Origin of the sequence: Streptomyces sp. NPDC014734 (assembly GCF_043083325.1) — a bacterium.
Taxonomy (GTDB): domain Bacteria; phylum Actinomycetota; class Actinomycetes; order Streptomycetales; family Streptomycetaceae; genus Streptomyces.
In genome coordinates this window covers 55911-112488 of the sequence record NZ_JBIBYN010000021.1, presented here as the reverse complement: position 1 = coordinate 112488, position 56578 = coordinate 55911, and the positions used below count along the sequence as shown (strand labels likewise).

The 56578-nt window shown below is 71.6% G+C and carries 52 protein-coding genes (2 of these 52 only partly in view); 9 read left to right on the top strand and 43 right to left on the bottom strand.

Annotated elements, in window-relative coordinates:
- The 3 genes in view from ACF1CT_RS28580 to ACF1CT_RS28570 are tightly spaced (at most 36 nt apart) and all read left to right on the top strand, a layout consistent with a single transcriptional unit that may run on beyond the window.
- Nucleotides 1–970 carry the 3' portion of a dihydrodipicolinate synthase family protein gene (locus ACF1CT_RS28580; RefSeq protein ID WP_391786852.1) on the top strand. It extends 104 nt beyond the left edge of the window, so only the last 970 of its 1074 coding nucleotides appear in the window; the start codon falls outside the window, past its left edge; its stop codon occupies nucleotides 968–970.
- The gene (locus ACF1CT_RS28575) at nucleotides 954–2000 is read left to right on the top strand and encodes a hydroxyacid dehydrogenase (RefSeq protein WP_391786851.1); all 1047 of its coding nucleotides are present in this window, start codon (nucleotides 954–956) and stop codon (nucleotides 1998–2000) included. Before ACF1CT_RS28580 ends, ACF1CT_RS28575 begins: the two co-directional genes overlap by 17 nt.
- Nucleotides 2001–2036: 36 nt before the next feature.
- Entirely contained in the window at nucleotides 2037–2885 is an 849-nt protein-coding gene (locus ACF1CT_RS28570; protein WP_391786850.1) for a fumarylacetoacetate hydrolase family protein, read from the top strand.
- A 73-nt stretch (nucleotides 2886–2958) separates the two neighbouring features.
- Here ACF1CT_RS28570 and ACF1CT_RS28565 read toward each other — a convergent pair whose 3' ends face one another.
- From ACF1CT_RS28565 to ACF1CT_RS28545, 5 genes are all read right to left on the bottom strand, one after another.
- On the bottom strand, nucleotides 2959–4650 hold the full coding sequence (locus ACF1CT_RS28565) for a flavin monoamine oxidase family protein (protein WP_391786849.1): 1692 nt from the start codon (nucleotides 4648–4650) through the stop codon (nucleotides 2959–2961).
- Nucleotides 4651–4707: 57 nt separating this feature from the next.
- A complete protein-coding gene (locus ACF1CT_RS28560) occupies nucleotides 4708–5505 on the bottom strand; it encodes a carbon-nitrogen hydrolase family protein (protein ID WP_391786848.1) in 798 nt (265 codons plus the stop codon).
- Between the two features lie 207 nt (nucleotides 5506–5712).
- Complete coding sequence (locus ACF1CT_RS28555; RefSeq protein WP_391786847.1) at nucleotides 5713–6168, bottom strand: Lrp/AsnC family transcriptional regulator; 456 nt, start codon at nucleotides 6166–6168, stop codon at nucleotides 5713–5715.
- A 110-nt stretch (nucleotides 6169–6278) separates the two neighbouring features.
- Nucleotides 6279–7736, bottom strand: a complete 1458-nt coding sequence (locus ACF1CT_RS28550; RefSeq protein WP_391786846.1) for an aldehyde dehydrogenase family protein — start codon at nucleotides 7734–7736, stop codon at nucleotides 6279–6281.
- Nucleotides 7737–7936: 200 nt separating this feature from the next.
- Complete coding sequence (locus ACF1CT_RS28545) at nucleotides 7937–9403, bottom strand: GuaB1 family IMP dehydrogenase-related protein (protein WP_391786845.1); 1467 nt, start codon at nucleotides 9401–9403, stop codon at nucleotides 7937–7939.
- A gap of 302 nt (nucleotides 9404–9705) precedes the next feature.
- On the opposite strand from ACF1CT_RS28545, the gene ACF1CT_RS28540 reads away from it, so the two are divergent.
- A complete protein-coding gene (locus ACF1CT_RS28540; protein ID WP_391786844.1) occupies nucleotides 9706–10722 on the top strand; it encodes a terpene cyclase in 1017 nt (338 codons plus the stop codon).
- 159 nt (nucleotides 10723–10881) lie between these two features.
- Here the strand turns inward: ACF1CT_RS28540 and ACF1CT_RS28535 are convergent, their stop codons facing one another.
- The 4 genes from ACF1CT_RS28535 to fmt form a co-directional block, all read right to left on the bottom strand.
- Nucleotides 10882–11898, bottom strand: a complete 1017-nt coding sequence (locus tag ACF1CT_RS28535) for a sugar-binding transcriptional regulator (protein ID WP_391786886.1) — start codon at nucleotides 11896–11898, stop codon at nucleotides 10882–10884.
- A 171-nt stretch (nucleotides 11899–12069) separates the two neighbouring features.
- Complete coding sequence (rpe, locus tag ACF1CT_RS28530) at nucleotides 12070–12753, bottom strand: ribulose-phosphate 3-epimerase (protein ID WP_391786843.1); 684 nt, start codon at nucleotides 12751–12753, stop codon at nucleotides 12070–12072.
- Nucleotides 12754–12943: 190 nt separating this feature from the next.
- Nucleotides 12944–14377: an RsmB/NOP family class I SAM-dependent RNA methyltransferase gene (locus ACF1CT_RS28525; protein WP_391786842.1), complete on the bottom strand. Its 1434-nt coding sequence runs from the start codon at nucleotides 14375–14377 to the stop codon at nucleotides 12944–12946.
- Nucleotides 14378–14498: 121 nt separating this feature from the next.
- Complete coding sequence (gene fmt, locus ACF1CT_RS28520) at nucleotides 14499–15431, bottom strand: methionyl-tRNA formyltransferase (RefSeq protein WP_391786841.1); 933 nt, start codon at nucleotides 15429–15431, stop codon at nucleotides 14499–14501.
- 278 nt (nucleotides 15432–15709) lie between these two features.
- On the opposite strand from fmt, the gene ACF1CT_RS28515 reads away from it, so the two are divergent.
- A complete protein-coding gene (locus tag ACF1CT_RS28515; protein WP_391786840.1) occupies nucleotides 15710–16258 on the top strand; it encodes a hypothetical protein in 549 nt (182 codons plus the stop codon).
- Nucleotides 16259–16404: 146 nt separating this feature from the next.
- On the opposite strand, the gene ACF1CT_RS28510 is transcribed toward ACF1CT_RS28515, so the two are convergent.
- The 14 genes from ACF1CT_RS28510 to pyrR form a co-directional block, all read right to left on the bottom strand.
- Nucleotides 16405–18549 carry a primosomal protein N' gene (locus ACF1CT_RS28510; RefSeq protein ID WP_391786839.1) on the bottom strand — a complete coding sequence of 715 codons (2145 nt, stop codon included), beginning with the start codon at nucleotides 18547–18549 and terminating at the stop codon, nucleotides 16405–16407.
- A gap of 137 nt (nucleotides 18550–18686) precedes the next feature.
- Nucleotides 18687–19910 carry a methionine adenosyltransferase gene (gene metK / locus ACF1CT_RS28505; RefSeq protein ID WP_391786838.1) on the bottom strand — a complete coding sequence of 408 codons (1224 nt, stop codon included), beginning with the start codon at nucleotides 19908–19910 and terminating at the stop codon, nucleotides 18687–18689.
- Between the two features lie 243 nt (nucleotides 19911–20153).
- A complete protein-coding gene (coaBC, locus tag ACF1CT_RS28500; protein ID WP_391786837.1) occupies nucleotides 20154–21356 on the bottom strand; it encodes a bifunctional phosphopantothenoylcysteine decarboxylase/phosphopantothenate--cysteine ligase CoaBC in 1203 nt (400 codons plus the stop codon).
- A gap of 132 nt (nucleotides 21357–21488) precedes the next feature.
- Nucleotides 21489–21761: a DNA-directed RNA polymerase subunit omega gene (rpoZ, locus tag ACF1CT_RS28495; RefSeq protein ID WP_003970369.1), complete on the bottom strand. Its 273-nt coding sequence runs from the start codon at nucleotides 21759–21761 to the stop codon at nucleotides 21489–21491.
- Nucleotides 21762–21888: 127 nt separating this feature from the next.
- Nucleotides 21889–22506: a guanylate kinase gene (gene gmk, locus ACF1CT_RS28490; protein ID WP_391786836.1), complete on the bottom strand. Its 618-nt coding sequence runs from the start codon at nucleotides 22504–22506 to the stop codon at nucleotides 21889–21891.
- A 37-nt stretch (nucleotides 22507–22543) separates the two neighbouring features.
- Nucleotides 22544–22867, bottom strand: a complete 324-nt coding sequence (locus ACF1CT_RS28485) for an integration host factor (protein WP_014157387.1) — start codon at nucleotides 22865–22867, stop codon at nucleotides 22544–22546.
- 245 nt (nucleotides 22868–23112) lie between these two features.
- The gene (gene pyrF / locus ACF1CT_RS28480; protein ID WP_391786835.1) at nucleotides 23113–23952 is read right to left on the bottom strand and encodes an orotidine-5'-phosphate decarboxylase; all 840 of its coding nucleotides are present in this window, start codon (nucleotides 23950–23952) and stop codon (nucleotides 23113–23115) included.
- Nucleotides 23949–25058 (bottom strand): quinone-dependent dihydroorotate dehydrogenase, encoded by a 1110-nt coding sequence (locus ACF1CT_RS28475; protein WP_391786834.1) that lies wholly within the window; start codon nucleotides 25056–25058, stop codon nucleotides 23949–23951. Before ACF1CT_RS28475 ends, pyrF begins: the two co-directional genes overlap by 4 nt.
- 54 nt (nucleotides 25059–25112) lie before the next feature.
- Nucleotides 25113–28421, bottom strand: a complete 3309-nt coding sequence (gene carB, locus ACF1CT_RS28470; protein ID WP_391786833.1) for a carbamoyl-phosphate synthase large subunit — start codon at nucleotides 28419–28421, stop codon at nucleotides 25113–25115.
- Nucleotides 28414–29556 carry a glutamine-hydrolyzing carbamoyl-phosphate synthase small subunit gene (carA, locus tag ACF1CT_RS28465; protein ID WP_391786832.1) on the bottom strand — a complete coding sequence of 381 codons (1143 nt, stop codon included), beginning with the start codon at nucleotides 29554–29556 and terminating at the stop codon, nucleotides 28414–28416. Before carA ends, carB begins: the two co-directional genes overlap by 8 nt.
- Nucleotides 29553–30137, bottom strand: coding sequence for a hypothetical protein (locus tag ACF1CT_RS28460; RefSeq protein ID WP_391786831.1), 585 nt, complete (start codon nucleotides 30135–30137; stop codon nucleotides 29553–29555). The genes carA and ACF1CT_RS28460 overlap by 4 nt, the downstream gene beginning before the upstream one ends.
- Nucleotides 30134–31420, bottom strand: a complete 1287-nt coding sequence (locus tag ACF1CT_RS28455) for a dihydroorotase (protein ID WP_391786830.1) — start codon at nucleotides 31418–31420, stop codon at nucleotides 30134–30136. Before ACF1CT_RS28455 ends, ACF1CT_RS28460 begins: the two co-directional genes overlap by 4 nt.
- A gap of 2 nt (nucleotides 31421–31422) precedes the next feature.
- Nucleotides 31423–32424 (bottom strand): aspartate carbamoyltransferase catalytic subunit, encoded by a 1002-nt coding sequence (locus ACF1CT_RS28450; protein ID WP_391786829.1) that lies wholly within the window; start codon nucleotides 32422–32424, stop codon nucleotides 31423–31425.
- A 92-nt stretch (nucleotides 32425–32516) separates the two neighbouring features.
- The gene (gene pyrR / locus ACF1CT_RS28445; protein ID WP_391786828.1) at nucleotides 32517–33101 is read right to left on the bottom strand and encodes a bifunctional pyr operon transcriptional regulator/uracil phosphoribosyltransferase PyrR; all 585 of its coding nucleotides are present in this window, start codon (nucleotides 33099–33101) and stop codon (nucleotides 32517–32519) included.
- Nucleotides 33102–33321: 220 nt separating this feature from the next.
- On the opposite strand from pyrR, the gene bldD reads away from it, so the two are divergent.
- Complete coding sequence (gene bldD / locus ACF1CT_RS28440) at nucleotides 33322–33822, top strand: transcriptional regulator BldD (protein ID WP_014157378.1); 501 nt, start codon at nucleotides 33322–33324, stop codon at nucleotides 33820–33822.
- A 209-nt stretch (nucleotides 33823–34031) separates the two neighbouring features.
- Here the strand turns inward: bldD and nusB are convergent, their stop codons facing one another.
- The 15 genes from nusB to rpsD form a co-directional block, all read right to left on the bottom strand.
- Nucleotides 34032–34463, bottom strand: coding sequence for a transcription antitermination factor NusB (nusB, locus tag ACF1CT_RS28435; RefSeq protein WP_391786827.1), 432 nt, complete (start codon nucleotides 34461–34463; stop codon nucleotides 34032–34034).
- Between the two features lie 2 nt (nucleotides 34464–34465).
- Complete coding sequence (efp, locus tag ACF1CT_RS28430) at nucleotides 34466–35032, bottom strand: elongation factor P (RefSeq protein ID WP_391786826.1); 567 nt, start codon at nucleotides 35030–35032, stop codon at nucleotides 34466–34468.
- A 50-nt stretch (nucleotides 35033–35082) separates the two neighbouring features.
- Nucleotides 35083–36189 carry an aminopeptidase P family protein gene (locus tag ACF1CT_RS28425; protein WP_391786825.1) on the bottom strand — a complete coding sequence of 369 codons (1107 nt, stop codon included), beginning with the start codon at nucleotides 36187–36189 and terminating at the stop codon, nucleotides 35083–35085.
- Between the two features lie 104 nt (nucleotides 36190–36293).
- Nucleotides 36294–37103 (bottom strand): Pro-rich N-terminal domain-containing protein, encoded by an 810-nt coding sequence (locus ACF1CT_RS28420; RefSeq protein ID WP_391786824.1) that lies wholly within the window; start codon nucleotides 37101–37103, stop codon nucleotides 36294–36296.
- 149 nt (nucleotides 37104–37252) lie between these two features.
- Entirely contained in the window at nucleotides 37253–37693 is a 441-nt protein-coding gene (gene aroQ / locus ACF1CT_RS28415; RefSeq protein WP_391786823.1) for a type II 3-dehydroquinate dehydratase, read from the bottom strand.
- Nucleotides 37690–38784: a 3-dehydroquinate synthase gene (gene aroB, locus ACF1CT_RS28410; protein ID WP_391786822.1), complete on the bottom strand. Its 1095-nt coding sequence runs from the start codon at nucleotides 38782–38784 to the stop codon at nucleotides 37690–37692. Before aroB ends, aroQ begins: the two co-directional genes overlap by 4 nt.
- Nucleotides 38781–39335, bottom strand: a complete 555-nt coding sequence (locus tag ACF1CT_RS28405) for a shikimate kinase (RefSeq protein ID WP_391786821.1) — start codon at nucleotides 39333–39335, stop codon at nucleotides 38781–38783. The genes aroB and ACF1CT_RS28405 overlap by 4 nt, the downstream gene beginning before the upstream one ends.
- Nucleotides 39332–40516 carry a chorismate synthase gene (gene aroC, locus ACF1CT_RS28400; RefSeq protein ID WP_391786820.1) on the bottom strand — a complete coding sequence of 395 codons (1185 nt, stop codon included), beginning with the start codon at nucleotides 40514–40516 and terminating at the stop codon, nucleotides 39332–39334. Before aroC ends, ACF1CT_RS28405 begins: the two co-directional genes overlap by 4 nt.
- Before the next feature lie 148 nt (nucleotides 40517–40664).
- A complete protein-coding gene (locus tag ACF1CT_RS28395; protein ID WP_391786819.1) occupies nucleotides 40665–41501 on the bottom strand; it encodes a shikimate dehydrogenase in 837 nt (278 codons plus the stop codon).
- On the bottom strand, nucleotides 41488–43392 hold the full coding sequence (gene mltG, locus ACF1CT_RS28390) for an endolytic transglycosylase MltG (protein WP_391786818.1): 1905 nt from the start codon (nucleotides 43390–43392) through the stop codon (nucleotides 41488–41490). The genes ACF1CT_RS28395 and mltG overlap by 14 nt, the downstream gene beginning before the upstream one ends.
- A gap of 95 nt (nucleotides 43393–43487) precedes the next feature.
- Complete coding sequence (gene ruvX, locus ACF1CT_RS28385; protein WP_391786817.1) at nucleotides 43488–43973, bottom strand: Holliday junction resolvase RuvX; 486 nt, start codon at nucleotides 43971–43973, stop codon at nucleotides 43488–43490.
- A complete protein-coding gene (alaS, locus tag ACF1CT_RS28380) occupies nucleotides 43970–46639 on the bottom strand; it encodes an alanine--tRNA ligase (protein WP_391786816.1) in 2670 nt (889 codons plus the stop codon). The genes ruvX and alaS overlap by 4 nt, the downstream gene beginning before the upstream one ends.
- A complete protein-coding gene (locus ACF1CT_RS28375; protein ID WP_391786815.1) occupies nucleotides 46639–47001 on the bottom strand; it encodes a DUF6167 family protein in 363 nt (120 codons plus the stop codon). Before ACF1CT_RS28375 ends, alaS begins: the two co-directional genes overlap by 1 nt.
- Nucleotides 47002–47008: 7 nt before the next feature.
- Complete coding sequence (locus ACF1CT_RS28370; protein ID WP_391786814.1) at nucleotides 47009–47458, bottom strand: DUF948 domain-containing protein; 450 nt, start codon at nucleotides 47456–47458, stop codon at nucleotides 47009–47011.
- 415 nt (nucleotides 47459–47873) lie between these two features.
- Complete coding sequence (gene rpsD, locus ACF1CT_RS28365; protein ID WP_376243551.1) at nucleotides 47874–48488, bottom strand: 30S ribosomal protein S4; 615 nt, start codon at nucleotides 48486–48488, stop codon at nucleotides 47874–47876.
- A 188-nt stretch (nucleotides 48489–48676) separates the two neighbouring features.
- Between rpsD and ACF1CT_RS28360 the strand changes: the two genes are divergently transcribed.
- On the top strand, nucleotides 48677–49378 hold the full coding sequence (locus tag ACF1CT_RS28360) for a DUF2470 domain-containing protein (protein WP_391786813.1): 702 nt from the start codon (nucleotides 48677–48679) through the stop codon (nucleotides 49376–49378).
- A gap of 24 nt (nucleotides 49379–49402) precedes the next feature.
- Here the strand turns inward: ACF1CT_RS28360 and ACF1CT_RS28355 are convergent, their stop codons facing one another.
- The 4 genes from ACF1CT_RS28355 to ACF1CT_RS28340 all read right to left on the bottom strand — a co-directional run bounded on the left by ACF1CT_RS28355 (nucleotide 49403) and on the right by ACF1CT_RS28340 (nucleotide 53872).
- Nucleotides 49403–50785, bottom strand: a complete 1383-nt coding sequence (locus ACF1CT_RS28355; RefSeq protein WP_391786812.1) for a replication-associated recombination protein A — start codon at nucleotides 50783–50785, stop codon at nucleotides 49403–49405.
- A gap of 80 nt (nucleotides 50786–50865) precedes the next feature.
- On the bottom strand, nucleotides 50866–51501 hold the full coding sequence (locus tag ACF1CT_RS28350) for a vitamin K epoxide reductase family protein (protein WP_391786811.1): 636 nt from the start codon (nucleotides 51499–51501) through the stop codon (nucleotides 50866–50868).
- 406 nt (nucleotides 51502–51907) lie between these two features.
- Complete coding sequence (hisS, locus tag ACF1CT_RS28345; protein WP_391786810.1) at nucleotides 51908–53170, bottom strand: histidine--tRNA ligase; 1263 nt, start codon at nucleotides 53168–53170, stop codon at nucleotides 51908–51910.
- Between the two features lie 15 nt (nucleotides 53171–53185).
- Nucleotides 53186–53872 (bottom strand): MBL fold metallo-hydrolase, encoded by a 687-nt coding sequence (locus ACF1CT_RS28340; protein WP_391786809.1) that lies wholly within the window; start codon nucleotides 53870–53872, stop codon nucleotides 53186–53188.
- Between the two features lie 145 nt (nucleotides 53873–54017).
- On the opposite strand from ACF1CT_RS28340, the gene ACF1CT_RS28335 reads away from it, so the two are divergent.
- Complete coding sequence (locus ACF1CT_RS28335) at nucleotides 54018–54800, top strand: peptidylprolyl isomerase (RefSeq protein ID WP_391786808.1); 783 nt, start codon at nucleotides 54018–54020, stop codon at nucleotides 54798–54800.
- 202 nt (nucleotides 54801–55002) lie between these two features.
- Nucleotides 55003–56232 carry a DUF349 domain-containing protein gene (locus ACF1CT_RS28330; RefSeq protein ID WP_391786807.1) on the top strand — a complete coding sequence of 410 codons (1230 nt, stop codon included), beginning with the start codon at nucleotides 55003–55005 and terminating at the stop codon, nucleotides 56230–56232.
- A gap of 93 nt (nucleotides 56233–56325) precedes the next feature.
- Here the strand turns inward: ACF1CT_RS28330 and ACF1CT_RS28325 are convergent, their stop codons facing one another.
- On the bottom strand, nucleotides 56326–56578 hold the end of the coding sequence (locus tag ACF1CT_RS28325; RefSeq protein ID WP_391786806.1) for a RelA/SpoT family protein. 2315 nt of this gene lie beyond the right edge of the window; only the last 253 of its 2568 coding nucleotides appear in the window; the start codon falls outside the window, past its right edge; the stop codon is at nucleotides 56326–56328.

Sequence of the window (56578 nt, the reverse complement as noted above, 5' to 3'; positions counted from 1 at the left end):
CGCCGACGGCTCCTTCGACGAGCGCCGGCAGCGGGCGCTGACCCGCTACTACCTCGCCTCGGGCGCGGGCGGTGTCGCGGTCGCCGTGCACACCACCCAGTTCGAGATACGCGAACCGGAGGTAGGCCTGTTCCGGCCGGTCCTGGAACTGGCCGCCGAGACCATCGACGCCGAGGCCGACCGCCCGTTCATCAAGGTCGCCGGGGCCTGCGGCTACACGGCGCAGGCCGTGTCCGAGGCCGAGACCGCGGCCGAACTCGGCTACGACGCGGTGCTGCTCAGCCCGGCCGTGCCCGGCGCCGACGAGAAGGGCCTGCTGGACCGGGCCCGGGCGGTCGGCGAGGTACTGCCGGTGATCGGCTTCTACCTCCAGGAGGCGGTCGGCGGACGGTACCTCTCGCCGGGCTTCTGGTCGGCCTTCACCGACCTGCCGAACACGGCCGCGGTGAAGATCGCCCCGTTCGACCGCTACCGCACCGCCGACGTGGTGCGCGCGGTCGCCGCCGCGGACCGGGCCGGTGAGGTGGCGCTGTACACCGGCAACGACGACGACATCATCGGCGACCTGCTCACCCCCTACGAGACGGCCACGGGCGAGCGACGCTGGTTCGCGGGCGGGCTGCTCGGCCAGTGGGCGGTGTGGACCGGTTCCGCCGTGACGCTCCTCGACGACGTCCGCAGGGCGCGCGGCGGGGACCACGAGGCGATGGTCCGCTGCCTGGCCCGCCGCTCCGAGCTGACCGACGCCAACAGCGCCGTCTTCGACGTGCGCGGCGCGTTCCGCGGCTGTATCGCCGGGGTGCACGAGGTCCTGCACCGGCAGGGCCTGCTGGCGAACATCCGGTGCCTGGACCCGGCCGAGACGCTGTCCCCCGGTCAGGCCGAGGAGATCAGCCGGGTGGCCGCCGCCTACCCTTGGCTGACCGACGACGCCTTCGTGGCGGAGCACCTCGATGCCTGGCTGTCCTGACCCCCGCGACGCTCCCGCCGACGGCCGCGGCGACCGCCCGCGGGTGGTCGTCGCGGTGCCCCCCGGCCTGCGGGCCGAGTTCTTCTCCGACGAGGTGTGGCGGGCGCTGGAACGGGCCGCGGAACCGACGGTCCTGGACGACCACCGGGACCGGGCCGCGGTGGCCGCGGCGCTGCCGGGCGCCCGGGCGCTGATCACCGCGTGGGGGGCGCCGAAGGTGGACGCCGGGCTGCTGGAGGCGGCGGACCGGCTGGAGCTGGTGGCGCACACCGGTTCGGCGGTCGCCCCCTACGTCACCGAGGACGTGTTCCGGCGGGGCATCGCGGTCACCCAGGCCGGGGACGAGATGGCCCGCCCGGTCGCCGAGGTGGCACTCGCGTTCACCCTCGCCCTGCTGCACCGCGTGCACCGCTTCGACCACGCGCTGCGCGGCGGGGCCACGTGGGAGGCGGCGAGCGAGGCCCCGGCGCGCCACGAGATCCACGGCAGCGACATCGGCGTGATCGGCGCCTCCCGCACCGGCCGCGCCTACATCGCCCTGGTCCGGGCGATGGGGGCGCGGGTGAGCGTCACCGACCCGTTCCTCTCCGACGCGGACGCCGAGGCCCTCGGCGTGGAGCCGGTCCCGCTGGGGACGCTGCTGTCGCGCAGCCGGATCGTGGCGGTGCACGCCCCGGTCACCGAGGAGACGCACCGGATGATCGGCGCCCCGCAACTGGCGCTGATGCCGGACGGCGCGGGCCTGGTGAACACCGCCAGGTCCTGGCTGGTCGACGAGGACGCCCTGCTCGCCGAGGTGTCGTCGGGCAGGCTGGACGCGGCGATCGACGTCTTCGACGCCGAGCCGCTGCCCGTCGGCCACCCGCTGCGCTCCCTGCCGAACGTCCTGCTCACCCCGCACCAGGCGGCGGGCAGCGTCGAGTGCCGACGACGGCTCGGCGCGAGCGCCGTGGACGAGGTGCTGCGGCTGCTCTCCGGCCGCCCGCCGGCGCACGCCGTCACCGTCGACGCCCTCACCCGCCTGCACTGATCCCCCACACCCCTACCCCTTGAGAGAGTTCCTCCCATGCGACTGATGCGCATCGGCGAACCGGGCCACGAGCGCCCGGTCCTCGTCTGCCCCGAAGGCCGTCACTACGACCTGTCCGGCATCACCGCCGACATCGACGGCGCGTTCCTCGCCGCGCTCGCGGACAACCCGCACCTGGTCCCCGCCGAGCCCACGCTCCCCGAGATCGACATCACCGGTGAGCGGATCGGCGCCCCGGTGTCCCGGCCCTCCGCGCTGCTCTGCATCGGACAGAACTACGCCGCGCACGCGGCGGAGTCCGGCAGCGAGCCGCCCGAGCAGCCGATCCTCTTCTACAAGTCGCCGAACACCGTCGTCGGCCCGTACGACGACGTGCTGATCCCGCGCGGCTCGAAGAAGACCGACTGGGAGGTGGAGCTGGCCGTCGTCATCGGCCGCCGTACCTCCTACCTGGACTCCCCCGCCGACGCCGCCCGGCACATCGCGGGCTACGCCGTCAGCAACGACGTCTCCGAGCGGGCGTTCCAGCTGGAGGAGTCGGGCGGCCAGTGGTCCAAGGGCAAGAGCTGCGCCACGTTCAACCCGCTGGGCCCGGTGCTGGTGACGGCCGACGAGGTGGGCGACCCGCAGCGACTGCGGCTGCGCAGCTACGTCAACGGGGAGCCGCGGCAGGACTCCGGCACCGCGGACATGATCTTCAGCGTGGCGCACCTGGTGCACCACCTGTCGCAGTACCTGGTCCTGGAGCCGGGCGACATCATCAACACCGGCACCCCGCAGGGCGTGGCGCTGTCCGGCCGCTTCCCCTACCTGGGTCCGGACGACGTGATGGAGGTCGAGATCTCCGGCCTGGGCCGCCAGCGCACCGTCTGCCGCCCCGCCTGACACGCGACGATGTCCCGGCCCGCGCGCGGCGGGCCGGGACGTCCGCGTGCGGCGCCCCGGTTCCGGACGGCTCTCAGTCCTCCGGGAGTTCGACCGGGGCGATGGCGTCGAAGACGTCGCCGGGGCCGGGGTTCGTCGCGTCGGTGGCGCCGCCGAACTGGGCCATCACGCCCCATACGGCGTTGAGCGCGGTCTGCACGGCCCCCTCGGCCCACCCGGCCGTCCAGGAGATGTCGTCACCGGCGAGGAAGATGCCGCGCCGGTCGGCGGGCAGCCGGTCCTGCATGAAGTGGGTGAACAGTCGCCGCTGGTAGCGGTAGTGGCCCGGCAGGTTGGCCTTGAACGCCCCCATGAAGTACGGCTCGTTCTCCCACGAGACCGTCACCGGGTTGCCGACGACGTGCTTCCTGATGTCGACGTCCGGGTAGATCTCGCCGAGCGACTTCAGCATCACGTCCATGCGCTCGTTCGGGGAGAGCGGCAGCCACTTCAGGCTGTCGTCGCACCAGGTGTAGGAGAGGCAGATGACGGCGGGCCGGTCGGGGCCGTCGTCCAGGAGGTAGGTTCCCCGGGTCATCCGGTCGGTGAGCGTCATCGACATGCGGTCCCGCCCGGTCGTCTCGTCCCTGTCCAGCCAGAACGGCCGGTCGACGGGGACGAACAGCTTGGACGACTCCATGTAGTGGGTGCGCTCCATCGCCGTCCAGTGGTCGATCGGGAAGAGCGAGTCGTCGCAGTCGATCTTCGACAGGAGCAGCCAGGACTGGCCGGTGAAGATCGCGGCCGGGTAGGTGCGGATGTCCCCGGTGGCGTCGGTGACGGTGATCCGGTTTCCGGCGGTGCGGGTCAGCCGGGTCACCGCGGGCCGCGGCTCGCCGTCGTGCAGCGAGGCCAGCGAGGTGCCGAGCGGCCAGTGGACGATCTTCCGCGGTTCGCGTTCCCAGAGCCGCAGGGGCAGTTGCTGGCTGCCGCCGACGATGGAGCGGTGGTGGTCGTCCGCCTCGGTGTAGACGACGCGCAGGATCTCCAGGATGGAGTTGGGGAAGTCGGTGTCCCAGCCGCCGGTGCCGAACCCCACCTGGCCGAAGATCTCCCGGTGCCGGAACGACGTGAAGGCGTCGGAGTCGCAGAGGAAGCCGTAGAAGGTCTGGTTGTCGAGCCTGCGGACCAGCCTCGCCCACAGCTCCCGGATGCGCGGGACGTCGCGTTCGCGCATCGCGCGGTTCATGTCGGAGAAGTCGGCGTCCTCCTCCAGGCAGCGGTTCCAGGCGTCCATCACGTCGCGGTAGACCTGCGGGAGGTCGTCGATGGTGCGCGCGTAGTGCGAGGTGCCCTTGAGATCGACGACGGTCGACGGGGTGGCCGGGGAGAGCGGGTTCGGGAACGGCCTGGTCTCCAGGCCGACCAGGTCGATGTAGTGCTGGAGCGCGGTGGAGGAGGGCGGGAAGCGCATCGCCCCCATCTCCGCCGTCAGCCCGGGGTCGCAGCCCTCGAAACCGACGGTGCGCAGCCGGCCGCCGATCCGGTCCGCCTCGTAGAGCACCGGGCGCAGGCCCATCTTCATCAGCTCGTAGGCGGCGACGACGCCCGAGAGCCCGCCGCCGATGACGGCGACCTCGGTGCCGTGCCCGGTGGCCGGTATCTGCCCGATGCCCGCGGGGTGCGCCAGGAAGTCGTCGTACGCGTAGGGGAAGTCCGGTCCGAACATGGTGATCGGCTCGGCGGCGTCGGTGTGCTGAACGGCGTTGGGCACCGTGGACGTCATGGGGTACGGACTCCTTGCGCGAAGGCGAATGCGGTGGAACGGGGGGCGGGGACGGGCTCAGGCGAGGGAGCCGTACAGGCCGGGGCGGCGGTCGCGCAGATAGGGGTTGGCCTCGCGGGACGTGTTCAGGAGCGCGGGGTCGACCTCTCCGACGATCAGTTCCTCGCCCCGTCCGGCGCGGGCGCGCACGGCCCCGTCGGGGCCGGCCAGGCAGCTCAGTCCGACGAACTCGAACGGGCCCTCCGGGCCGGTCCGGTTGGTGTACGCCACGTACATCTGGTTCTCGAAGGCCCGCACCGGTACGAGCGATTCGGCGACGAACGGGAAGGGGTGCATCAGAGCGGTGGGCACCAGGAGCAGGTCGGTACCGGCGAGGGCGTGGGCGCGGACGTTCTCCGGGAACTCGACGTCGTAGCAGATCAGGATCCCGATCCGGACGCCGTCGAGTTCGGCCCGGACGACGGGCTGCTCGCCCGGGGTGAACCACTTCTGCTCGAAGTCGCCGAAGAGGTGGGTCTTGCGGTAGTTGGCGAGTTCCGCGCCGTCCGGCCCGACGAGCCGCGCGGCGTTGAATATCCGTTCGCCCGCGCGCTCCGGGTAGCCGTACAGGATCGCGAGCCCGTGCCGTGCCGCGATCGCGGCGACGGCCTCGGCGGACGGTCCGTCGGCCGGTTCGGCCAGCCGGGCCACGTCGGCGCCGATCGCGTACCCGGTCAGGAACAGCTCGGGGCAGACCAGCAGCCGGGCCCCTGCCTCGTCCGCACGCCGGGCCGCCCCGTCGAGCGCCTCGATGTTCTCGTCCACCCGGCCGGGGCGTCCGGAGCTCTGGAGCAGGGCGGTGCGCAACGGCGGCATGGCTGACCTCGGGGCGATGGGGCGGGGCGGGGACGTATCGACGGTACGGTCCGCCTCTCGGCACGGACAAGGCGCGAGCGTTGCGCATCCACCGTCGATCCGTTGCGCGTCGCACACTCGCCCCGGCGATTCATTGCGCAGGACGTCTTCGCAGGTCAGAGACGTGACGCAGGTCTCAGGGCCGGTGGGGCGAGCTGCGGTGGGCACTCACCCCGGCGAGCCCGACGAGTAGCGCCGCAGCAGCGGCGACAGCACCAGCACGGACTTCGTCCGCTCGATGTACGGTTCGCCCGCGATCCGCTCCAGCACCTGCTCGAAATGGCGCATGTCCGCGGCGAAGACCTGGACGAGCGCGTCGGCCTCGCCGGTCACCGTGGAGGCCGAGGCGACCTCCGGATACCGGGCGAGCCCCCGCTTGATCGCCTCCGGTGACGTGTTCCGGCTGCAGTAGATCTCGATGTAGCCCTCGGTCTCCCACCCCAGCGCCGCCGGGTCGACCCGTACCGTGAACCCGGTGATCGCGCCCTCGGCACGCAGCCGGTCCACCCGGCGTTTCACGGCGGGCGCGGACAGGCCGACGAGCGCGCCGATGTCCGCGTAGGAGCGCCGGGCGTCTTCGGCGAGGGCGTGGACGATGCGTTCGTCGAGGTCGTTCAGGCGCACGTCGGGCGGTTCACTTCTCTGCGATGGCCGGTTCGGGGGCGGTGGGAGCCGCCCCCGAAGTAGACCATGGCACCGCCCCTCCGGGCGCGTTCACGGCATCCGGCGACCGGTCAGAACGGGAAGCGCGAGCGTCCGTACTGCACCGAGATCCACTTCTGGGTGGTGAACGCCTCGACCATGGACTCGCCGTTCAGCCTGCCGAGACCGGAACTCTTCTCGCCGCCGAACGGGACGATGGGCTCGTCGTGGACCGTGCCGTCGTTGATGTGGATCATGCCGGTGTGGATGCGCTGCCCGACCCGTACCCCGCGCTCGATGTTGCCGGTGTGCACGGCGCCGCTCAGCCCGTACGGGGTGTCGTTGGCGATCCGCACCGCCTCGTCCTCGCCGTCGAAGGGCACGACGAGCGCGACCGGGCCGAACAGTTCCTGGGACAGGACGGGGGAATCGGCGGGCAGCCCGGTCAGTACGGAGGGGCTGACCAGGTTCCCCTCGGCGCGGCCGTGCAGCAGGGCCGTGGCGCCGTCCTCCACCGTCTGGTCGACGAGCGAGGTGATGGCCTCGGCCTGGGTGGCGTTGATCAGCGGGCCGATCACGGTCCGCGGGTCCGCCGGGTCGCCGACCGGCAGCGAGGCGACCTTGGCGACGAACTTCTCGGTGAACTCCTTCTCCACCGCCCGGTCGACAAGGATCCGGTTGGCGGCCATGCAGACCTGGCCCTGGTGCACGTACCGGCTGAAGACCGCCGCGTCCACGGCGTAGTCCAGATCGGCGTCGTCCAGGACGATCAGCGCGCTGTTCCCGCCGAGTTCCAGCACGGCCCGCTTGAGGTTCGCCGCGCATACCGTGGCGACGTGCCGTCCCACCTTGTCCGAGCCGGTGAAGGAGATGACCTGCGGGACGGGGTGCTCCAGCAGCGCGTCGCCGATCTCCGCGATGTCGGTGATCACGACGTTCAGCAGCCCGGCCGGGAGACCGGCGTCCTCGAACACCTTCGCCACCAGGGTGCCGCCGCAGATCGGGGTGTTCTGGTGCGGCTTGAGCACCACCGCGTTGCCGAGCGCCAGGGCGGGCGCGACCGACTTCAGCGACAGCAGGAACGGGAAGTTGAACGGGCTGATCACACCGACGACGCCGACCGGCACCCGGTAGACACGGTTCTCCTTGCCCTCGGTCGGCGAGGGCAGGATCTGCCCGGCGGGCCGCAGCGCGAGCTGGATCGACTCCCTCAGGAACTCCTTGGCCAGGTGCAGTTCGAAGGCCGCCTTGATCCGGGTGCCGCCGAGCTCCGCGACGATCGCGTCGCCGATCTCGGTCTCGCGCTCCTCGACGATGTGCAGCGCCCGCTCCAGCACCAGCCGCCGGGTGTACGGGTTGGTGTCGCCCCAGGCGCGCTGGGCGGCCTCGGCCGAGCGGTAGGCGTGGTCCACCTCGTCGGCCGTGGCGACCGTGATCGAGGCCAGCTTCTCGCCGTTGTACGGATTGAAGTCGATGATGTCCCAGGACCCCTTGCCCGGCCTCCACTCCCCGTCGATGTACTGGTGGGCCAGGTCAGTGAAGAAGGACATGAGATCCCTTACCGCTAAGAGGCGGGCAGCTGATTGGGGTTCATATTACTTACATTGCACCGTTGTTGAAGCGATGCCCCTCGCCACCCGGGGGCCGGAACCGGACAACCGTGCCCCCGCGGTTCCCGGGCCCGCAACGACAGTTGCCCCTCACGGAACGAACGACCGTGAGGGGCAACGGAGTTGCGATGGGTGAGCGATCAACTCCAGCTTACGTGGAGCGGCTTGCCCTCCGCGTATCCGGCGGCGCTCTGCACTCCGACGACCGCCTTCTCGGCGAACTCCTCCAGTGACGCCGCGCCCGCGTAGGTGCAGGAGGAGCGGACGCCCGCGACGATCGAGTCGATCAGGTCCTCCACACCGGGCCGGGCCGGGTCCAGGAACATCCGCGAGGTGGAGATGCCCTCCTCGAAGAGCGCCTTGCGCGCCCGGTCGTACGCCGACTCGTCCGAGGTGCGGTTCTTCACGGCGCGGGCGGAGGCCATGCCGAAGGACTCCTTGTAGAAGCGCCCGTCGGCGGACTGCTGGAGGTCGCCCGGCGACTCGTACGTGCCGGCGAACCACGAGCCGATCATCACGTTGGACGCCCCCGCGGCGAGCGCCATCGCGACGTCGCGCGGGTGCCGCACACCGCCGTCGGCCCACACGTGCTTGCCGTACTTCCTCGCCTCGGCGGCGCATTCCAGGACCGCGGAGAACTGCGGCCGTCCCACGCCGGTCATCATCCGGGTCGTGCACATCGCGCCGGGCCCGACGCCGACCTTGATGATGTCCGCGCCGGCCTCGACGAGGTCGCGCACCCCCTCGGCGGCGACGATGTTGCCCGCGACGACCGGCACCCGGGGGTCGAGCGCCCGGACCGCCCGGACCGCGTCGATCATGGACTCCTGGTGGCCGTGGGCGGTGTCCACGACGAGGGTGTCGACGCCCGCGTCGAGCAGTTGCCTCGCCTTGCCCGCGACGTCGCCGTTGATGCCGACGGCCGCGGCGATCCGCAGTCGGCCCGCGGCGTCGGTGGCGGGGGTGTACAGCGTGGCGCGCAGTGCGGCCTTCCTGGTGAGGATGCCGACGAGTCGGCCGTCCGCGTCGACGGCGGGGGCCAGCTTGCGGTGGACCCCGTCGAGCTTGTTGAACGCGTCGCGCGGGTCGATGTCCGCGTCGATCAGCACCAGGTCACGGGACATGACCTCGGAGAGCTGGGTGAAGCGGTCGACGCCGGTCAGGTCGTGGTCGGTGACGACACCGACGGGCCGGTGCCGCTCGTCGACGACGACGCCCGCGCCGTGCGCGCGCTTGGGCAGCAGCGACAGCGCGTCGGCGACCGTCTGGCCCGGGGCCAGCACGATCGGCGTGTCGAGCACCAGGTGGCGGCTCTTCACCCAGGAGACGACCTCGGCGACGACCGTGATCGGGATGTCCTGCGGGATGACGACGAGCCCGCCGCGCCGGGCGACCGTTTCGGCCATCCGGCGGCCGGCGATGGCCGTCATGTTCGCCACCACCAGCGGGATGGTGGTGCCGGTGCCGTCGGGCGAGGAGAGGTCGACACCCTGGCGGGAACCGACCGCCGAGCGGCCCGGGATCATGAAGACATCGTCGTACGTGAGGTCGTACGGAACCGAGGGGGACTCTGTGTAACGACCGGTACCGGGCTCAAGAAAACGCATGATGCTCATTTTTTCACACGAAACGGCGCGGGTCGCTTCCACGAAGGCACAGCGATGAGCCCCCGCACTCGTACGTTCCTCCGAATGAGGCGCACGGGAGCCCGGCGAGCGGAACCCGCCTTGCCACGGACGATACCCAGTGCCGCCCATATCATTCACGATCATCATCCCTGGACCTGGCGACAAGCGCTCGGGTAGCTTCAAAGCCGCAGGTCCCGCGGGTCACCACGACGCCCCGGAGGAGGAGACGGAAGGCCCACAACTTCCGTCAGAGGTACGACCGGAGAGGATCAGGACGCACCGTGGAGAGCCAACTGCCCGACATCTACTGCCCGTTCCCCCAGCGCACGAATCCGCACGTCGAGCACACCCGCGTCCACCTCGGCGAGTGGATCCGCAACACCGGCCTGGTGCACCGCGATTCGGCCAGGGAACGCTTCGAGCAGGCGGACTTCGGGGCGTTCGTCGGCATGGTGTACCCGCATGCCGACGCGGAAGGACTCGACCTCGTCGCCGACTGGTTCGTATGGCTGTTCCTCGTCGACGACCAGCTCGACGACGGACACCTCGGCCGCAGCCCGGGGCGGGTGCGGGACGTGGTCGCGGTGATGCGGTCCGTGATCGACGGCGACGGCCTCCCGTCGGACGAGGAGTTCCCCGCGGCCGTGGTCGCCTTGGCCGACCTGTGGGAACGGACGACACCGAGGACGGCCGCGCACTGGCGTGTCCGGTTCGGCTGGCACCTGACCACCTACCTCACGACGACCACCACCTGGGAGGCCGGGAACCGTGCCGGGGGCGTGGTCCCGTCCGAGGAGGCGTACATCGCCAATCGGCGCCACACCGGCGCGATCCACGTCTGCATGGACCTGATAGAGATCGTCGCCGGGATCGAGGCCCCCGAGTCGATCCACAACGACGCCCGGTTCATCACCGCGCTGGAAGCCTCGTGCAATGTCGTGTGCTGGGCCAACGACGTGTACTCGTACGAGAAGGAGCAGGTCCTCGGCGAGATCCACAATCTCGTCCACCTGGTCCGGCACCATCGCGGATACGGCAAGCAGGAGGCGCTGGAACACGTCTGCGCGGAGACCGACCGCGAGACCCGGCGGTTCCTCGCCGCGGAGACCGAGCTGCTGAGCGCCTACCCGCAGCTGTCCGGGATTCTTCTGCCCTACCTGGACGGGATGCGCAGCTGGATGCGCGGCAACCTCGACTGGTCGCGCCAGACCCCGCGCTACAACCCGGACGACGTGGGCCAGTACGAGGAGCCGCAGGAGTACCTGGAGGCGACGGTCCTGGGCATCGCCCAGGACTGAGAGGCCGCCGCACCACGGGGCCGCACCACGGAACCACGACGCCCGGGCCGCTCACCGGCGGCCCGGGCGTTCCGTGTGCTGCCCCGTGCTCGGCCGCGCATGCTCGCGGCGCGCCGTCGCGGCGGCGGCGACGGCCACCGCCGCCGGACGGCATCGGGCTCACTCCCCGTCGGGGTCGGCCCTTTCCAGGGCGGGCCGGCGCGGCGCCGCCGACTCGGTCAGCAGGTAGTCCGCCGCCGCCGTGTCCGTCACCAGACTCGTGACCAGGCCGGACCGCAGCACCGCGCCGATCGCCGCCGCCTTCCGCCGGCCGCCCGCGATCGCCACCACCTCCGGGATCCGGCGCAGCCGGTCGGCCTCGACCGTGATGCACCGCTCCCCCAGGTCCCGCCCGACCCGGCGGCCCTCCGCGTCGAAGAGGTGCGCGGACATCTCGGCGGCGACACCGAGCGAGGCGTAGTGCGCGCGCTCCTCCTCCCGGAGCATGTCGTGGACGGTGGAGATGCCCGGTTCCCAGGAGCCGATGGACACCGCCGCGACGGTCACCCTGTCGAAGTACTCGAAGGCCCGGGCGATACCCGTCTGGTGGCGCAGCGCCGCGGCCGTGGCCGGGTCGGGCAGCAGCATCGGCGCGTAGATCGGATGGGCCTCGCCGCCGGCCACCTGGGCGGCACGCCGGACCGCCTCGACCGAGCCGCGTTCGGCCGTACCCGCGTCGTACACGCCGGTGAGCTGCACGACCGTGCAGGGCGGGAGCCGGTCGAGGGCCGCCGCCATGTGGATCGTGGACCGGCCCCAGGCGAGACCGAGCACATCGCCCTCGGTCACCAGTTCGCCGAGCAGGTCGGCCGCGACCTCACCGAGGTTCTCCGGGTCCGGCGCGTCGTCAGGCTCCTCCGCGGGCGATTCGACGACCACCGCGTGACGCAGTCCGTAGCGGGCCCGCAGCGCGTCGGAACGCTCGGCGTCCAGCTCGGCGGGGACGCGGATCTCGATGCGTACGAGGTCGCGTTCCAGTGCCGTCTCCAGGACCCGGGCGACCTTGAAGCGGCTGACGCCGAACTCCTCGGCGATCTGGATCTTCGACTTTCCTTCGAGGTAGAAGCGGCGGGCCATGGCCGCCGCCTGCACCAGCTCCGCGGGCCCCATCCGCAGGGCGGACCGTCCCGCCGACATAGCAGACACCGCGATCTCCTCACTGCTGTTCACACTCTCGATACGCCGTTCATCCTGTCAGATCCGGCGATCCCTGACCGGTCCCGTCGGACCCCGTTCATCTGCCCTTGGCCGGACGGACTTCCTCCCACGGCCGGGGCGGCCTCCGCCCGGAGACCGCCCGAGCGGCTCTCAGTGGCGGCACGCCCAGGCCGCCGAGGCCGTGGCCGTGTCCGCCCCGGCCCGCAGTGCGCGCACCGCTTCGGCCGGGTCCTCGGCCCCGTACACGGCCGAGCCCGCCACGAACACGTCCGCGCCCGCCTCGGCGCACCGCTCGATGGTGGTCGCGGAGACACCGCCGTCGACCTGGAGCCACACTTCGAGTCCGTGCTTGGAGATCAGCTCACGGGTGCGGCGGATCTTCGGCAGCATGATGTCCAGGAACGCCTGGCCGCCGAAACCCGGCTCCACCGTCATGATCAGCAGCATGTCGAGCTCGGGGAGCAGGTCCTCGTACGGCTCGATGGGCGTCGCGGGCTTGAGCGCCATGGAGGCCCTCGCCCCCTTGGCCCGGATCTCCCGCGCCAGCCGCACCGGGGCCGCCGCGGCCTCCACATGGAACGTGACGGAACCGGCACCCGCCTCGACGTACTGCGGCGCCCAGCGGTCCACGTCCTCGATCATCAGATGACAGTCCAGCGGAATGTCCGTGGCCCGGCCGAGCGCTTCCACGATCGGCACGCCGAGGGTCAGATTGGGGACGAAATGGTTGTCCATCACGTCGACGTGGAGCCAGTCGGCGCCTTCGACCGCCTTCGCCTCCTCGGCGAGGCGGGCGAAGTCGGCGGACAGGATGCTGGGGTTGATCTGGGCCATGTCCCAAGCCTGCCATGTTCCGCGTCACTTCCCCGCCTCGGCGGGGGCCAAAGCCTCACGGGATCATTACAGTTCGCGGAATCCCGGCCTTGCCATCGCCCGATCCGGACGTTTCGGCCCCCAACCGCCCCGCCGCCCGCTGCGTGGTCGACGGGTCCGCCACCGGTTCGGCGCGGCCCGGCCGTCCGCCTCAGCCGGTACGCCTCAGCAGTGCCAGGTACATCGCGTCAGTGCCGTGCAGATGCGGCCAGAGCTGGACGTCGGGGCCGTCGCCGAGGGCGGGCACTCCCGGCATCAGCGGACGGGCGTCGACCCACTCCGCCTCGACCGGCTGCCCGCCGCGCCCCTTGAGCACGTCCTCGACGACGACCCGGGTCTCCGCGAGGTGCGGGGAGCAGGTCGCGTAGCCGACGATGCCGCCGATCCGTACCGCCGCCAACGCCTCGCGCAGCAGGCCGCGTTGCAGGGGGGCGAAGCGCTCCAGGTCCTCCGGGCGACGCCGCCAGCGGGCCTCGGGGCGACGCCGCAGCGCGCCGAGGCCGGAGCACGGCACGTCCATCAGGACCCGGTCGAAGGTGCCGGGCCGCCACGGCGGGCGGGTGCCGTCGGCGGCGATCACCTGGTACGGCCCCGGGTTGCCGGCCAGCGCGCGCTCGACGAGACGGGCCCGGTGCGGCTGCTTCTCGGCTGCCAGCAGGGCGGCCCCGCGTCCGGCGGCGAGCGCGCCGAGCAGGGCGGCCTTGCCGCCGGGTCCGGCGCAGCCGTCGAGCCATCGGGTGTCGCGGCCCTCCAGCGGCGCGGCGGCGAGGGCCGCGGCCACCAGCTGGCTGCCCTCGTCCTGGACCCCGGCGCGCCCCTCGCGCACCGCCTCCAGGACGCCGGGCTCGCCGCCCTCCGCCATCCGCACGGCGTACGGCGACCAGCGGCCGGGCAGGCCGTTCTCCTCGCCGAGCGCGGTGAGGAGTTCGTCGGGGGTGGCGCGGCCGGGGCGGGCGACCAGTGTGACCTCGGGCCGTTCGTTGTCCGCTTCGAGGAGGTCCTCGATCCCGGCGCGGCCGCCGCCCAGCGCGTCCCAGAGGGCGGAGACGACCCAGCGGGGGTGCGAGTGCACGACCGCGAGGTGGTCCTCGGCGTCCTCGTCGTACGGCGGGGCCACCCGTGCCACCCAGCCGTCGAGATCGTCCGCGGCGACCTTCCGCAGGACGGCGTTCACGAACTTGGCGCGCCCCTCGCCGAGCACCACCCGGGCGAGTTCCACGCTGGCGGAGACCGCGGCGTGGGTCGGGATACGGGTGCCCAGGAGCTGGTGCACACCCATGTCCAGCACGTCCAGGACCGGTGGGTCGACCTCGCGCAGCGGCCGGTCGATGCAGGCCGCGACGATGGCGTCGTACGTCCCCTGGCGGCGCAGCGTCCCGTAGACCAGCTCGGTCGCCAGCGCCGCGTCCCGGTGGTCGAAGTCGCCCGCGGCACGTGCCTTCTTCAGCAGCGGCGGCAGGACGAGGTTGGCGTACGCGTCGCGTTCGTCGACGGCCCGCAGTGCCTCGAAGGCGAGGAAGCGGACGGGGTCCTTCTTGGGGCGGCGGTGCGGCTTGGCCGGGCGTCGGCGCTGCTGGTCGTTCACGTGAAAGGTGCTCCGCTGGTGGTGAGGGGGCGAACCCCGCCACCCTACGCCGCCGCCCGGCCCCGGCCGCCCGGACACCGCCGCCGGACCGGGGCGCTGGGCGGAGCCACCGGGGCCCGGCTCAGGTTCCCAGCAGCTCGCCGGGGACGATCCGTACCCCGCGGGCCCAGTCCGCGGCCCGCATCGGCTTCTTGCCCTGCGGCTGGACCCAGAGCAGCTCCACCGCGTGCGAGCCGGTGCCCACGTACACGTTGTTCTTGGCCGCGGACAGCTCGCCGGGGGCCAGGTCCGCACGGTCCAGGACCGGTGTCGCCTGGACCAGCTTCAGCCGTTCCCCCCGGAAGAGCGTCCAGGCGCCGGGGGCGGGGGTGCAGCCGCGCACCACCCGGTCGACCCGCAGGGCGGGGGCGGACCACCGCACCTGGGCGTCCTCGACGGTGATCTTCGGCGCGAGGGTGACGCCCTCGGCGGGCTGCGCCACGGCGTGCAGCGTGCCGTCCTCGATGCCGTCCATGGTCGCGACGAGCAGCCCGGCCCCGGCGAACGCCAGCCGGGTGAGCAGGTCGCCGCTGGTGTCGGTGGGACGCACCTCCTCGGTGAGGACGCCGTACACGGGTCCGGAGTCGAGCCCCTCCTCGATCAGGAAGGTCGACGCGCCGGTCACCTCGTCCCCCGCCATGAGCGCGTGCTGCACGGGCGCGGCTCCGCGCCAGGCGGGCAGCAACGAGAAGTGGAGGTTGACCCAGCCGCGGGCGGGCACGTCGAGCGCTGCCTTCGGCAGCAACGCCCCGTAGGCGACGACCGGGCAGCAGTCCGGGCCGATCTCCCGCAACCGCGCCAGGAAGTCCTCGTCGCGCGGCCGGGCGGGCTTGAGCACCTCGATCCCGGCCTCCTCGGCCCGCTCCGCGACCGGGCTGGCGACGAGTCGGCGGCCCCGGCCGGCGGGTGCGTCGGGACGGGTGACGACGGCCGCCACCTCGTGCCGGTCGGAGGCGATCAGGGCGTCCAGGGCGGGTACGGCTACCTCGGGGGTGCCTGCGAAGACGAGCTTCATGGGTGGCTGACTGCCTCTCGGGCCGGAACGTACGGTGGTGAACGACACGGGGGACGGCCGGCGAAGTGGGGTGACGCCGCCTCCGTCCACCGGCCGGACCAAGTCTATGGGCCGGGCGGCCGGGGGGCGTACGCATCACTGCGCGCCCCTCGTGGATGCGCTCGCGCCCCCGCAGCGTGACCAGATCACCGACTGCCGCGTTGGTCAAGAGAGATTGACCGAAGCGAGCCGCCATGGTGCGGCCGATCCCTTTCAACGCCGGTTCGAGAGGCTTCTTCATGGCCGACCACGCAACCCACGACGCCCAAGCGCGGGCCAGCCTGCATCTGTTGGTACGGGACATCGAGCGGGTCCGGCGGCAGGTGGACGCGCTCCGCACGCTCACCGCCCAACTGGGCAACGTCTACCGCCCGCGCCGCTCCGGCCCGTCCACGGGCTTCGTCGTCTACGGCAGGGCCCCGGCCCCCACCGTCAGGCTGGCCCAGGAACTGCGCGACAGTGTCGAGACCCTGGTCACCGCCGCGGTCGACTTCGACCGCTCGCTGGGCTTCTCCTGGGACGCGGTGGGTTCCGCCCTCGGGGTCACCAAGCAGGCGGTGCACCGCCGCTACGGCGCACGCCGCAACGCCCGGCAGACGGGAGCGCCCGAGGTCGCCGCGGACAGCGCGATGCCGCGTCCGTTGCCCGTGACGCCCGGATCGGGCAACGGATCGGCGCTGCCCGCCGTTCCCGCCGCCCGCTCCATGCCCCCGCAGCCCTCCGCCGACCGTCAGGGGCTGCGCGAGGACCTCCGTCCCGGGGCCTTCCCCGGCCCGCGCAACGGCTGACCACCCGTCCACTGCCCCGCCGCGCCCGACGCACGGCGGGGCAGCCGTGTGTCCGCCGGGAACACGCGTCGTCGCGCACGGCCCCGGCGGCCGGAGAGGCACCGCCCGCCCCGGACGGGCCGGGGCACCGCCGACCGCCCCTGCCGTCATCCGATGTCCGGCGGGTCCACCCTGATCCGGACCTGATCGCCGGTACCGCGGGAGAGCCGCGCCGCCTGCGCCGACTTCAGGGCCGCGGCCAGGGCCGCGCCGCTGCCCGGCGGCACCCTGACCAGAGCCCGCTCCCAGGCCTCTCCCGGTGGCGCGTCGCCGGACCTGCGGGGCCTGCCCGGTTCCGCCCGCGGTACCGGCACCGGGCCGAGCACCTGCGCCTCCGGAGGCAGTTCGGCGGCGGCGAGGAACGCGGCGAGGGCCTCCGGAGGGCCCGTCACCGAAACCATCCGGGACACCGGCGGAAAGCCCAGCTCGGCCCGTTCCGCCAGCTCACGGCGGGCGTGCCCCACCGGGTCCCAGCGCACCAGCGCCTGCACGGGGCGCAGGGTCGGCTCGGCGACGATCACCACCGTGCCGCCGTCGGGCCGGCCCCGTACCAGCGAGGCGGCGGCCAGCCAACGGCGCAGTGCCTCCTCCCCGGCCCGAAGATCGGGGCGCCCGACCATCGCCCACCCGTCCAGCAGCAGCGCCGCCGTGTAACCGCCCTCCGCCACGGGCTCGGCGCCCGGCGTGCTGACGACCAGCGCCGGCTGGTCCGGCACGGATTCCAGGACGTGGTCCCGGCCCGAGGTGCGCACCGGCACGGCGGGGAACGCCCGGCCGAGTTCCTCGGCGGTCCGGCGCGCTCCGACGATCTGGGCCCGCAGCCGGTTGCTGCCGCAGGCCACACAGTGCCAGGCGGTTTCGGCGCGTCCGCACCAGGCGCAGTCGAGCTCATGACGGTCCGGTGCCCGGAGCGGCCCGGCGCAGTGCCGGCACCGGGCCGGTTCGCGGCAGCGCTCGCACGCCAGCCGGGGGGCGTATCCGCGGCGCGGCACCTGGACCAGCACGGGCCCGCCGCGCAGCCCGTCGCGCACCGTCCGCCAGGCCAGGCTGGGCAGCCGGGCGGCCCGCGCGGCCCCGTCCCCGGCCAGTTCCCCGTCGCCGACGGTACGCACCAGGGGCGCCGCGATCCGCAGCTGTTCCCGGTCCGCGCCCAGCGGCAGCGCCCAACCGCTTTCCACCAGCTGCGCGGCCTCCACCGTGCAACTGGTGGAGCCGAGGAGAAAGCCGCACCGGGCGTGCGCCGCCCGGAGTTCGAGCACCTCGCGGACGTGCGGGAAGGGGGCGTTGTCGTCGCTGTGGCTGGAGTCGCCGTCGTCCCAGACCGCCACCAGGCCCAGGTCCGCCACGGGGGCGAACATCGCGGCCCTCGTCCCGACGACCGCCCGGACGGAACCGCGCCGCACGGCCAGCCATTCCCGGTACCGCTTCTCCGGTCCGGAGTCGGCGGTCAGCAGCGCGTGGTGTCCCTCTCCGAGCAGGCCGGTGAGCGCGGCGTCCACCCGCCCGGCGACCCGGCCGTCCGGGACGACCACCAGTGCGCCCCGGCCGGAGGCGAGTGCGGCGGCCACGGCCGCGGCGATCTCCTGGGGCCAGTGCGGTCCGGGCAGTGCCGTCCACACGGCCCGGGGCGCACCGCCCTCGGCCAGGGCCCGCAGGAACGCGGGCCCCTGCGGGTACCGGTCCCAGCTGCCGGTCGGCGGCACGGGGGGCGGGGGCAGGGGGGCGGGCGAGGGCCTGGACTCGGCTCTGCCGTTCCGGGGCGGCACGGCAAGTTGCAGGACGTCGGCGAGGCTGCCCGCGTACCGGTCGGCGACGGCCCGGGCGAGCGCGAGCAGTTCCGGGCTCAGCACCGGTTCGGGCGACACGACGTAGGCGAGCGCGGCGAGGGCGCCGCTGTAGTCGGACTCGGCGAGCCGCTCGACGAGGTACCCGTCGATCAGGCCACCGCCCTCACGTCTGCCGCCCCTGACCTGGCGGCCCCCGGCCCCGAACCGCACCCTCACCCGCACCCCGGGCCGCGCCTCCGCGTCGAGCTCCTCGGGCACGGCGTAGTCGAAGTACTGGTCGAGGTGGAGGGCGCCCTTGTTGACCAGCACCCGGGCGACGGGCAGCCGCTCGGCGAGCTTGGCGCCGCGCCAGGTCCGCGGCTTGGCCCGCGGCACCTTCGCGCTCCGCACCGTCTCACGGATCAGCGCGAGCTGCTCCGGGGCCCCGCCGCCGGGGTCCTCGGACCGCTTGTCGTCGCTGCTCACAGCCACATTCCTACCAGAGGCCACGGACAACGTGCCCCCGGTGGCAAGGCGCCCGGAGGCCGGACGCGCCGGGGCCCGGCCACCCTGTGCGGTGGCCGGGCCCCGGCGCGTGTGCGAAGGGCGAATGCCCTCAAGGGTTACAGCCCGGCGGCCTCGCGCAGGGCCTCGACCCGGTCCGTGCGCTCCCAGCTGAAGTCCGGCAGCTCACGGCCGAAGTGGCCGTACGCCGCGGTCTGGGCGTAGATCGGACGCAACAGGTTGAGATCGCGGATGATCGCGGCCGGGCGGAGGTCGAAGACCTCGCCGATGGCGTGCTCGATCTTCTCGGTCTCGATGGTGGCGGTACCGAACGTCTCGACGAACAGGCCGACCGGCTCGGCCTTGCCGATCGCGTACGCGACCTGGACCTCGCACCGGGAGGCGAGACCCGCGGCGACGACGTTCTTGGCGACCCAGCGCATGGCGTAGGCGGCCGAGCGGTCGACCTTGGACGGGTCCTTGCCCGAGAAGGCGCCGCCGCCGTGGCGGGCCATGCCGCCGTAGGTGTCGATGATGATCTTGCGGCCGGTCAGGCCGGCGTCGCCCATCGGGCCGCCGATCTCGAAACGCCCGGTCGGGTTGACCAGCAGACGATAGCCCTCGGTGTCCAGCTTGATGCCGTCCTCGACGAGCTGTGCGAGCACGTGCTCGACGACGAACTCGCGGATGTCGGGCGCGAGCAGCGAATCGAGGTCGATGTCACTGGCGTGCTGCGAGGACACGACGACCGTGTCGAGCCGGACCGCCTTGTCGCCGTCGTACTCGATGGTGACCTGGGTCTTGCCGTCGGGACGCAGGTACGGGATGGTGCCGTTCTTGCGGACCTCGGAGAGCCTGCGCGAGAGCCGGTGCGCGAGGTGGATCGGCAGCGGCATGAACTCGGGCGTCTCGTCGCACGCGTAGCCGAACATCAGGCCCTGGTCGCCGGCGCCCTGCTTGTCGAGGTCGTCGCCGTCCTCGCCCTCGGCGGAACCCTCGACGCGTGCCTCGTACGCCGTGTCGACGCCCTGCGCGATGTCGGGCGACTGCGCGCCGATGGACACCGAGACGCCGCAGGAGGCGCCGTCGAAGCCCTTCTTGGAGGAGTCGTAGCCGATCTCCAGGACCTTGTTGCGCACAAGGGTCGGGATGTCGGCGTAGGCCTTGGTCGTGACCTCACCCGCGACATGCACCAGACCGGTGGTGATCAGGGTCTCGACGGCGACACGCGAGGTGGGGTCCTCACGGAGCAGGGCGTCGAGGATCGTGTCGCTGATCTGGTCAGCGATCTTGTCGGGGTGGCCCTCGGTGACGGACTCCGAGGTGAAGAGACGGCGGGACACATCGCTCCCTGGGGTTGCAGCGGCTGCTGGCTGATCATTTGGCGGACCGCCGGGAGCTGCGCCCGGCACGGTCCTGGGACAGTTTATCGGTCACTTCCGTTCGGTGGACAGCGCGTCTCGTCCTTTGGGAGTCCCACGGTGGCCGGAACGGTGCCGGAAGACCGGGAACCGTCCTCCCCGATATGCCATTCATGCCCGATTTTCCGGGGCAATCGGGCCCTGTCGGAACATGAAACGAGATCTTCATCCCAAACGCGGCGACACGAGATCCCAGACCGTGTCGGCGAGCGCTTCCTTGGGGCCGTGGGGCACCGGCGTCTCGGCGCCGTCGGCCGCGAGCACCACGGCCTCGTTGTCCTCGGAACCGAAGGTCCGGCGCTCCCCCACCTCGTTGACGACCAGGAGATCGCAGCCCTTGCGGCGGAGCTTCTCGCGTCCGTTGGCGAGGACGTCGTCGGTCTCGGCGGCGAACCCGACCACGACCTGCCCCGGCCGGGCGCGTTCGGCGGACACCTCGGCGAGGATGTCCGGATTACGGACCAGCGCGATGGGCGCGGGCTCCTGGCCGTCCTTCTTCTTGATCTTCCCCGACGCGTACGCGGCCGGACGGAAGTCGGCGACCGCGGCGGCCATCACGACCACGTCGGCGTCCTCGGCGGCCCCGAGCACCGCCTCGCGCAGCTGCACCGCGGTCCCGGCGTGCAGGACGTCGGCGCCCGCCGGATCGGGCAGGCCGGTGTTGGCCTCGATCAGGGTGACCCGGGCGCCGCGGGCGACCGCGGTGCGCGCCAGGGCGTACCCCTGCTTGCCGGAGGAGCGGTTTCCGAGGTAGCGCACGGGGTCGAGCGGTTCGCGGGTGCCCCCCGCGCTGATCACGACGTGCCGGCCCGCCAGGTCCGTCCCGGCCGCCCCCCGGGCCAGCACGCGCCGACAGACCTCGAAGATCTCCCCGGGATCGGGCAGCCTGCCCTTTCCGGTGTCGACGCCGGTGAGCCGGCCGACCGCGGGTTCGATGACGACGGCGCCGCGGCGGCGCAGCGCGGCCACGTTCTCCCGGGTGGCGGGGTGCTCCCACATCTCGGTGTGCATGGCGGGCGCGAAGACCACCGGGCAGCGCGCGGTGAGGAGTGTGTTGGTGAGCAGGTCGTCGGCGAGGCCGTGGGCGGCCCGGGCGAGCGTGTCCGCGGTGGCCGGGGCGACGACGACCAGGTCGGCGGCCTGCCCGATCCGGACGTGCGGCACCTCGTGGACATCGTCCCAGACCTCTGTCGCGACCGGGTGCCCGGAGAGCGCCGACCAGGTGGCCGCCCCCACGAAGTTGAGCGCCGACTCCGTCGGCACGACCCGTACGTCGTGGCCGGACTCGGTCAGCCGGCGCAGGAGCTCGCACGCCTTGTACGCGGCGATGCCTCCGCTGACCCCCAGAACGACCTTCGGCTTGTCCACTGCGTCTCCCCGCACTCGGATACGAACACCCCCATGCTGCCGCACGGCACCCGTTCGGGCGCCGCCGCCCCGGACACACCACAGGCCCGGCGGTCATGGCCGCCGGGCCTGTGGTGAAGGTGCAGTCCCTGCCTACTGCGCGGGGCCCTCGATGGCCTCGGAGGTGAGCAGGCCCGCGTTGATCTCGCGGAGCGCGATCGAGAGCGGCTTCTCGTGCACGTGGGTGTCGACGAGCGGACCGACGTACTCCAGGAGACCCTCGCCGAGCTGCGAGTAGTACGCGTTGATCTGGCGCGCGCGCTTGGCCGCGTAGATCACGAGGCTGTACTTCGAGTCGGTGGCCTCAAGGAGCTCATCAATCGGCGGGTTGATGATGCCCTCGGGCGTGGTGATGGAAGAGGACACTCTCTGCCTTCCGAAGGGGGTGAAGATCAAAGAAACCTTTGACAGCGCGGAGTTCCGTGATGGTGCCGGTGCGACTGCGGGTCGATGTCCGTCGGCCGACGGTTGTCGGTCGATGTCGTCGACGTGATCAGTCGGTGCCGTCACTGCGGTCGGAAGACTCCAGCATCAAGGCTAGCAGCTCGCGCGCGACGTCCTCGACGGAGGTGTTGACCAGGGTGGTGTCGAACTCGGACTCGGCCGCCAGTTCGATCCTGGCGGCGGCCAGCCGTCGTTCGATCACCTCGGCCGACTCGGTGCCGCGGCCGGTGAGCCGCCGGACCAGCTCCTCCCAGCTCGGCGGGGCCAGGAAGACGAGCCGGGCGTCCGCCATCGACTGCCGGACCAGCCGGGCGCCCTGGAGGTCGATCTCCAGCAGCACCGGCTCACCCGCCTCCAGCCGCTGGAGCACCGCGCGGCGCGGCGTGCCGTAGCGGTTGCCCGCGAACTCGGCCCACTCCAGCAGCTCGCCGTTGGCGATCAGCTTGTCGAACTCGTCGTTCTCCACGAAGAAGTAGTGGACACCGTCGCGCTCGCCGGGGCGCGGCTTGCGGGTCGTCGCCGACACCGAGAGCCATACCTCGGGGTGGGCCTTGCGCATATGGGCGACGACCGTGCTCTTGCCGACCCCGGAGGGGCCGGAGAGCACGGTCAGCCGCGGACGTACGTCCGGGGGTACGGGGGACGTCCCCCGGGATGTTGCAGCCATGGGGCGATTATCCAGGTTCTCGGGGGTGCCCGAGAACTCAGGCGGCGCTGCCGCCGAACTCCCGCTCCAGGGATGCGATCTGGTTGGAGCCGAGACCCCGGACCCGGCGGCTCTCGGAGATGCCGAGCCGCTCCATGATCTGCTTGGCGCGGACCTTGCCCACGCCCGGCAGGGACTCCAGCAGGGCGGAGACCTTCATCTTCCCGATGACGTCGTTCTCCTGCCCCTGCTTGATGACCTCGTGGAGGGAGGCGCCGGAGTGCTTGAGTCGATTCTTGACCTCGGCCCGCTCCCGGCGAGCCGCGGCGGCCTTTTCGAGCGCGGCTGCGCGCTGTTCAGGGGTAAGGGGCGGAAGAGCCACGCCTACGTCACCTCGGATGTCGATCTGTCGGATACGGACCGGTGAGGAAGCATTTCGCTCCACACCAGGTGAGCGACGGACCACATGTGTTCGTCGGCTCTCGACGGAGACTAGCGGCCTGAACCGTCCGAGTCAGCGAGAACCAGCGAAAAGTCCTGGTCAGCCTCTGCCGACCAGGACATTTCAGGCATAACAACCGAGTTTTTTCGGTCAGGGTACGGTCGACACGCGAATGCGTGGCATGGTCACGTACCCGAGACCGCCGTTCGGACCTCTTCCGTGAGCCGGTCGGCGGCTTCGCGCAGCCCCGCCGCGTCCGGTCCGCGGCTCAGCACGCCGCGGCTCACGCTGGGCAGCACGTTGCCCACTGCGGAGCCGAAGACCCCGGGCAGATCGGCGGGGGTCGCGCCCTGGGCCCCGATGCCGGGGGCGAGCAGGGGACCGTTGATCGCGAGATCCGCCCCCGCGTCGCCGAGCGTGGCGCCGACCACCGCGCCGACGGAGCCGAGCGGGGTCATTCCCTCGTTCTCGGCGGCCATGTGGTCGAGCATCAGCTGGGCCAGCGAACGGCCGTCGGCGGCGGTGGCGCGCTGTACCTCCGCGCCCTCCGGGTTGGAGGTGAGGGCGAGCACGAAGACGCCCGAGCCGGAGAGGACCGCCGCGTCCAGTGCCGGGCGCAGCGAGCCGAAGCCCAGATACGGCGAGACGGTGACCGCGTCGGAGAACAGCGGCGAGCCGGGGTCCAGGTAGGTTGCCGCGTAGGCCCCCATGGTGGAGCCGATGTCGCCGCGCTTGGCGTCCATCAGGACGAGCGCTCCGGCCGCCCGCGCCTCCTCGACCGCCTTCTCCAGCACCGCGATGCCGCGCGAGCCGAAGCGTTCGAAGAACGCGGACTGCGGCTTGAGCACGGCGACCCGGTCGGCGAGTGCCTCGACGACCGTACGCGTGAACCGCTCCAGCCCGGCGATGTCGTCGGCGAGGCCCCAGGCGGTGAGCAGCGAGGCGTGCGGGTCGATGCCGACGCAGAGCGGCCCGCGGGTGTCCATGGCGCGGCGCAGTCGTGCGCCGAACGGTTCCTGGCTCATGCCGCGGCCTTCCTGGTCTCCGCGCCGACGGCCTCGGCGAGGGTGGCGTACGGGGATGCGGCCAGGCGCGCGGCCAGGCCCTTGTGGACCGCCCGGGCGTAGAACGGGCCCCGGTAGATGAAGGCGCTGTATCCCTGGACGAGCGTGGCGCCGGCGAGGATGCGCTGCCAGGCGTCCTCGGCGTTCTCGATGCCGCCGACACCGACCAGGGTGATCCGGTCGCCCACGCGTGCGTAGAGGCGGCTCAGGACCTCCAGGGAGCGTGCTTTGAGGGGCGCTCCGGAGAGTCCGCCGGTCTCCCCGGTCAGGGAGTCCGGGGAGCGCAGGCCGAGGCCGTCGCGGGCGATGGTGGTGTTGGTGGCGATGATGCCGTCCAGACCCAGCTCGACCGCGAGGTCGGCGACCGCGTCGACGTCCTCGTCCGCGAGGTCCGGGGCGATCTTGACGAGCAGCGGGACCCGGCGGTCGGTCACGGTGCGGTCGGCGGCCTCGCGCACGGCGGCGAGCAGCGGGCGGAGCGCCTCGGTGGCCTGGAGGTTGCGCAGACCGGGGGTGTTGGGCGAGGAGACGTTCACGACGAGGTAGTCGGCGTGCGGGGCGAGCCGCTCGGTGGAGGTGACGTAGTCACCGGCCGCCTCGGCCTCCGGCACGAGCTTCGTCTTGCCGATGTTGACGCCGACCGTGGTCCTGAAGACCGGGTTGCGGGCGGCAAGGCGCCGGGCCACCGCGGCCGAGCCCTCGTTATTGAAGCCCATGCGGTTGATCAGCGCGCGGTCCGCGACGAGGCGGAAAAGGCGCTTTTTGGGGTTGCCGGGCTGCGGTTCGCCGGTGACCGTGCCGATCTCGACGTGGTCGAAGCCGAGCATGGCCATGCCGTCGATCCCGACGGCGTTCTTGTCGAAGCCGGCGGCCAGGCCGAACGGGCCGTGCATCCGCAGCCCGAACGCCTCGGTGCGCAGTCGCTCGTACCGGGGGGCGAGCACGGCGGCGGCGAAGGTGCGCAGGACGGGGACGCGGGCGGCCAGGCGGATCCAGCGGAAGGCCAGGTGGTGCGCCTGTTCGGGGTCCATCCGCCGGAAGATCAGCCGGAAGAAGAATGTGTACATCGGGGTGTCCTCACAGAGAGGGGGCACCGTTTCCGGTGCCCCCCTGCCGGTCTGCTAGTCGCGGGCCGCGGTCAGATGTTCCGCGTGTTCCTGGAGGGAACGGACCCCGACGTCTCCGTGGGTGAGCGCGTCGATGCCCTGGACGGCGGCGGCGAGCGCCTGGACCGTCGTCAGGCACGGCACGGACCGGGCCACGGCGGCGGTGCGGATCTCGTAGCCGTCGAGGCGGCCGCCCGTGCCGTACGGCGTGTTGACGATCAGGTCGACCTCGCCCGCGTGGATCAGCTGGACGATGGTCCGCTCGCCCTCGGGGCCCACGCCCTCGGACTGCTTGCGCACGACCGTGGCGTTGATGCCGTTGCGCCCCAGGACCTCGGCGGTGCCGGAGGTGGCGAGCAGTTCGAAGCCGTGGGCGACGAGTTCGCGCGCCGGGAAGATCATCGAGCGCTTGTCGCGGTTGGCGACCGAGATGAACGCGCGGCCCTTGGTGGGCAGCGGCCCGTAGGCGCCGGCCTGCGACTTGGCGTACGCCGTGCCGAAGACCGAGTCGATGCCCATGACCTCGCCGGTGGAGCGCATCTCCGGGCCGAGGACGGTGTCGACGCCGCGGCCGTGGATGTCGCGGAAGCGCGACCACGGCATGACGGCCTCCTTGACGGAGATCGGGCCGTCCAGTGGCAGCGTGCCGCCGTCGCCGTGCGCCGGGAGCAGGCCCTCCGCGCGCAGTTCGGCGATGGTCGCGCCCAGCGAGATCCGGGCGGCGGCCTTGGCGAGCGGGACGGCGGTCGCCTTCGAGGTGAAGGGGACGGTGCGCGAGGCGCGCGGGTTGGCCTCCAGGACGTACAGGATGTCGCCGGAGAGCGCGAACTGGATGTTGATCAGTCCGCGGACGCCGACGCCCTCGGCGATGCCCTCGGTGGAGGCGCGCAGCCGCTTGATGTCGAAGCCGCCGAGCGTGATCGGGGGCAGCGCGCAGGCGGAGTCGCCGGAGTGGATGCCGGCCTCCTCGATGTGCTCCATGACGCCGCCGAGGTAGAGCTCGGTGCCGTCGTAGAGCGCGTCGACGTCGATCTCGATCGCGTCGTCGAGGAAGCGGTCGACCAGGACCGGACGGGTGGGGCTGATCTCGGTGGACTCGGCGATGTAGGCGGCGAGCCGCGTCTCGTCGTAGACGATCTCCATGCCGCGGCCGCCGAGCACGTACGACGGGCGCACGAGGACCGGGTAGCCGATCTCGTCGGCGATGGCCTTGGCCTCGTCGAAGGTGGTGGCGGTGCCGTGCTTCGGCGCGGGCAGCCCGGCCTCGGCCAGGACGCGGCCGAAGGCGCCGCGGTCCTCGGCGGCGTGAATGGCCTCCGGGGGGGTGCCGACGACCGGGACGCCGTTGTCCTTGAGCGCCTGCGACAGGCCGAGCGGGGTCTGTCCGCCGAGCTGGACGACGACACCGGCGACCGGGCCCGCGAGGGTCTCCGCGTGCACGATCTCCAGCACGTCCTCCAGCGTCAGCGGCTCGAAGTACAGCCGGTCGGAGGTGTCGTAGTCGGTGGAGACGGTCTCCGGGTTGCAGTTGACCATCACGGTCTCGTAGCCCGCGTCGCTGAGCGCGAAGGAGGCGTGGACGCAGGAGTAGTCGAACTCGATGCCCTGGCCGATGCGGTTGGGGCCGGAGCCGAGGATGATCACCGCCGGCTTGGTGCGGGGGGCGACCTCGCTCTCCTCGTCGTAGCTGGAGTAGAAGTACGGCGTCTTCGCGGCGAACTCGGCGGCGCAGGTGTCGACCGTCTTGTAGACCGGGCGGATGCCGAGCGCGTGGCGCACCTCGCGTACGACGTCCTCGCGCAGCCCGCGGATCTCGCCGATCTGGGCGTCGGAGAAGCCGTGCCGCTTGGCCTCGGCGAGCAGTTCGGGGACGAGCTCGTCGGCGGCGGCGAGTCCGTCGGCGATCTCCTTGATCAGGAAGAGCTGGTCGACGAACCAGGGGTCGATCTTCGTCGCCTCGAAGACCTCCTCCTGGGTGGCGCCGGCCCGGATCGCCTGCATGACGGCGTTGATCCGGCCGTCGGTCGGGCGGACCGCCTCGGCCAGCAGCTCGGTCTTGTCGCCGGGCTCGCCGGTGAAGGCGAACTGCGAGCCCTTCTTCTCCAGGGAGCGCAGCGCCTTCTGGAGGGCCTCGGTGAAGTTCCGGCCGATGGCCATTGCCTCGCCGACCGACTTCATGGTGGTGGTGAGGGTGGAGTCGGCGGAGGGGAACTTCTCGAAGGCGAACCGCGGGGCCTTGACCACGACGTAGTCGAGCGTCGGCTCGAAGGAGGCCGGGGTCTTCTCGGTGATGTCGTTGGGGATCTCGTCGAGCGTGTAGCCGACGGCCAGCTTGGCGGCGATCTTGGCGATCGGGAAGCCGGTGGCCTTCGAGGCGAGCGCCGAGGAGCGGGAGACCCGCGGGTTCATCTCGATGACGATGATCCGGCCGTCGACCGGGTCGACGGCGAACTGGATGTTGCAGCCGCCGGTGTCGACGCCGACCTCGCGGATGATCGCGATGCCGATGTCGCGCAGCCGCTGGTACTCGCGGTCGGTGAGCGTCATCGCCGGGGCGACGGTGATCGAGTCACCGGTGTGGACGCCCATCGGGTCGAAGTTCTCGATGGAGCAGACGACCACGACGTTGTCGTTCCGGTCGCGCATCAGCTCCAGCTCGTACTCCTTCCAGCCGAGGATGGACTCCTCCAGGAGCACCTCGGTGGTCGGGGAGAGCGTGAGGCCCTGTCCGGCGATGCGGCGCAGCTCCTCCTCGTCGTGGGCGAAGCCGGAGCCGGCGCCGCCCATGGTGAAGGAGGGGCGGACGACCACGGGGTAGCCGCCGAGCGTGTCCACGCCCGCCAGGACCTCGTCCATGGTGTGGCAGATGACCGAGCGGGCGGACTCGCCGTGGCCGATCTTGGCGCGGACCGCCTCGACGACGCCCTTGAAGAGGTCGCGGTCCTCGCCCTTGTGGATGGCCTCGACATTGGCGCCGATGAGCTCGACGCCGTACTTCTCCAGGACACCGTTCTCGTGCATGGAGATCGCGGTGTTGAGCGCGGTCTGTCCGCCCAGGGTGGGGAGCAGCGCGTCGGGGCGCTCCTTGGCGATGATCTTCTCGACGAACTCGGGGGTGATCGGCTCGACGTAGGTGGCGTCGGCGATCTCCGGGTCGGTCATGATCGTGGCCGGGTTGGAGTTGACCAGGATGACGCGCAGGCCCTCGGCCTTGAGGACGCGGCAGGCCTGGGTGCCGGAGTAGTCGAATTCGGCGGCCTGTCCGATGACGATCGGACCGGAGCCGATGACCAGGACGGACCGGATATCGGAGCGCTTAGGCACGCTGGCCCTCCATCAGGGTGACGAAACGGTCGAAGAGGTACGCGGCGTCGTGCGGGCCGGCAGCCGCTTCGGGGTGGTACTGGACGCTGAAGGCGGGCCGGTCGAGGAGCTGGAGCCCCTCGACGACCTGGTCGTTCAGGCAGACGTGGGAGACCTCGGCGCGGCCGAACTCGGTGTCGGAGACCTTGTCGAGAGGGGCGTCGACGGCGAAGCCGTGGTTGTGCGCGGTGACCTCGACCTTGCCGGTCGTACGGTCCTGCACCGGCTGGTTGATGCCGCGGTGGCCGTACTTCAGCTTGTAGGTGCCGAAGCCGAGGGCGCGGCCCAGGATCTGGTTGCCGAAGCAGATACCGAAGAGCGGGGTGGAGCGCTCCAGGACGCCGCGCATGACGGAGACCGGGTGGTCGGCGGTGGCGGGGTCGCCGGGGCCGTTGGAGAAGAAGACGCCGTCGGGCTCGACCGCGTACACGTCCTCCAGGGTCGCGGTGGCGGGCAGCACGTGCACCTCGATGCCGCGTTCGGCCATCCGGTGCGGTGTCATGCCCTTGATGCCGAGGTCGATCGCGGCGACGGTGAACTTCTTCGTGCCGATCGCCGGGACGACGTAGGTCTCCTTGGTGGCGACCTCGGCGGAGAGGTCGGCGCCCACCATCTCGGGGGCCCGCTGGACGCGGGCGAGCAGCGCGGCCTCGTCGGCGACGGCGTCGCCGGAGAAGATGCCGACCCGCATCGCGCCGCGCTCGCGCAGGTGGCGGGTGAGGGCGCGGGTGTCGACGCCGCTGATGCCGACGACGCCCTGGCGCGCGAGTTCCTCGTCGAGCGAGCGCCGGGCGCGCCAGTTGGACGGGACCCGGGCGGGGTCGCGGACGACGTAGCCGGAGACCCAGATGCGTCCGGACTCGGGGTCCTCGTCGTTGACGCCGGTGTTGCCGACGTGCGGGGCCGTCATCACGACGACCTGGCGGTGGTAGGAGGGGTCGGTCAGCGTCTCCTGGTAGCCGGTCATGCCGGTGGAGAACACCGCCTCGCCGAAGGTCTCCCCCACGGCCCCATAGGCACGGCCGCGGAAGGTGCGGCCGTCCTCCAGGACGAGTACGGCGGGAGCTTTACCGGCTCCCCGGGTGGAGATCGTCATCGTGCGGTGCCTTCCGTCGTGCTGGTGAGTTGGTTGATGGCCTCGGCCCAGGCCGGGTGCTCGGCCGAGCGGTCCGAGCGGAAGCCGGAGTCGATCAGCTTGTCGCCGTGGGCCCAGGTGATGATCAGCAGGCCGCCCTCGGGGAGGACCTTGCCCGCGATGCCCTTGTCGAGCCGGGCCCCGCGCAGGGCGTCGGCCGGGACGAAGAAGTCGGCCGCGCCGGGGCGTACGACGTCCAGGCCCCGGTCGGTCAGGGTCAGCTCGACGCGGCTGCGGGTGCCGAGGCCGTGCGCGACGATCCGGTCGAGCCACTGCCCGGCGGTCGTCGAGGCGTGGTACCTGCCGGTGAGCGTCAGCAGCTTCTCGTCGTCCGCGAACCCGTCCGGGGTCGGGACGAGCTCCGGCAGGCCGGACTGGAGGCTTCCGCGCCACTTCCATCCCTGGCGCATCAGCCAGTAGACGAAGGCGATGAAGACGATCAGTCCGATGACCCAGCTGATGCGAGCGGACCAGTCGGTCACTTCGGCCGATTTCTGCTCGGCGGCCAGCCGGAGGTACAGGTGGGTGGTGGGTGATGTCACGCGAGCTTCCCGTCGACGACCGTGGCACGGCCCCGCAGGAAGGTGTGGGTCACTCGGCCCGGCAGCTCGCGACCCTCGTACGGAGTGTTGCGGCTGCGGGAGGCGAAGCCCGCGGGGTCCACGACACCACGGTATGACGGATCGACCAGGGCGAGGTTGGCGGGCTCACCGGCCGAGACGGGCCGGCCCTGTCCGTCGAGCCTGCCGATGGCCGCCGGGCGGAACGACATCCGGTCGGCGACGCCCGCCCAGTCGATGAGGCCGGTGTCCACCATCGTCTGCTGGACGACGGAGAGCGCGGTCTCCAGGCCCACCATCCCCATGGCGGCGGCGGCCCACTCGCAGTCCTTGTCCTCGTGCGGGTGCGGGGCGTGGTCGGTGGCGACGCAGTCGATGGTGCCGTCGGCGAGCGCCTCGCGCAGCGCCATGACGTCGGCCTCGGTGCGCAGCGGCGGGTTCACCTTGTAGACCGGGTTGTAGGAGCGTACGAGCTCGTCGGTGAGGAGCAGGTGGTGCGGGGTGACCTCGGCGGTCACGTTCCAGCCCTTGGACTTGGCCCAGCGGACGATCTCGACGGAGCCCGCGGTCGACAGGTGGCAGATGTGCACCCGGGAGCCGACGTGCGCGGCGAGCAGGACGTCGCGGGCGATGATCGACTCCTCGGCGACGGCGGGCCAGCCGCCGAGACCGAGCTCCGCCGAGACGACGCCCTCGTTCATCTGGGCGCCCTCGGTCAGCCGGGGCTCCTGGGCGTGCTGGGCGACGACGCCGTCGAACGCCTTCACGTACTCCAGCGCGCGGCGCATGATGACCGCGTCGTCGACGCACTTGCCGTCGTCGGAGAAGACCTTCACTCCGGCGGCCGAATCGTGCATGGCGCCGAGTTCGGCGAGCTTCTTGCCCTCCAGGCCGACGGTGACGGCGCCGATCGGCTGCACGTCGCAGTAGCCGGACTCCTTGCCGAGCCGCCAGACCTGCTCGACGACGCCGGCGGTGTCGGCGACGGGGAAGGTGTTGGCCATGGCGTGCACGGCGGTGAAACCGCCGACGGCCGCCGCCTTCGTCCCGGTGAGGACGGTCTCGGAGTCCTCGCGGCCGGGCTCGCGCAGGTGGGTGTGGAGGTCGACGAGGCCGGGCAGCAGGATCTGTCCGGCCGCCTCGATCACGGTCGCGTCGGCGGCGTCGAGGCCGGTGCCGACCGCGCCGATGGTCTCGCCGTCGATCAGGACGTCCCTGACGTCGCCGCCGAGGACCTTCGCGCCGCGGATAAGGATCTTGCTCATGATTACTTGTTCTCCTCGGTACGGGCGGGGGTGGCGGGCGACGGCTGGGCCTGCGCGGCGGGCTCCGCGCCGCCCAGCAGGAGGTACAGGACGGCCATGCGGATGGAGACGCCGTTGGCGACCTGCTCGACGGCCGTGCACCGGTCGGAGTCGGCGACCTCGGCGGTGATCTCCATGCCGCGGACCATCGGGCCGGGGTGCATGACGATGGCGTGCCCGGGCATCTTCGCCATGCGGTCGGCGTTCAGGCCGTAGCGGCGGGTGTACTCGCGTTCGGTCGGGAAGTACGCGGCGTTCATCCGTTCGCGCTGCACACGCAGCATCATCACCGCGTCGGACTTCGCCAGCACCTCGTCGAGGCCGTAGCTGACGTCGCACGGCCACTGCTCGACGCCGACCGGAACGAGGGTCGGCGGGGCCACCAGGGTGACGTGGGCGCCGAGCGTGTTCAGCAGGTGGACGTTGGAGCGCGCGACCCGGCTGTGCAGGATGTCGCCCACGATGGTGATCCGGCGGCCTTCGAGGTCCCGGCCCAGCCCGCTGTCGGCGCCGACGAGGCGGCGGCGCATGGTGAACGCGTCGAGGAGGGCCTGGGTGGGGTGCTCGTGGGTGCCGTCACCGGCGTTGACCACGGCGCCGTCGATCCAGCCGGAGGTGGCCAGCCGGTACGGGGCGCCGGAGGCGCCGTGCCGGATGACGACGGCGTCGGCGCCCATCGCCTCCAGGGTCAGCGCGGTGTCCTTGAGCGACTCGCCCTTGGAGACGGACGAGCCCTTCGCGGAGAAGTTGATGACGTCGGCGGACAGCCGCTTGGCGGCGGCCTCGAAGGAGATGCGGGTGCGCGTCGAGTCCTCGAAGAAGAGGTTGACGACGGTACGGCCGCGCAAGGTGGGGAGCTTCTTGATCGGCCGGTCCGCGACCCGGGCCATCTCCTCGGCGGTGTCGAGGATCAGGACGGCGTCGTCGCGGGTGAGGTCGGCGGCCGAGATGAGGTGACGCTTCATCTGGGTGTTCTCCGGGGGGTGGAGGGTTCAGGCATGCGGGCGTGCGGAAGTAGCCCTACGGGCTCGGGGTACGCCGTACGGGTGAAGTTCGGCTACTGCTCGCCTGCGGGGGCGGTCCGTTGGACACCGAGCAGCACGGCGTCGCGGCCGTCCTCCTCGGCGAGCTGGACCTTGACCGTCTCCCGCAGCGACGTGGGGAGGTTCTTGCCGACGTAGTCGGCGCGGATCGGGAGTTCGCGGTGACCGCGGTCGACGAGGACCGCGAGCTGGACGGCGCGGGGCCTGCCGATGTCGCCCAGCGCGTCGAGCGCGGCGCGGATGGTGCGGCCGGAGAAGAGGACGTCGTCGACAAGGACGACCAGGCGGCCCTCGATGCCCTCGCCGGGGATCTCGGTGCGGGCCAGGGCGCGCGCCGGGCGCAGTCTCAGGTCGTCGCGGTACATGGTGATGTCGAGGGAGCCGACCGGCATCTTCCGGCCGGTGATCTCCTGGAGTTTGTCGGCGAGCCGACGGGCGATGAAGACGCCCCGCGTCGGGATGCCGAGGAGCACCACGTCGTCGGCGCCCTTGGCGCGTTCGACGATCTCGTGGGCGATCCGGGTCAGTGCCCGGGCGATGTCGGGAGCCTCCAGAACGGGGCGTGCCGCATTGCCGGTGGCTTCATGCTGTGCGTCCATAAGAAACGGACCTCCTTCTCCGCCTCACGGGACGGACCTTAAAGGACGTCGAATTTGCGTCATCCACGGTAGCAGGGCTTGTGCCGGGCCCCGATCGCACCCCCGGGAGGTGTCGGTCCGGACCGTTCAGCTTGACGCATCCAAGTAACGCTGCGTAACCTCACAGTGAGTTACCAGCAACGCGGCGGAGCCGCGCATGTTCCAGCGTCCGGGGAGCCTTATGTCCAGCGAATACGCAAAACAGCTCGGGGCCAAGCTCCGCGCCATCCGCACCCAGCAGGGCCTCTCCCTCCACGGCGTGGAGGAGAAGTCGCAGGGCCGCTGGAAGGCCGTCGTGGTCGGTTCGTACGAGCGCGGTGACCGTGCCGTGACCGTGCAGCGTCTGGCCGAGCTCGCGGACTTCTACGGGGTCCCGGTGCAGGAGCTCCTGCCCGGCACGACGCCCGGCGGGGCCGCGGAGCCGCCGCCGAAGCTCGTCCTGGACCTGGAGCGCCTCGCCCACGTCCCGCCGGAGAAGGCCGGGCCGCTGCAGCGCTACGCCGCGACGATCCAGAGCCAGCGCGGCGACTACAACGGCAAGGTGCTCTCGATCCGCCAGGACGACCTGCGCACACTGGCCGTGATCTACGACCAGTCGCCGTCCGTGCTGACGGAACAGCTGATCAGCTGGGGTGTGCTGGACGCCGACGCGCGTCGCGCCGTCGCCCACGACGAGGGCTGAGACCCCCGCCCCCGAAGAACCGTGTCGCAGTGCCGGCCCGGGCCCCCTCCCCGGGGGCCCGGGCCGGCACTGCGTTTTCCGCTGCGGGGGCGGGGGTCTCAGCCCCGCGTACGTCCGCGCACAGGCGTACATCCGCGCACGGCCCCGTACGTCGAAGAGCCCGCGGTCGCCGAACCGCGGGCTCTTCGACTGCCGAGCGTCTCCGGGGACTACTGCGCCCGGCGGAGATTCGGCTTGAGGTCCTTGAAGCGGGCCAGCAGCCCGTTCACGAAGGACGGGGAGTCGTCGGTGGAGAACTCCTTGGCGAGCTGGACCGCCTCGTCGATCACCACAGCGTCCGGGGTGCCGTCGACCCAGATCAGCTCGTACGCGCCGAGCCGCAGGATGTTCCGGTCGACCACCGGCATGCGGTCGATCTCCCAGTCCACCGAGTAGGTACGGATGAGGTCCTCGATGCGGTCCGCGTACTGCGCGTACCCCTCCACGAGCTCCATCGTGTACTCGGTGACCGGCGGCTGGCGGCTGTCGGTCCGCGAGTGCCGCACCCAGTCCGCCAGGACCGTCAGCACGGAGGCGCCTCGCTGGTCGGCCTCGAAGAGGATCTGGAAGGCGCGCTTGCGGGCCGTGTTACGGGCAGCCACGGTTAGCTGTTCACCCGGCCGAGGTAGTCGCCCGAACGGGTGTCGACCTTGATCTTCTCACCGGTGGTGATGAAGAGCGGAACGCCGATCTCGTAACCGGTCTCCAGCGTGGCGGGCTTGGTGCCGCCGGTGGAGCGGTCGCCCTGGACGCCCGGGTCGGTGTGCTGGATGGTGAGCTCGACGGCGGCCGGCAGCTCCACGAAGAGCACCTCGCCCTCGTGCTGCGCGACCGTGGCCTCGAAGCCCTCGATCAGGAAGTTCGCGGCGTTGCCGACGACCTTGCGGTCGATGTGCAGCTGGTCGTACGTCTCCATGTCCATGAAGACGAAGTAGTCGCCGTCCATGTACGAGAACTGCATGTCGCGCTTGTCGACAGTGGCCGTCTCGACCTTGACGCCGGCGTTGAAGGTCTTGTCGACGACCTTGCCGGAGAGCACGTTCTTGAGCTTGGTGCGCACGAAGGCCGGGCCCTTGCCGGGCTTGACGTGCTGGAACTCGACGACGGACCAGAGCTGGCCTCCGTCGAGCTTGAGCACCAGGCCGTTCTTGAGGTCGTTCGTGGAAGCCACGGTTGCGGAATCTCCTGGACTGAAGCTGGTGGAACGACCGAGGATGCGCGCTAGAGCGCGAGCAGCTCCTTGGTCGTAATGGTGAGTAGCTCGGGTCCGCCGTCCGCCTCGGGGCGCACGACGAGCGTGTCATCGATCCGGACCCCGCCCCGGCCCGGGAGGTGGACCCCCGGTTCGACGGTGACCGGCACACAAGCGTCCAGTTTACCCATGGCCGCAGGTGCCAGCTGCGGGTCCTCGTCGATTTCCAGTCCCACCCCATGGCCGGTCCAGGGCGTGAGTCCGGCGCCGTGGCCCGCCGAGTCCAGGAGGCAGCGGGCCGCCCGGTCCACGTCGCGGCAGGCCGCGCCGGGCACGAGGGCCTCACGCCCGGCCCGCTGAGCGGCGAAAACGAGGTCGTACAGCTCGATCTGCCAGTCGGCGGGCGCCGTCCCGATGACGAAGGTGCGGCCGATCTCGCAGCGGTATCCGCGGTAGTCGGCACCGAGACAGACGGAGAGGAAATCCCCTTCCTCCACCCGCCGGTCCGTGGGGCGGTGGCGTCCCTGACCGGAGTTCGGCCCGGTGGCCACGGAGGTGGGGAAGGCCGGCCCGTCGGCGCCGTGGTCCACCAAACGACGCTCCAGCTCCAGGGCGAGGTGACGCTCGGTGCGGCCGACCAGGATGGATTCGAGGAGTTCGCCGAGGGCCTGGTCGGCGATCTCGGCGGCGATCCGCAGGCAGGCGATCTCCTCCTCGTCCTTGACGACCCGGAGTTGCTCGACGGTGGGCCCTAGGTCGGCCAGTTGGAGCTTCGGGGCGACCGAGCCCATGGCACGGTGGCGGGCGACCGTCAGATGGTGTTCCTCGACGGCCAGGGAGTCGGCACCCGTGGCGGCGGCCAGATCGGCGGCGGCGACCACCGGATCGCCGTCGGCCGCCGAGAGGGACGCCACCCGCAGCGCGTCGTCGGTCCGGGCTTCGGCGGGCTCACCGGCCGGGTCGCGGGGACGCATCAGAACGTCCTCGCGCGGGCCGAGCAGCAGCACGGCGCCCGGAGGAGCGCCGCCCGCGAGGTAGCGGACGTTGGCGGGACGGGAGACCAGCGCGGCCGCGGATCCGACGGCGGCGCACCGGTCGCGGAGCAGCCCGCGACGGACGGCGTACACGTCTGACATGTCACGAGCCTACGAGTGCCGGCCCGGGGCTGCGCGGTCAGCGCATCCGACCGGGTCCCGGGCGGACGGGTCCCCCACCGGTCCGTGAGTCCCGCCCGTGGCGCTCACCAGGTGGGCGGGCTGGTGATGGAGCGGGCGAGTATGTCGTCCAGGACCCGGGCGGTGGTCTCCACGTCGTACGTCGAGTTGTCGATGATCGGCAGCCCCGAGCCGTACCACCCGGCCATGCGGCCGTGGATGCGGGCGACCTCCTCGTCCGAGAGGCGGCGATTGCCGCTGCGGGCGGCGTTGCGCTCCAGCACGACCTCCAGGCCGGGCAGCAGGACGACGGGCAGCAGTCCGGGGCCGACGTGGCGTTTCCAGCCCCCCAGACCGACGACGGGACGGTCCGGGAAGACGGCGTCGTCCAGGATGCAGGAGATGCCGTTGGCGAGGAAGTTGCGGGCGGCGAAGCCACAGGTGCGGCGGGCCAGCCGGTACTGGGCCTCGGAGTGGTCGTTCCACCCGGCCTGTGGGTCGGCGAAGCCGGAACATACCCATTCCCGGACGTCGTCGAGGCTGACGTGGGCCGTGGGGACACGGCGACGACCGGCCCAGAGCCGGGCCACGGTGGTCTTGCCCGCGCCCGCCGGACCGATCAGCAGCACGGCGAGCGTCGCGCTTCCGGTACCGGGCCCGGCGGGCGGCGCGGGCAGCGGGACCGGGCCGCCGGGCGGCAGTTGGACGTGCCCGGTGGTCTCCCTGGACGGAGGACCCGGGGCGTGCTGCGGGGCGGGTCCGCTCCAGCCCTGTGCCGTGGGCGGGGCGGCGGGGGGACCGGGGTTGCCCGGGTGCCGGGCCTGGTGCGTCCAGTCGGCGGGTCCGCTCGCCGGGCCTTGGGGCGGCGGCAGCGGGGCCCCCACTGCGTGCTGCATCCGGTGCCACTCCGTCTCGTACAGGCAACTGGGGCTGGTGGAACGGCAACCGTACCGTCCCCGGCCGCCGCGGAGACAACGGCCGGGGACGGTCCGCAGTGCCCGGACGGCCGATATGGCGCCCGGGCGACGGCCGCCCCGACGGACCGTCAGCCGGTCAGTTCGTCCGCGAGGGCGCGCAGGGCCAGGCGGTAGGAGCCGATGCCGAATCCGGCCACGGTCCCGGTGGCGACCGGCGCGACCACCGAGGTGTGGCGGAATTCCTCCCGTGCGTACGGGTTCGAGATGTGCACCTCGATCAGCGGAGCGGTGCGCTGGGCCGCCGCGTCCCGCATTCCGTACGAGTAGTGGGTGAACGCCCCTGGGTTGAGAACGACCGGAATTGAACCGTCCGCGGCTTCGTGGAGCCAGCGGATCAACTCGCCCTCGTCATTGGTCTCCCGGACGTCGACATCGAGACCGAGTTCCTCACCGAGGGTCCGGCAGGTATCGACGAGTCCGGCGTAGGAGGTGGCACCGTACACGTCGGGCTCGCGGGAGCCGAGACGGCCGAGGTTCGGCCCGTTGAGGACGAGTACCCGCCGGGTCACGCCGCCACCTCCCCGTAGGCGGCGAGCAGCACGGCCGGGTCGGGGCCCTCCAGCACGGTGGGCTTTCCGAGGCCGTCGAGGACGATGAAGCGCAGCAGGTCGCCGCGGGACTTCTTGTCGACCCTCATGTTCTCCAGCAGCCTGGGCCACTGGTCGCCGCGGTAGGTGAGCGGCAGGCCGACGGACTCCAGGACGGCACGGTGCCGGTCGGCGGTGGCGTCGTCGAGACGTCCGGCCAGCCTGCCGAGTTCGGCGGCGAAGACCATGCCGACCGAGACGGCCGCGCCGTGCCGCCACTTGTAGCGCTCGTTCTTCTCGATGGCGTGGGCCAGGGTGTGGCCGTAGTTGAGGATCTCGCGCGGCCCGGACTCCTTGAGGTCGCCGGAGACGACCTCGGCCTTGACCCGGACGGCGCGCTCGATCAGCTCGGCGGTGTGCGGTCCGGTGGGTGTGCGGGCGCCCTGCGGGTCCGCCTCGACGAGGTCGAGGATCACGGGGTCGGCGATGAAGCCCGCCTTGATGATCTCGGCGAGGCCGCTGACGTAGTCGTGGACGGGCAGCGAGTCCAGGGCGGCGAGGTCGCACAGGACGCCGGCGGGCGGGTGGAAGGCTCCGACGAGGTTCTTGCCCTCGGCGGTGTTGATGCCCGTCTTGCCGCCCACCGCGGCGTCGACCATGGCGAGCACGGTGGTGGGCACGGCGATCCAGCGCACCCCGCGCAGCCAGGTCGCGGCGACGAAGCCGGCCAGGTCGGTGGTGGCTCCGCCCCCGACGCCGACGACGACATCGGTACGGGTGAAACCGGTCTGCCCGAGCGCCTTCCAGCAGTAGGCCGCGACCTCGGCGGTCTTGGCCTCCTCGGCGTTCGGAAGCTGGATCGCGATGGCCTCGTAGCCCTGCGCGGCGAGGTCCTGACGGACCGCCTCGCCGGTCTCGGCGAGCGCCTCGGGGTGCAGGACCGCGACGCGCTTGGCGCGGTCGCCGATGAGCGAGGGCAGCTCGCCCAGGAGCTGCCGGCCGATCAGCACGTCGTACGGGTCGGTACCCGCGCTGCCGACGATCCGGATACGGGTGGGTCCCTGCTCGGTCATGGTGTGTTCTCCCGGCCGGGGGTGACGGGGTCGTCCGTGCGCTCCGGCAGTTCCAGTGCGTCGAGCACCGCCCGGGCGACCTCGTCGGGCGTGCGCTCGTCGGTGGCGACGGTCACCCGGGCCACCTCGGTGTACAGGTGACGGCGGGCGTCCATCAGCTCGCGCCACTGACGGCGCGGGTTGACGGCGAGCAGCGGGCGGGCGGCGTTCAGGCCGACCCGTCTGACGGCCTCCTCCACCTCCATGGAGAGGTAGACGACGGGCCGCCCGGCGAGCAGTGCCCGCGTCGTGTCGTCGAGCACGGCACCGCCGCCGAGGGCGAGGACGCCGGTGTGCTCGGCGACGGCGGTGTGCACGGCCTGTCGCTCCAGCGCGCGGAAGTGTTCCTCGCCCTCGTCGTAGAAGATCTCCGCGATCGGCTTTCCGGCCGTGGCGACGACGTCCGCGTCGGTGTCCCGGTAGGTGGTGCCGAGCCGGGCTGCGAGCAGTTCCCCGACGGTGGACTTGCCGACGCCCATCGGTCCGACGAGGACGATCAGCGGGCCGCTCATCGGATCTGCAGGTGGTCGAGGTACGAGCGGACGTTGCGACCGGTCTCGGCGACGCTGTCCCCGCCGAACTTCTCGGCGACGGCGTCGGCGAGGACCAGCGCGACCATCGCCTCGGCGACGATGCCCGCGGCCGGGACGGCACAGACATCGGAGCGCTGGTGGTGGGCCTTGGCGGGTTCGCCGGTGACGACGTCGAAGGTGGCGAGTGCGCGCGGCACCGTCGCGATCGGCTTCATCGCGGCACGGACCCGCAGCAGTTCGCCGGTGGACAGCCCGCCCTCGGTGCCGCCCGAACGGCCGGAGGCGCGCTTGACGCCGTCCTCGGTGATCAGGATCTCGTCGTGCGCCTCGGAGCCGGGGACACGGGCCAGGTCGAAGCCGTCCCCGACCTCGACCCCCTTGATCGCCTGGATGCCCATCAGCGCCGCGGCGAGCCGGGCGTCGAGCCGGCGGTCCCAGTGGACGTGCGAGCCGAGCCCGACGGGCACCCCGTACGCCAGCACCTCGACGACGCCGCCGAGGGTGTCGCCGTCCTTGTGGGCCTTGTCGATCTCGGCGACCATCGCCTCGCTCGCGCCGGCGTCCAGGCAGCGCACCGGGTCGGCGTCCAGCCGCTCGACGTCGGCGGGCGTCGGAAGGACCCCGCGGGGCGCCTTGGCCGCGGCCAGCTCGACGACGTGGCTGACGATCTCGATGCCGGCGGTCTCCTTGAGGTACGACCGGGCGACGGCGCCGAGCGCGACCCTGGCCGCGGTCTCCCGGGCGCTGGCGCGCTCCAGGACCGGCCGGGCCTCGTCGAAGCCGTACTTCTGCATACCGGCGAGGTCGGCGTGGCCGGGACGCGGGCGGGTCAGCGGGGCGTTGCGGGCCAGCTCGGCCAGCGTCTTTGGGTCGACCGGGTCGGCCGCCATGACCTGTTCCCACTTGGGCCACTCGGTGTTGCCCACCATCACGGCGACCGGGGAGCCCATGGTGAGGCCGTGACGCACTCCGCCGAGGAAGGTCACCTCGTCCCGCTCGAACTTCATCCGCGCGCCGCGGCCGTAGCCGAGCCGCCGCCGCGCGAGCGCGTCCGCCACCATCTCCGTGGTGATCGGGACACCGGCGGGAAGACCCTCCAGCGTCGCCACGAGTGCGGGGCCGTGCGACTCCCCCGCGGTCAGCCAGCGCAACCTGCTCAACGGTGCTCCTCATGCTCGCGCCTGGAACTGCGACGGCGCGACCGGGTGCGCGGCCCTGGCCCGCCGCCCCCGATCCTCCCACGTCCGGGGACGTGGACCGGTCCCCGGTCCAGCAGGCGGACGGCTCCCGGCCGGGGCGGGCGGCCGGTCAGCGGTCCGCGAGCGCCCTCTCCCCGGCCCGTCGCATGGCGGCGAGCGGGGCGGGCGCCCGTCCGGTCATCCGCTCCACCTGAAGCGCCGCCTGGTGCACCAACAGGTCGAGACCTCCGATGACTGCCCCGTTGCGGGCCTCCCAGGCGGCGGCCAGTCCGGTCGGCCAGGGTTCGTAGAGCACGTCGAAGAGGGTGCCGGGCCGGGCCGGTACGTCGTCGGTCAGCGTGTCGGTGGCACCGGCCGGGGTGGTGGCGATGACCAGCGGAGCGTGCAGTGCCCGCCCGGCCTCCGCCCAGTCGGAGATCCGGACGTCGACGCCGAGGCGTTCGCCCCAGCCGCGCATCTCCTTGCCCCGTTCCCTGCTGCGGACGTAGGCGGTGACCGGTCCGGCACAGATCTCGGAGAGTGCGGCGAGCGCCGAGGAGGCGGTCGCCCCGGCCCCGAGCACGGCGGCGGAGTCGGTCTTCTCCACGCCGCGTTCACGCAGCGCGGCGATCATGCCCGGGATATCGGTGTTGTCGCCCCTCCGGCGTCCGTCCTCGGTGAACACCACAGTGTTGACGGCCTCCACCGACGACGCCGTCTCGCTGATGGAGTCCAGCAGCGGGATGACCGCGCGCTTGAGCGGCATGGTCAGCGAGAGGCCCGCCCAGGTGGAGTCGAGCCCCTCGACGAAGGCGGGGAGCCCGGCCTCGTCGATCTCGAACCGGTCGTACGTCCAGCGGTCGAGGCCCAACTCGGCATAGGCGGCCCGGTGCAGGACCGGGGAGAGCGAGTGGGCGATGGGCGAGCCGAGGACGGCGGCCCGGTGCGCCTCGTTACTGAAGGTCATGCAGTTCCTTGAACTTCTCGTTGAGCTTCGCGTGCTCGGCGGCCGTCTTGGTGAAGTCGGTCTTCTTGCTGTCGAGCGAGATGAAGAACATCCAGCCGTCATGGGTCGGATTCAGCGTCGCGCGGAGCGCCTCCGCACCGGGATTGCTGATCGGTCCCGGCGGCAGACCCGGGTGGTAGTAGGTGTTGTACGGGTGGGGGTTGGTCCGGATGTCTTTCGTCCGGATCGTGATCTCGCTCTGCTTCTTCAGATAGTTGAACGCCGAGTCGAATTCGAGCTTGCGGTTGGTGACCGTGTTGTCCGCCTTGAGGCGGTTGTAGACCACCTCCGCCATCTTCCGGAAGTCGTCGTGCGTCAGGCCCTCGGCCTGGACGAGACTGGCGACGGTGACCACCTGCCAGGGATCCTCAAGTCCCAGCTTCCTGGCGTTCGCCTCAAGGTCGGCCTTGTCGTATTCCTCGTTGGCCCGGGAGACCATCTGCTTGAGGACGGCCTCCGGCTTCATTCCCTTGGTGACGGGATAGCCCGCCGGGTAGAGGAAGCCCTCCAACGGGTCCATGACCTTCGCATGCCCCTTCGCCCAGGCCGGCAGCCCGAGCTTGTCGGCCTCGGACTTGGCGACGGCGGCGGTCGTCCCGGCCTTGACCCCGAGTCTCCCGTCGATCTTCGCGTAGACCGCGGCGTTGCGGTCGCCCTCGGGGATGACCAGCAGGTTCTGGTTCTTCGGGTCGAGCATCATCTTGATGGCCTCGGCCGCGGACATCTTCTCGTGCAGCAGATACACACCGGCCTGGATCTGCTGCCCCTTGGGGTTCTCCTTCTGCGCGGCGACGAAGGCGTCGACGCTCTTGACAACGCCCTTCTGTTTCAGGAGGTTGCCGATGTCGTAGCCGTAGGCGTTCTTCTTGATCTCGATCTCGACCTGACCGCTGCCCGTTCCGGCGTAGTCCGGCGGTGCGCCGAACTTGTCCTGCCAGAACGAGTAGCCGAAGTAGGCGACACCGCCGAGACCACCGACCAGGACCAGCGAGACGACCAGGCAGGCGCAGCCGCTGCGGTTCTTCTTCTTGCCCTTGCCCCGGCGCTCGCCGCCGCCGCGCCCGGACCGGCGCGACGCGGGCGGATCGTCGTCGTGCTCGTCGTCCTCGTCCTCGTGGTCGTCCTTGCCCCTGCGGCCGTCCTTGCTCCCGCGGCCCTCCCTGCCGTCCGGCTCGTCGGTGCCGGTGAAGAAGGGGTGCGTCTCCTCCGGCTGGACCTCGGGGTCCCAGTCGGGGTTCTTCTCGGGCTCCGGTGCGGGGGCGCCGCGCCGGCCCGGGGGCTGCGGGGGCGGGTAGGCGTCCTGTGTGCCGTACTGATCGGGCGTCTGGCCGTAGCCGGCCTGCTGCCCACCGTACGGGTCGCCCTGCTGGGCCTCGTAGGGCACGCCCGCGGCCTGCTGCCCGGTGTCCCAGCCGCCGTTGTCGTACGAAGGCTGCTGGGGTTGCTGAGGCTGCTGGGGCTGCTGGGGCTGCTGGGGCTGCTGTGCGTGCGGTGGCGGGGGCTGCTGCGCGTACGGATCGTGCGGGACCCCGTAGCCGGGCTGCTGCTGGTAGTGCTGCTGCGCGTAGGGGTCGTGCGCCTGCGGGTACTGGGCGTACGGTTCCTGGCCCTGGGGCTGCTGCGCGTAGGGGTCCTGGGCCTGCGGCTGTTGCTGCTGCGCGTGGGGAGCCTGGTGGTACGGGTCCTGGTGGTACGGGTCCTGAGGATAGGAGCCCTGGGGGTAGGGCTGTCCGCCTGCGTACGGGTCCTGGCCGTGGGCGGACTGCTGCTGTCCGCCCCATCCCTGGTCCCCGTACAGGGGGTCCTCGGGATTCCACGGTTCGGAGCCGGGGCCCCGGCCATACTCAGTCATCGATCCCCTAGAGCCGCGAGACGACCTTCCGTCTCTTCGCTGTGCGGCGCTTGTTCGAACGCCACCGCATCGCGCGGAACGTTACCGTATCGCGATCAGGGAGCCACCTCGACGCCTTCGCCCGGTGCCCGGCCCGACGCCCGCTCGGTCTCCAGGGCGTTCTGGAGGATCACCACGGCGGCGGCCTGATCGATGACGGAACGGCCCTTCTTCGCCTTCACGCCCGAGGCGCGCAGCCCCTGGCCGGCCGTTACCGTGGTCATCCGCTCGTCCACCAGTCGTACCGGAACGGGCGCGACCGAGCGGGCGACCTCCTGGGCGAAGACCCGGATCTTGGCCGCCGCGGGTCCTTCGCCGCCGCCGAGGGAGCGCGGCAGGCCGATGATGATCTCGATCGGCTCGTACTCCTCGACGATCTGCCCCAGCCGCCGGTGGGCCGCCGGGACGTCACGTCCCGGAACGGTCTCCACCGGCGTGGCGAGGATCCCGTCGGGGTCGCACGAGGCGACCCCGATCCGGGCGTCCCCGACGTCGATCGCGAGTCGGCGACCCCGGCGCATCCCGGTCACTTCCGCCGTCATGCCGTCTCGGTGACGAGGCGTTCGACGGCGGCGATGGCGGAGCCGACGGCCTCGGGGTCCTGGCCGCCGCCCTGCGCGACGTCCGGCTTGCCGCCGCCACCGCCACCGAGGGTCTTGGCGGCGGTGCGGACGAGGTCACCGGCCTTGAGGCCGCGCTCGCGGGCGGCCTCGTTGGTGGCGATCACCGTGAGCGGACGGCCGTTGGCCGTGCTGAACAGGGCCACGACGGCCGGACGGCCACCCTGGACGCGTCCGCGGACGTCGAGAACGAGCTTGCGCAGGTCGTCGGCCGAGGTGCCGTCCGGGACCTGGCCGGTGACGAGGGCGACGCCCCGTACGTCCTTGGCCGACTCGGCGAGTCCGGCGGCGGCCTGCAGGACCTTCTCCGCGCGGAACTTCTCGATCTCCTTCTCGGCGTCCTTCAGCTTGCCGAGCATCCCGGCGATCTTCTCCGGAAGCTCCTCGGGACGGCCCTTGACCAGCTCCTGGAGCTGGGCGACGACCGTGTGCTCCCGGGCGAGGAAGTTGTACGCGTCGACGCCGACCAGGGCCTCGATGCGGCGCACGCCGGAACCGATGGACGACTCGCCGAGCAGCTTCACCAGGCCGAGCTGGGCGGTGTTGTGGACGTGCGTACCGCCGCACAGCTCCTTGGAGAAGTCGCCGATGGTGACGACCCGGACCTGCTCGCCGTACTTCTCGCCGAACTCGGCGATGGCACCCTGCTTCTTGGCCTCGGCGATCGGCATGACCTCGGCGTGGACGTCGAGTTCGCGGCCGAGGACCTCGTTGATCTTCTGCTCGACGTCGGTGAGGACCGTGCCGGGCACGGCGGCGGGCGAGCCGAAGTCGAAGCGGAAGCGGCCCGGCGAATTCTCCGAACCGGCCTGGGCGGCCGTCGGGCCCAGGGCGTCGCGCAGCGCCTGGTGCGTGAGGTGCGTGGCGCTGTGGGCGCGGGCGATGGCCCGGCGGCGGGTGGCGTCGATGGCGGCGTGGGCGGAGGCGCCCACGGTCACCTCGCCGACCTGGACCGAGCCCTTGTGCACGAAGACGCCGGGGACGGGCCGCTGGACGTCGCGGACCTGGATGACGGCGCCGCTGTCGAGCCGGATCCGGCCCTGGTCGGCGAGCTGGCCACCGCCCTCGGCGTAGAAGGGGGTCCGGTCCAGGACGACCTCGACCTCGTCGCCCTCGGAGGCGGCGGGCGAGGGAACGCCGTCGACGAGCAGGCCGACGACCGTCGACTCGCCCTCGGTCGTCGTGTAACCGGTGAACTCGGTGGCACCGGAGTTGTCCGCGACCTCCCGGTAGGCGGACAGGTCGGCGTGGCCGGTCTTCTTGGCCCTGGCGTCGGCCTTGGCCCGCTCCCGCTGCTCCTTCATGAGGCGGCGGAAGCCGTCCTCGTCCACGGACAGGCCCTGTTCGGCGGCCATCTCCAGGGTGAGGTCGATCGGGAAGCCCCAGGTGTCGTGGAGCAGGAACGCCTTGTCGCCGGCGAGCACCTTGCCGCCGGCGGCCTTGGTCTCGGTGACGGCGGTGTCGAGGATGTTGGTCCCGCCCTTGAGGGCCTTGAGGAAGGCGGCCTCCTCGGCGAGGGCCACGGTCTCGATGCGCTTGCGGTCGGTGATCAGTTCCGGGTACTGCTGCCCCATCGTGTCGACCACGACGTCGACCAGGGCCTTGACGACCGGCCCGGTGGCGCCCAGCAGCCGCATGTTCCGGATGGCGCGGCGCATGATGCGGCGCAGCACGTAGCCGCGGCCCTCGTTGCCCGGCGTCACACCGTCGCCGATGAGCATCACGGAGGTGCGGATGTGGTCGGCGACCACGCGGAGCGAGACGTCCGAACCGTGCTCGGCGCCGTAGCGGACGCCGGTGAGTTCGGTGGCCCGGTCCATGACGACGCGCAGGGTGTCGGTCTCGTACATGTTCTGCACGTCCTGCAGGATCATGGCGAGACGTTCCAGGCCGAGGCCCGTGTCGATGTTCTTCGACGGCAGGTCCCCGAGGATCGGGAAGTCCTCCTTGCCGTCACCAGCGCCCCGCTCGAACTGCATGAAGACCAGGTTCCAGATCTCCACGTAGCGCTCGTCGTTGACGGCCGGGCCGCCCTCGACGCCGAATTCGGGGCCGCGGTCGTAGTTGATCTCGGAGCAGGGACCGCAGGGGCCGGGGACACCCATGGACCAGAAGTTGTCCTTCTTGCCCAGGCGCTGGATGCGCTCGGCCGGCACGCCGATCTTGTCGCGCCAGATCTGCTCGGCCTCGTCGTCGTCGAGGTAGACCGTGATCCACAGCCGCTCGGGGTCGAGGCCGTAGCCGCCGTCCGCCACGGAACCGGTGAGCAGTTCCCAGGCGAACTGGATGGCACCTTCCTTGAAGTAGTCCCCGAAGGAGAAGTTGCCGCACATCTGGAAGAAGGTGCCGTGCCGGGTGGTCTTGCCGACCTCCTCGATGTCCGGCGTGCGGACACACTTCTGCACGCTGGTGACGCGCGGGGCGGGCGGCTTGACCTCGCCGAGGAAGTAGGGCTTGAAGGGCACCATGCCGGCGGGGACCAGCAGCAGAGTCGGGTCGTCCGCGATGAGCGACGCCGAAGGGACGACGGTGTGACCGCGCTCCTCGAAGAAGCTCAGCCAGCGGCGACGAATTTCAGCCGACTCCATCAGTGGTCCTCATTCCGGTTGTATGAGTGGTGGGGGAGCGTGCGGCGATCGAAGACCTCGACGGACCGGTCCGGTCCGACGGGCTCGGCCGCCTCGACGGCGAAGTGGCGCCGCACGGGCAGATCGGGATCGACCGGCGCCTCCAGGCCGAGCGCCTCGCCGAGTTCGGCCTCGCGCCGGACCATGGACTCACGGACGTCCAGAGCGAAGTCCTTGAGCTTGTGACCGGTCTCGATCGCCCGGTCGGCGGCCTGCGCCGCGAGGCTCTCGGGGGTCAACTGCTTGAGCTTGCGGTTGACCTTGGTGGTGGCCCAGACACCGGCGGCGGCGCCGGCGGTGAACCAGAACGTACGGCGGAACATCGCTGCGTCAGTCCTTCGGTCCGCGGGAGTTTCTGCCGTTGCGCCCCCCGCCGCGCACGGGCGGCAGGGTACGGCCGACGACCACCGTGCGGCGGCCCGTCCGACGACCGGGTTCCGGCTCGGCTCCGGACCTTCGGCCGATGGCCTGCCGGACCCCGTACCCGAACGCGGCGATCTTGACGAGCGGTCCGCCGAAGGTCGAGGCGACGGTCGTGGAGAGCGCCGAGGCGTTCGAGGTGACTTCCTGGACGTCCGTCGCGATCGCGTCGACCCGGTCGAGCTGCGTCTGGGCGGAGCGCACGGTCGCGGAGGCGTCGGCGAGCAGCGGAACCGCCTGTTCGGTCACGTCCGCCACGAGCTTGGTCGTCGCCCTGAGCGTCTGGGCCAGCCTCACCAGGACGACGGCGAGGAACGACACCAGGATCGCCCAGAAGACGGCCACCAGGATCCCGGCCACCTCTCCACCGGACACTGTGCACCGCTTTCTGACTTGTCGCTGTTTCCGGGACTGCTTCTGTGACTGTCCCCGTCTGCTTCCGCTCGGTCCGACAGCCGCCGCCGCGGCGACGACTGGTCGTCTCCCGAGCCTATCGCGCCGGTGGTCGCGCCCCGAACCGCATTACCGGCGGGCGGCGGCGGAACACTTCGAAGCGTGCGCACGGAGCGCACGCGCCACGACACTCCGCGTGTTCCCCACGGCCGCCCTCGGCGCCCTCCCGGCGGACCGGCCCCCGGACGCGGAGGCGCCGCACGGACCCGCGGGGGCACCCGGCCGCCCGGCCGGGCCGGCGGGCCGACAGAACACCCGGGCCCGCCCTCCCCCGTAACAGGGAAGGGCGGGCCCGGGTGCGATGAGAGCGACTGCGCCTGGATCAGCGGGCGTAGTACTCGACGACGAGCTGCTCGTCGCAGATGACGGGGATTTCCTTGCGGTTCGGGTCCCGGTCAAGGCGGAAGGCCAGGGCCTTCAGGTTCACCTGCAGGTAGCGCGGGGTCTCGCCGTCGGTGGCGTAGCCACCCTCGCGGGCCACCTGGAAGGGGTGCTTCTCACGGCTGCGCTCGCGGACCGTCACGACCTGGTCGGGGCGGACGCGGTAGGAGGGCTTGTCGACCTTGCGGCCGTCGACCTCGATGTGACCGTGCACGACCATCTGACGGGCCTGGTAGATGGTGCGGGCGATGCCCGAACGCAGCACCAGGGCGTCGAGACGGCGCTCCAGCTCGACGACGAGCGCCTCGCCCGTCTTGCCCTCGGCCTTCTTGGCGCGGTCGTAGGCACGCGCCATCTGGCGCTCGCTGATGTCGTACTGGGCGCGCAGCCGCTGCTTCTCCAGCAGACGGACCTTGTAGTCCGAGTTCTGCTTGCGGCCACGGCCGTGCTCGCCCGGCGGGTAGGGGCGGGCCTCGAAGTACTTGACGGCCTTCGGCGTCAGCGCGATGCCGAGCGCGCGGCTCTTCTTGACCTTGGGACGCGACTGGTTAGGCACGTTCTCCGGACCTCCGTTTTAGGTTAGGTTAGGCTCACCTTAGTTGAGGAGATCGCATGTCTCGCCCGAGGAACACCAGTCACATCACGGACAGCACAGACAGTGTCGACACCTCACGGGGTGCCGATACGACGGAGGACCGATCAGATCGTGGTCAGCCGCGTCCTGACGGGCTTGAAACCACTCGGATGCCGTCAGCAGCCGAGCGCACACGAACTCTCGTACAGAGTACCTGCTCGGCGGTACTGCTCGTGCCCGGGCTGCCCGCGTCCGCATGGGACCGGCTCATGCCCACCGCCAGGAACGTGGGGCCCGACGGCGATGTGTTCGTCGAACTGCCCGCCGACTCCCCCGCCGTACGGGCGGCGACGCACGCCGAGGCCGACGAACTCGCCGCCGTGCTGGAGATCACTGACGTGGCCCCCGTCTCCGTACCGCACCGCATCCGCGGCCGGGCCCGGATCTCGGGGTGGCTCACCACCGTACCGGGCCTGTCCGGACCGGGTCGGACGACACTGCGGCTGGAGACGGACGAGGTCTGCGTGGACGATCTCTGGGGCGCCGAGACGGTCGTTCCCGAAGACTTCCGGGACGCGACGCCCGATCCGTTCGCCGGCCACGAGACGGAACTGCTCCAGCACCTGCACGCGGGCCACGGCGAACAACTGGACCTGCTGTGCGCGATGCTGGGCGAGCGGACGGCCCGTCGCCGCGCGGCGCACCGGCCGTCCGTCGTGCCGTTGGCACTGGACCGGTTCGGGCTGCGGGTGCGCGTGTGCGAGGACCGTCACCGATGCTTCGACGCGCGCTTCGAGTTCCCCGGTCCGGTGCGCGACATCACCGGGCTGCGCCACGCCATGCACACGCTCTTCGAGGCGGCCGCGCACTGAGGCCCTGCCCGCCGCGCGCGTCCCTCAGTCGCCGGACGGGGTCGCCCCGTCGTCGGGGCCGGTCCGGCCGAGCCGCTCGCGGACCCGCTCCACCACGTCCGCGTAACGCGCCTCGGCACCGTAGCGCGTGGGGCGGTAGTAGCGCCTGTCGCCGACGGCGTCCGGGGCGTACTGCTGGGTGGCGATGCCGCCGGGGACGTCGTGCGGGTACACATAGCCCCGGGCGTGGCCCAGCTCGGCGGCGCCCTTGTAGTGACCGTCGCGCAGATGGGCCGGGACGGGGCCGGCGAGTCCCTTCCGCACGTCCTCCCGGGCGGCGGAGATGGCCAGCGTCGCGGCGTTGGACTTGGGGGCCAGGGCCAGGGCGATCGTGGCATGGCTCAGCGTGAGCGCCGCCTCCGGGAACCCGATCATGGCGACCGCCTGGGCGGCGGCGACCGCGATGGGCAGTGCCGTCGGGTCGGCGAGGCCGATGTCCTCGCTGGCCGAGATCATCAGCCGTCGGGCGATGAACCGGGGGTCCTCCCCCGCCTCGATCATCCGGGCCAGGTAGTGCAGCGCCGCATCGACGTCGGAGCCGCGGATCGACTTGATGAGCGCGCTCGCCACGTCGTAGTGCTGGTCGCCGTCACGGTCGTATCTCACGGCCGCGCGGTCGACGGTCTCCTCCAGGGTCTGGAGGGTGATCTCCTTCTCCCGCTTGGCCAGTGCCGCCCCGGCCGCGGCCTCCAGCGCGGTGAGCGCCCGGCGGGCGTCGCCGCCCGCGATCCGCAGCAGATGGGCCTCGGCTTCCCGCGGCAGCGCCACCGCTCCGCCGAGTCCGCGCTCGTCCGCGAGGGCACGCGCCAGCAGGCCGCGCAGGTCGTCGTCCGTGAGCGGTTCGAGGGTGAGCAGCAGCGAGCGCGACAACAGCGGCGAGATGATCGAGAAGTGGGGATTCTCGGTGGTCGCTGCGATCAGGGTCACCCAGCGGTTCTCCACGGCCGGGAGGAGTGAGTCCTGCTGGGCCTTGGAGAAGCGGTGGATCTCGTCGAGGAAGAGAACGGTCTCCTTGCCGTAGCCCCCGGTGGCACGGCGGGCGCCCTCGATGACGGCCCGCACCTCCTTGACGCCGGCGGTGATCGCGGAGAGTTCGACGAAACGCTTGTTGGTGGCCTTGCTGACCACGTATGCCAGCGTCGTCTTGCCGATGCCGGGCGGACCCCACAGGAGCACGGACGACGGGCCCGCCGGACCGCCGTTCCCCTCGCCGACGAGGCGGCGCAGCGGCGAGCCCTGCTTGAGCAGATGCTGCTGGCCGACGACCTCGTCGAGAGTACGGGGGCGCATCCGGACAGCGAGCGGGCTGCTGGACGGGTCGTTCTCCTGGCGGTCTTCGGCTGCTGCGGTAAAGAGGTCGGGCTCCACGTCTTGAAGCCTATGTCACGGCACTGACAGCCCAGCCGGGCCCGCCGCCCGGCGGAGCGGGGGGGGGGTGGCCTGCCCGGTCAGCTGGTCCAGAAGTCCCACCAGCGGGTGAGGATCAGCATGCCGATGATCCCGATCCACAGGACCGGCGGCACCCAGTGGAACTCGGTCAGTCCGTTGCGCAGCCAGTTCGGCGCGGGAATGATCCGGTGCTCGATGTTGTGCTTGGTGACGTAGCAGAACATGACGATCGTGGCGACCCAGGCCAGGCAGCACCACAGGCAGAGCGAGTTGATGTTGTACAGCGACTGGTACTGGAGCCAGGTGCAGAAACCGACACCGAACAGCGTGCCGGCGTTCATGCCGAGCCAGTACCACCTGCGGAAGCGGGCACCGGCGAGCAGTGCCAGGCCGATTCCGATGATCACGGGGTAGGCGGCGAGGCCGAGCATCGGGTTCGGGAAGCCGAAGGCGGCCGCCTGCTCGCTCTTCATGATGTTGCCGCAGGCGACGACCGGGTTCAGGCTGCAGCCCGGCGTGAAGGTCGGGTCCTCCAGCAGCTTGAACTTGTCGATCGTGATGACCCAGGCGGCGAGGAGACCGGCGGCGCCCGTGATCACCAGCAGCAGCGCGAACGCCCGGCTGCCGCCGATGGTCCTCTTCCCGTTGTCCTCGTCCCGCTCGGAGGAAGGATGGTCAACCGCTGCAGTCGTCATATCGCCGTTCCATCAGTGAGTGGCCTGCTGGGCACGGTCATTGTGCCGCACCGCGCTACCGCTCTTCCGTTCGATGGCCATAAAGGTATGCACGGAATCGGGTGCGCGACCGGTGGGCAACGCGAGGTCCACGAGGCTCCGGGGAACACGGGGGAACCTCCGGTGGAGGTGCTCGACCTGCGAGAGGGCCGCTCGGAGCCGACCCGCCGACGAGAGAGGCACGCCCTTGGCGCCGGTCCTGGATCAGGCCTCCGTCCGCGTCGTCGGCAGTCGCGGGGAAATCATCCGGCAGGGCGGTTTCTCGCCCCTCGGATTGACGACGCCCGCCCTGGCGACGGGCTTCGGCGGCGTGCCGGACGCACCGGAGTTCCGGTCCGTCCGGCACGTGCCGGGTGAAAACGTGGCCTCAGACCAGGCGTTCGCGGATCGTCGCGGCCACGTCGGACAGCGCGACCGCTGTCTGTTCGCCCGACTCCATGTCCTTGAGCTGGACGGCGCCCTCGGCGAGATCCCGCTCGCCCGCGACGATCGTGAACCGCGCACCCGACCGGTTGGCGCTCTTCATGGCGCCCTTGAGGCCTCGGTTCCCGTACGCGAAGTCCGCCGCCACGCCCTCGCGGCGCAACTGCGTGACGATCCCGAAGAGCACCCGCCGGGCCTCCTCGCCGAGCGGCACGGCGAAGACGCTGGTGGCCGGGGGCAGTTCGAGCTCGATGCCTTCCGCCTCCAGCGCGAGCACCGTGCGGTCCACGCCCAGCGCCCAGCCGACCGACGGAAGCGCCGGGCCGCCGATCATCTCGGACAGGCCGTCGTACCGGCCGCCACCGCCGACCGCGGACTGCGAACCGAGTCCGTCGTGGACGAACTCGAAGGTGGTACGGGTGTAGTAGTCGAGGCCGCGGACCAGCTTCTCGTCGTCCTCGTACACCACGCCCGCCGCGGTGAGCAGGTCACGGACCTCCTCGTGGTACGCCTTGCAGGCATCGCACAGGAAGTCGCGCAGCACCGGCGCACCCGCCAGTTGCCGCTGGACCTCCGGGCGCTTGTCGTCGAGGACCCGCAGCGGGTTGATCTCGATGCGGCGGCGGGTCTCCTCGTCGAGGTCGAGTTCGCGCAGGAAGCCCTGGAGCGCGTCCCGGTAGACGGGGCGGCACTCCCGGTCGCCCAGCGAATTGAGCAGGATGCGGAAGTCCCGCAGACCGAGCGTCCGGTACGCCTGGTCGGCCAGGATGATCAGCTCGGCGTCGAGCGCCGGGTCCTCGGCGCCGATGGCCTCGGCACCGACCTGCGAGAAGTGCCGGTACCGGCCCTTCTGCGGGCGCTCGTAACGGTAGTACGAGCCGGAGTACCAGAGCTTCACGGGCAGGTTGCCGAGCTTGTGGAGGTTGGCCTCCAGTGCGGCGCGCAGCACCGAGGCGGTGCCCTCGGGGCGCAGCGCGAGCTGGGATCCGCCCTTGGTGGTGAGGGTGTACATCTCCTTGGTCACGATGTCGGTGGACTCACCGACTCCGCGCGAGAAGAGGGCGACGTCCTCGAAGCCGGGCGTCTCGATGTAGCCGTAGCCGGAGTTCTTCAGCGGTGCGGCGATCGCCTCGCGCACCGCGAGGTACTTCGCGGAGTCGGGCGGGGTCAGGTCGTACGTGCCCTTGGGGGCCTTGAAGGTGCTCACGGTTCTTGTCTCTCGTCACATTCCTCGTCGGGGCGCGTCCAGGCCGTTCAGGAACGGGTTGACGGCGCGCTCGCGACCGATGGTCGTCTGGGGGCCGTGGCCGGACAGCACCACGGTCGAGTCGTCGAGCGGCAGGCACACACGGGCCAGCGAATCGAGCAACTCGGCGTGGTCGCCGCCGGGCAGGTCGGTGCGTCCGACGGAGCCGGCGAAGATCAGGTCGCCCGAGAAGAGGATCTGCGGAACGTCCGCGGCCTCGGGCATCCGATACGTCACCGACCCCTTGGTATGGCCGGGCGCGTGCGCGACGGAGAACTCCATACCGGCCAGGCTCAGCGGGGTTCCGTCACCGAGCTCCCTGACGTCGTCCGGCTCCCCCACCGTCAGCTCGCCCATGAGCGGCATCCCGATGGAGCGGCCGAGGGCCTTCTCCGGATCGCTCATCATGTACCGGTCCTCCGGGTGGATCCAGGCGGGGATGTCGTGCGCGCCGCACACCGGGACGACCGAGGCGACGTGGTCGATGTGCCCGTGCGTCAGAACGACGGCGACGGGCTTCAGCCGATGCTTCCTGAGCGCTTCCTCGACTCCGGCGGCGGCCTGGTGGCCCGGGTCGACGATGACGCACTCCTCACCCGCGGCGGGGGCGACCAGGTAACAGTTGGTCCCCCAGGCCCCTGCGGGGAACCCGGCAATGAGCACGATCGTCCTTAATGGTCGTCCGACGGCGGATGGCGACTGAGAAGGTCGCGGCGGTTCAGAGCCTACCGGCGCTCCTCATTCCACAGCTAACCCATATACGGTACGGGCAGCCCAGGCCCCACACGAACTACAAGGAGATCACCCGGTGGTCAGCAGCGATCAGCGGCGGCGGCAGCTCGCCAGGGAGAAGTTCGAGCGGCAGCAGCAGCGCCGGGAGGAGGCTCGCCGCAGGTCGAAGCGGCTCGCGATCATCATCTCGGCCGTCGTGGCCGTCGTGGCGGTCGCCGGGGTCGGCACCTATCTCGCCCTCGACGGCGACGGCAAGAAGGACAAGAACGACGCGGCCGCGAGCCCGTCCGACTCGCCGTCGCCGAGCGAGAGCAGCGAGCCGGAGCCCGCGATGAAGATCGACAAGGCGGCGAAGTACACGATGTCGCTCAAGACGGGCGCGGGCGACATCGCGTTCACGATGGACGCGGCGAAGACCCCGCACACGGCGAACTCGTTCAAGGCGCTGGCGGACAAGGGCTTCTTCGACGGCACGAAGTGCCACCGGCTGACCACGCAGGGCATCTTCGTGCTGCAGTGCGGCGACCCCAAGGGCGACGGCACCGGCGGCCCCGGCTACACGATCCCGGACGAGAACCTGACCGGGCTGGGCAAGGCGGGCACGGACGGCACGGTCACCTACCCCGCGGGCACGGTGGCGATGGCCAACACCGGTCAGGAGCACACCGGCGGCAGCCAGTTCTTCCTTGTGTACAAGGACAGCAAACTGCCGCCCACCTACACGCCGTTCGGCACCATGGACGGCGCCTCGCTGAAGGCGGTCGAGAAGATCGGCGCGGCGGGCGTGGCCGACGGGGGCCCCGACGGGGCGCCGAAGACGGCCGTGGACATCTCGAAGGCGGCCGTCGCCAAGTCGTGACGCGTCGGGGCGACCGGACCGGGCCGACCTGCGACGGCCTCCGCGGCCGGGCCGGATAATTTTCGGCCGCGCGGAGTGCGGACAGCCGGGTGGCCGGTCGCCTAGATTGGCGTTGTGGAGGGCGGGCGCTGCCCGCCCCGGAAAACTGTGGACGATGCCAGGGGGGCGAACCCCCTCGCAGGCATCAGGTGGAGGAGGCGCTGTGAGCAGCGACCCGTGGGGCCGCGTCGATGAGACGGGCACCGTGTACGTGCGTACGGCCGACGGCGAGCAGGTCGTCGGATCGTGGCAGGCGGGATCCCCCGAGGAGGCCCTGGCCTACTTCGAGCGCAAGTACGAGGGCATTGTGGTCGAAATCGGCCTCCTCGAACGTCGGGTGAAGACCACCGACCTGTCGGCGAAGGACGCCACTGCCGCCATCGACCACCTGCGTACGCAGGTGGACGAGCATCACGCCGTCGGTGACCTCGACGCGCTGCGCAAGCGGCTCGACGCCCTGGTCGCGACGGTCGAGTCGCGGCGCGAGGAGCGCAAGGCCCAGAAGGCGAAGCAGACCGACGAGGCGAAGCGTGCCAAGGAGGAGCTGGTCGCCGAGGCCGAGGAGCTGGCGCAGAGCGAGCAGTGGCGTTCCGCGGGCGAGCGCCTGCGCGCGCTCGTCGACACCTGGAAGGGGCTGCCGCGGCTCGACCGCAAGTCCGACGACGAGCTGTGGCACCGCTTCTCGCACGCCCGTTCGGCGTTTTCCAAGCGTCGCAAGGCCCACTTCGCCTCGCTGGACGCCCAGCGCGAGGAGGCCCGCAAGGCCAAGGAGAAGCTGGTCGCCGAGGCCGAGGCGCTCTCCGGTTCCACGGACTGGGGGGCCACGGCAGCCCGTTACCGCGACCTGATGACGGAGTGGAAGGCGGCGGGCCGCGCCCAGCGCGAGGCCGAGGACGACCTGTGGAACCGGTTCCGCGGCGCCCAGGACGTCTTCTTCGCCGCCCGCGGCGAGGTCTTCGCCGAGCGGGACGCCGAGCAGGGCGAGAACCTCAAGCTCAAGGAGGAGCTCGCGACCGAGGCCGAGCGGCTGGTTCCGGTGAAGGACCTGAAGGCGGCCCGTGCCGCGTTCCGGGCGCTCAACGAGCGCTGGGAGGCCGTCGGCCACGTACCGCGCGACGCCCGTCCGAAGGTCGAGGGACGGATGCACGCGGTGGAGCGGGCGCTCCAGGAGGCCGAGGAGACGGAGTGGCGTCGGACGAACCCGGAGGCACGCGCGCGTGCCGCGGGTCTGACGGGCCAGTTGCAGGCGGCCGTGGACAAGCTGCGCACGCAGATCGACACCGCGCGTGCCGCGGGGAACAACTCCCGCGCCGACAAGCTGGCCAAGGAGCTCGAAGGCCGTCAGGCGCTGCTGGACCAGGCGCTGAAGGGGCTGGAGGAGTTCGGCGGCTGATCGAGCGGCGGCACCGTCCCTGACCTGCCGGTACACGACGAAGCCCCCCGCGTCCGTCCACGAGAGACGGATGCGGGGGGCTTCGTCGTGGGATCAGGGCCTGCGGGCCGAGGTCACCCGGTACACGTCGTAGACGCCCTCCACGCCCCGGACTGCCTTGAGGACGTGCCCGAGGTGCTTCGGGTCGCCCATCTCGAAGGTGAAGCGCGAGGTGGCGACCCGGTCCCGGGAGGTCTGCACGGCCGCCGACAGGATGTTGACGTGCTGGTCGGACAGGACGCGGGTGACGTCGGAGAGCAGCCGCGAGCGGTCCAGTGCCTCGACCTGGATGGCGACCAGGAAGACC

What these genes read in the sequence shown, in the direction of transcription:
- aroB (WP_391786822.1), bottom strand. Translation starts at nt 38,784, where the DNA reads ATGACCGAGCAGGGACCCACCCGTATCCGGATCGTCGGCAGCGCGGGT.
- pyrF (WP_391786835.1), bottom strand. Translation starts at nt 23,952, where the DNA reads ATGAGCCAGGAACCGTTCGGCGCACGACTGCGCCGCGCCATGGACACC.
- ACF1CT_RS28360 (WP_391786813.1), top strand. Translation starts at nt 48,677, where the DNA reads ATGCCGTCAGCAGCCGAGCGCACACGAACTCTCGTACAGAGTACCTGC.
- ACF1CT_RS28565 (WP_391786849.1), bottom strand. Translation starts at nt 4,650, where the DNA reads ATGACGTCCACGGTGCCCAACGCCGTTCAGCACACCGACGCCGCCGAG.
- gmk (WP_391786836.1), bottom strand. Translation starts at nt 22,506, where the DNA reads ATGGCTGCAACATCCCGGGGGACGTCCCCCGTACCCCCGGACGTACGT.
- ACF1CT_RS28425 (WP_391786825.1), bottom strand. Translation starts at nt 36,189, where the DNA reads ATGTCAGACGTGTACGCCGTCCGTCGCGGGCTGCTCCGCGACCGGTGC.
- ACF1CT_RS28515 (WP_391786840.1), top strand. Translation starts at nt 15,710, where the DNA reads ATGGCCGACCACGCAACCCACGACGCCCAAGCGCGGGCCAGCCTGCAT.
- ACF1CT_RS28535 (WP_391786886.1), bottom strand. Translation starts at nt 11,898, where the DNA reads ATGTCGGCGGGACGGTCCGCCCTGCGGATGGGGCCCGCGGAGCTGGTG.
- ACF1CT_RS28375 (WP_391786815.1), bottom strand. Translation starts at nt 47,001, where the DNA reads ATGTTCCGCCGTACGTTCTGGTTCACCGCCGGCGCCGCCGCCGGTGTC.
- pyrR (WP_391786828.1), bottom strand. Translation starts at nt 33,101, where the DNA reads ATGGACGCACAGCATGAAGCCACCGGCAATGCGGCACGCCCCGTTCTG.
- ACF1CT_RS28575 (WP_391786851.1), top strand. Translation starts at nt 954, where the DNA reads ATGCCTGGCTGTCCTGACCCCCGCGACGCTCCCGCCGACGGCCGCGGC.
- ACF1CT_RS28420 (WP_391786824.1), bottom strand. Translation starts at nt 37,103, where the DNA reads ATGCAGCACGCAGTGGGGGCCCCGCTGCCGCCGCCCCAAGGCCCGGCG.
- rpe (WP_391786843.1), bottom strand. Translation starts at nt 12,753, where the DNA reads ATGGCCCAGATCAACCCCAGCATCCTGTCCGCCGACTTCGCCCGCCTC.
- ACF1CT_RS28545 (WP_391786845.1), bottom strand. Translation starts at nt 9,403, where the DNA reads ATGCGTTTTCTTGAGCCCGGTACCGGTCGTTACACAGAGTCCCCCTCG.
- ACF1CT_RS28405 (WP_391786821.1), bottom strand. Translation starts at nt 39,335, where the DNA reads ATGAGCGGCCCGCTGATCGTCCTCGTCGGACCGATGGGCGTCGGCAAG.
- mltG (WP_391786818.1), bottom strand. Translation starts at nt 43,392, where the DNA reads ATGACTGAGTATGGCCGGGGCCCCGGCTCCGAACCGTGGAATCCCGAG.
- ACF1CT_RS28395 (WP_391786819.1), bottom strand. Translation starts at nt 41,501, where the DNA reads ATGACCTTCAGTAACGAGGCGCACCGGGCCGCCGTCCTCGGCTCGCCC.
- bldD (WP_014157378.1), top strand. Translation starts at nt 33,322, where the DNA reads ATGTCCAGCGAATACGCAAAACAGCTCGGGGCCAAGCTCCGCGCCATC.
- ruvX (WP_391786817.1), bottom strand. Translation starts at nt 43,973, where the DNA reads ATGACGGCGGAAGTGACCGGGATGCGCCGGGGTCGCCGACTCGCGATC.
- ACF1CT_RS28550 (WP_391786846.1), bottom strand. Translation starts at nt 7,736, where the DNA reads ATGTCCTTCTTCACTGACCTGGCCCACCAGTACATCGACGGGGAGTGG.
- ACF1CT_RS28570 (WP_391786850.1), top strand. Translation starts at nt 2,037, where the DNA reads ATGCGACTGATGCGCATCGGCGAACCGGGCCACGAGCGCCCGGTCCTC.
- ACF1CT_RS28455 (WP_391786830.1), bottom strand. Translation starts at nt 31,420, where the DNA reads ATGAGCAAGATCCTTATCCGCGGCGCGAAGGTCCTCGGCGGCGACGTC.
- ACF1CT_RS28450 (WP_391786829.1), bottom strand. Translation starts at nt 32,424, where the DNA reads ATGAAGCGTCACCTCATCTCGGCCGCCGACCTCACCCGCGACGACGCC.
- ACF1CT_RS28560 (WP_391786848.1), bottom strand. Translation starts at nt 5,505, where the DNA reads ATGCCGCCGTTGCGCACCGCCCTGCTCCAGAGCTCCGGACGCCCCGGC.
- ACF1CT_RS28350 (WP_391786811.1), bottom strand. Translation starts at nt 51,501, where the DNA reads ATGACGACTGCAGCGGTTGACCATCCTTCCTCCGAGCGGGACGAGGAC.
- carA (WP_391786832.1), bottom strand. Translation starts at nt 29,556, where the DNA reads ATGACGATCTCCACCCGGGGAGCCGGTAAAGCTCCCGCCGTACTCGTC.
- ACF1CT_RS28475 (WP_391786834.1), bottom strand. Translation starts at nt 25,058, where the DNA reads ATGTACACATTCTTCTTCCGGCTGATCTTCCGGCGGATGGACCCCGAA.
- fmt (WP_391786841.1), bottom strand. Translation starts at nt 15,431, where the DNA reads ATGAAGCTCGTCTTCGCAGGCACCCCCGAGGTAGCCGTACCCGCCCTG.
- alaS (WP_391786816.1), bottom strand. Translation starts at nt 46,639, where the DNA reads ATGGAGTCGGCTGAAATTCGTCGCCGCTGGCTGAGCTTCTTCGAGGAG.